The organism is Streptococcus sp. 2100, assembly GCF_013276335.1.
Lineage (GTDB): Bacteria > Bacillota > Bacilli > Lactobacillales > Streptococcaceae > Streptococcus > Streptococcus pseudopneumoniae.
Genome location: NZ_VMKV01000012.1, coordinates 1 through 57,671 on the forward strand (window position 1 = coordinate 1; position 57,671 = coordinate 57,671).

The following is a 57,671-nucleotide window of genomic DNA, read 5'->3' on the forward strand; positions in this document are numbered from 1 at the left end:
GAAATCCTTTGTAGAGGCTCATCCAGATGCTTTTTTACGGGAAATTGCGGCACATTTTGATTGTGCTGTCCCTTCAGTATGGGCAGCTTTAAAGCAGATGAAGGTCACTTCAAAAAAAGATGACGAGCTTTAAGGAACAAGACCCAGAGAAAGTCGCTGAGTTTCTTGATATTTTGGATAACCTAAACGATTTACCAATCGTATATATTGATGAAACAGGAATCGACCGCTACCTCTATCGTCCTTATGCAGGGGCTCCTAGAGGGGAGAAAGTCTATGAAAAGATTAGCGGACGTCGTTTTGAGCGAACTTCAATTGTTGCAGGACAAGTAGACGGAGAGTTTATAGCTCCCATGATTTACAAGAACAGCAGGACAAGCGATTTCTTTGTGGAGTGGTTCAAAACGCAACTCCTACCTGCTTTGAAGACACCTCATGTTATTGTCATGGGCAATGCTAGTTTTCATACCAAGAACATTTTGGATGAACTCTGCATCCAAGATAAACACTTTTTCTTACCTCTACCACCTTATTCACCGGATTTGAATCCTATTGAGCAAGCTTGGGCTATCTTGAAAAAGAAAGTGACGGATTTATTAAGGGAAGTTCCAACTATTTTTGAATGTTTGGAATGCTTTTTAAAACTAAATGACTATAAAATGAAATAAGAATAGGACAAATCGATCAGGACAGTCAAATCGATTTCTAACAATGTTTTAGAAGTAGAGGTGTACTATTATAGTTTCAATCTACTATATAAAAACGCATAATAGCGAGTGTACAGTGTACCTCAATACTATGCGTTTTATTGTGGGAAGACTTATTGGACTTTCGCTCAAGTAGAGTTTTTACTCAATTTCCTCACTGGATTGGGATTGAAATTCCAATTAATTTCTCTGAGTAGAGTGTCTTGATATTGGCTTCATCAATAGAGTCCTTATTAATTTTACGTTTCAAGAAAAATTCTTGAATGGTTTCGATTTCAGGCTCACGAATAGCACGGTGTTTGTTTGAGATGAGGATTTCATAGTGAAGCGGCGCTTGGGTAAAAATAACATCTGTATTCCCTGCAGAATAAACCTCAACAAGGGTTGCATCGGTACTTTCTAGCTGATTTTTTACAAGTTGCGAGTGTGAGTTTGTCGTATTGATAAGCTTCATAATATTTCCTCCGATTTTCTAATTCTATTATAGCACTTTTTGAATAAAGTCGCTTGATTTATACTCAATGAAAATCAAAGAGCGAACTAGGAAGCTAGCCGCAGGTTNNCAGTGACCATATCTACGGTCAGGCGACGCTGACGTGGTTTGAAGAGATTTTCGAAGAGTATTAGTCAATCTTATGCTGTTTTTTCCAAGATTGGATGGCCCATTTATGGCTACCACGTTTAAGATTTTGGATAGCCTCGTCAATAGGGAACCAGGCAATATGATTAAAGTCTTCTAGTGGATTTTGCACTTCTTTGAAAGAAGTCGCTTCATAGAGGTGGGCAGGATTGTAGTAGTAGGTATCACGATGACGAGAGTAGAAGTATTCATCAGCCTGTCCATAATAGGTACCAATTTCAGCTGTGAAACCAAGCTCTTCAATCAATTCACGCTTTAGGGCTTCCTGATGATTTTCACCTGCTTCAATTTCGCCACCTGGTAGGAACCAAGCGCCATTAGGTGCTTGAACAAGAACAATTTGTTTTTGTTTAGCGTCAGGGATAACTGCATACACTCCATAGCGTGCAACATAGTCTGTATTTGCTTTTTTTTCTCCGAAAGTTGGGTTTGCCATTGCATTTTCCTCATTATCTAGTATCTTTATTATTATCATAATGGACAAAGGCAGAGCTGTCAAGAACTTATAGTTATTTTAGTAAAAAGAGCAGAAAATTTTCATTTTCTACTCCTTTTCTATAGGATTTATACTTCTTTTTCATAAGTTTTTACTTCAACTTTTTTGGCAGACTTAATTTGAATGTTTCCCTTGCTAGTCAGAACTGCTTTGAGGTCTTTTTCGCTTGGATTTTCAAGGTAGTAGTCAGTGATTGCGTCCTCAATATAGTCTTGAATAGTCCGACGAAGTGGGCGTGCTCCCATTTTTGGATCATAACCTAGGTCAACCAGCTTTTCCTTGACCTTGTCAGTTACATCCAAATGAATGTTGTTGCTAGAGAGGCGCTTGTTAACATCTGCTAGCATGAGCTCGACAATCTGAAGGAGATTATCCTTGCTGAGAGCCTTAAATTCGATAATGCCATCAAAACGGTTCATAAACTCTGGGCTAAAGAAGTTACCGAGTTCACCGAGAACAGAGTTGGTACGTCCTTCTCTAGTAGCCCCAAATCCAACGTTGGCTTCAGACTTACCTGTACCTGCATTTGAGGTCATGATAATGATGGCATCCTTGAAGCTAACGGTCCGTCCTTGCCCATCTGTCAAACGACCATCGTCCAAGACTTGTAGAAACATGTGCATAACATCTGGGTGAGCTTTTTCCACTTCATCGAGAAGGATGAGAGAATATGGATTGCGGCGAACTTTTTCAGTTAATTGACCAGCCTCATCATAGCCAACATAACCTGGAGGAGCGCCGACCAACTTAGCCACACTGTGTTTTTCCATGTATTCACTCATATCAAAGCGAATCATACTATCAGCAGAACCAAAGAGTTCGATAGCTAATTGTTTGGAAAGTTCTGTCTTACCGACCCCAGTTGGTCCGACAAAGAGGAAGCTTCCAATTGGACGGTTAGGCGTACCAAGACCGACACGATTACGGCGAATAGCCTTAGCAATCTTATCGACTGCATCATCTTGGCCAATAATATGAGACTTGAGATCTTCGGCTAGATGGATGAGTTGAGATTGTTCTTTCTCTTTTAAATCACCAACAGGGATGTTGGTTTTCTGCTCAATAATATGCTCAATGGTTTTTTCACTGATGATTGGAGTATCCTGGTCTGTGACCTTTTTCTTTTGCATTTCCTTATATTTGGCAATCTGGTCACGGAAGTAGGCGGCTTTTTCAAAATCTTCTTCTCGTGTAGCTTGAGACTTGAGATTTTCAGCCTCAATCAAGCGCTGATCAATGACTTTAGGGTCTACAAAATTCAAGGTCAAATTCATCTTAGAACCAGCTTCATCTAGGAGGTCAATGGCCTTGTCAGGTAAGAAGCGATCTTGGATGTAACGATTGGAAAGAGTTGCAGCTGCTTCAATTGCAGCATCGGTATATTGAACGTGGTGGTAGTCTTCGTATTTCTTTTGAATCCCTTTGAGGATAGTGATTGTTTCTTCCACCGTTGGTTCATCAACCTTGACAGGCTGCATACGACGCTCGAGGGCAGCATCCTTTTCAATGATACGGTATTCATTGAGGGTAGTAGCGCCGACCAGTTGCAGTTCCCCACGAGCAAGGGCTGGCTTGAGGATATTTCCTGCGTCCATATTACCATCACTCGCAGAACCAGCACCGACAATTTCATGGATTTCATCGATAAAGAGGATGATGTCCTCACGTTTGCGAATTTCTTCCATGAGTTTTTGCATGCGTTCTTCAAATTGTCCACGGATCCCCGTTCCTTGCACCAAGCTAACCACATCCAGACGGATGACTTGTTTGCCTTGGAGTTTATGTGGAACATCACCATCAACAATTTTCTGAGCTAGGCCTTCGACAACGGCAGTTTTTCCGACACCCGGTTCACCGATAAGAACAGGATTATTCTTGGTTCTACGATTGAGAATCTCGATGACACGGATAATCTCATCGTCGCGTCCAATAACGGGGTCAATGTCTCCACGACGGGCAATCTCAGTTACGTTGATACCAAATTCTTCCAGCAGGCCTTTTTCTTGGCTTGCTGGTGGAGTTTGAGCAGAACCACGATTTTGGGAACCATAACCGCCGTTTCCACCGTAACCTCCACCTGATTGGGTTGGGGGAATAGGAGGAGTATTGCTAGAAGGTCTGAAATTGTTTAGGTCATTGAAAAAATCACCAAAGGGATCGAAGTCACGATTGTTCAGATCCGTCATACCTTTGAAGAGGCTATTGTTAGGATCTGTTTTGATAATCTTGTAGCAGTTTTGACAGAGGTCAATTTGTTTTTGTTTTCCATTGAGATTGGTGTAAAGATGAATTGTTGAGTCGTTGATTTTACAGTTTTGACAAAGCATACATCTACCTCATTTCTTTCTTTATCCTGATCTGTTTAAAGGTCAAAAATAGTCAAATTCCTATACTCTCATTATAACAGGATTGGGGTGTAAAGCAAGTAAAAAGATTGCAGCTTTGAAAAGTTGTTGCAATGAAAATTTTTGTGAATTTGGACTATAAAAAAATCCTATTTGTGAGACAAAAAGGATTTTGGTTAGACATGCAGGGACAATCCCAGCTTGTTTTAGATTAGTAGAGAAGTTCGTAAATCTCCATTGCAATTAAGTCAATGCTATCAAACGTATACGTTTCGCGAGCTTCTACGTCACGAAGGGTAAAGATTGAGCCGTTTTCTTCGTCGTGGCTGTACGCAACTTCTGCAACAACAACTCCTTCACGTTCAAAATTACGTTTTAAATTTCCGCCATCGTTTGCCATTGCTTCAAGGCGGTTGATGATTCTAACCAAATGTGATTCCATTTTGATTCTCCTTCATTTCTTATCGTTACTATTTTACCATAAAGGAGGCCAACTTGACTAGAAAAAAACTAAGATTTCTCGCTAATTCTGCTAGTTTAAAGATTTTTAAATAAATTGGATAAAAGATTTGAATTTTAATTCAATATACGTTATAATCATACAGTATTCTATTTTAGAAAGCAGTGTGACTATGAATTTTTCTTTTTTACCTAAGTATTTACCTTATTTTAACTATGGGGCTGTTGTGACGGTTCTTATTTCTATCTGTGTTGTCATTTTGGGAACCATTTTGGGGGTTGTCTTGGCTTTTGGGCAACGTTCAAAGTTTAAACCGCTTGTTTGGCTGGCCAACTTGTACGTTTGGATTTTCCGTGGGACACCGATGATGGTTCAGATTATGATTACCTTTGCTCTTATGCACATCAATGCTCCGACTATTCAGGTTGGGATTTTGGGTGTTGATCTTTCTCGTCTGATTCCAGGGATTTTGATTATTTCTATGAACAGTGGTGCTTATGTTTCTGAGACTGTTCGTGCTGGGATTAATGCGGTTCCTAAGGGGCAGTTAGAGGCGGCCTATTCTTTAGGGATTCGTCCTAAAAATGCGATGCGGTATGTGATTTTGCCACAAGCAATCAAAAATATTTTGCCAGCATTGGGGAACGAATTTATCACCATTATCAAGGACAGCTCCCTCTTATCAGCTATTGGGGTCATGGAGTTGTGGAATGGGGCTACAACAGTTTCTACAACAACCTATCTACCTTTAACACCACTTTTATTTGCAGCATTTTACTACTTGATTATGACCTCTATTCTGACAGTAGCCTTGAAAGCTTTTGAAAAACATATGGGACAAGGAGATAAGAAATAATGACAGAAATCTTGATAAAAATTGAAAATTTACATAAATCTTTTGGAAAGAATGAAGTATTGAAGGGCATCAACCTCGAGATTAAAAGAGGAGAAGTTGTCGTTATCATCGGTCCTTCGGGGAGCGGGAAATCTACCTTGCTTCGCTCTATGAATTTGTTGGAGGAAGCAACCAAGGGGAAGGTTATCTTTGAGGGAGTCGATATTACGGACAAGAAGAATGACCTCTTTGCCATGCGTGAGAAGATGGGCATGGTTTTCCAACAATTTAATCTCTTTCCTAATATGACTGTGATGGAAAATATTACCTTGTCACCTATCAAGACCAAAGGTGAAAGCAAGGCAGTTGCTGAGAAGAGAGCTCAAGAGCTGTTGGAAAAAGTTGGTTTGCCGGATAAGGCAGACGCTTATCCACAGAGTTTGTCAGGTGGGCAGCAGCAACGGATTGCCATCGCGCGTGGTTTGGCAATGGAACCAGATGTTTTGCTCTTTGATGAACCGACTTCAGCCTTGGATCCTGAAATGGTGGGTGAGGTATTGGCTGTTATGCAAGATCTAGCCAAGTCAGGAATGACCATGGTTATCGTAACACATGAGATGGGATTTGCCCGTGAGGTGGCAGATCGTGTCATCTTTATGGCAGACGGTGTGGTTGTTGAAGACGGAATACCTGAACAGATTTTTGAACAAACCCAAGAACAACGGACTAAAGACTTCTTGAGTAAGGTTTTATAATCTATTTTAAAATTTCAAGACAAGATTAGTGAAAAGCTCAACCAGAGCTTTTTCTTATAGTTTGAAACTATAAGGTTGGCTAGGAAAGAAGTGTTAGAGGGTACTAGCAGTTTTTGGTATAATGGAAGATATTTGAAAGAAAAGAGAAGTGATATGACACAGATTATTGATGGGAAAGCTTTAGCTGCCAAATTGCAGGGGCAGTTGGCTGAAAAGACTGCAAGATTAAAGGAAGAAACAGGTCTAGTACCTGGTTTGGTAGTGATTTTGGTTGGAGACAATCCAGCCAGCCAAGTCTACGTTCGTAACAAGGAACGTTCTGCCCTTGCGGCTGGTTTCCGTAGCGAAGTAGTGCGAGTTCCAGAGACCATTACTCAAGAGGAATTGTTAGACCTGATTGCTAAATATAATCAGGATCCAGCTTGGCATGGGATTTTGGTTCAGTTGCCATTACCAAAACACATTGATGAAGAGGCGGTTCTATTGTCTATTGATCCAGAAAAGGATGTGGATGGGTTCCATCCCTTAAACATGGGGCGTCTCTGGTCTGGTCATCCAGTCATGATTCCTTCGACACCTGCAGGAATTATGGAAATGTTTCATGAATATGGGATTGAATTAGAAGGTAAAAATGCGGTCGTCATCGGTCGTTCAAACATTGTTGGAAAACCCATGGCCCAGCTTCTTTTAGCCAAAAATGCAACAGTAACCTTGACCCATTCACGCACCCATAATCTTGCCAAGGTGGCTGCTAAAGCAGATATTCTGGTGGTCGCAATCGGTCGTGCTAAGTTTGTGACTGCTGACTTTGTCAAACCAGGTGCGGTTGTCATTGATGTCGGTATGAACCGCGATGAAAATGGGAAGCTCTGTGGGGATGTTGATTATGAGGCAGTTGCCCCGCTTGCTAGCCATATTACGCCAGTCCCTGGAGGTGTCGGTCCTATGACCATTACCATGCTAATGGAGCAAACTTATCAGGCAGCACTTCGGACATTGGATAGAAAATAAGAGAAAAATCGCTGAAGAGAGTGTATTTTCTATAGCTATATCTGAAATGGCAGAAATGAGTATTAAATTTTAGATATAAGATTACAAAAGGAGGTCTGCGCCTCCTTTTTGTTGTATAATAAAAGCGAGAGGAAAAAACGATGAAAGTGATTGATCAAACTTTACTAGAAAAAGTTATTATTGAACGTTCTCGTACAAGTCATAAAGGAGACCATGGTCGTCTGCTGCTGCTTGGTGGCACTTATCCTTATGGAGGTGCTATCATTATGGCTGCACTAGCTGCTGTTAAGAGTGGTGCAGGATTGGTGACCGTTGGAACGGACAGGGAAAATATTCCAGCTCTGCACAGCCATTTACCTGAGGCTATGGCATTTTCTCTTCAAGACAAGCAATTGTTAAAAGAGCAGTTGGAGAAGGCAGAAGTTGTCTTGCTGGGACCTGGTTTAGGAGACGATGCTTTTGGAGAAGATCTAGTCAAACAGGTCTTTGCTAGCTTAAAACAGAATCAGATTTTGATTGTAGATGGTGGTGCCCTGACCATTCTTGCTAGGACAAGTTTGTCGTTTCCGTCTAACCAGCTTATCCTAACTCCCCACCAAAAAGAATGGGAAAAGCTGTCTGGTATTGCTATTGAAAAGCAAAAGGAAGATGCAACAGCTAGTGCCCTGACTTCATTTCCTCAAGGAACAATTTTGGTGGAGAAAGGTCCGGCTACTCGTATTTGGCAAGCTAGCCAATCTGATTATTACCAGTTACAGGTCGGCGGTCCCTATCAGGCGACTGGGGGGATGGGAGATACTCTTGCTGGAATGATTGCAGGATTTGCAGGCCAATTCCGACAGGCCAGTCTCTACGAATGTGTGACGGTAGCGACCCATCTTCATTCAGCTATTGCCCAAGAACTAGCTCAAGAACAGTATGTGGTTTTGCCAACGGAGATTAGTAATTGTATTCCTAAAGTAATGAAAATTATTTGTCAACAAGAGAGGGTAAGCAAAGATAAACTTGTTTAAAATAGATAGATAAACCCACTTCCTTCTCTTAATTTATGATTCTTGAAATGCGCCTGCTTTAATGCTAAACTAGACGTATCAAAGTTAAGGTCTTGTTTTTGGAACTGGAAAGAGATGAACAAAGCAAATACATAAAAGATAAATTCATTTTTATTCGTTTTATAAAAATAAAATGCATGTTTTCAAAGAAAGATTGATAAAAAATGTAAATTTGATCTTTTTACTTGAATAAAAAGCGATTTCATAGTAGAATAAGAACTGAGAATGATGGAGGTAAATCGGTGGAAAATCTGAAGAAAATGGCAGGTATCAAGGCTGCTGAGTTCGTGAGCGATGGAATGGTCGTTGGACTTGGAACAGGCTCGACTGCCTATTATTTTGTAGAAGAAATCGGTCGTCGTATCAAGGAAGAAGGATTGCAGATTACAGCTGTAACAACTTCTAGTGTGACCACTAAACAGGCAGAAGGCCTTAATATCCCGCTCAAGTCTATTGACCAAGTAGACTTTGTCGATGTGACGGTTGATGGCGCGGATGAAGTGGATAGTCAGTTTAACGGAATCAAAGGCGGTGGTGGTGCCCTTCTCATGGAAAAGGTGGTCGCAACACCATCAAAAGAATACATTTGGGTGGTGGATGAAAGCAAGCTGGTCGAAAAACTAGGTGCTTTTAAATTGCCAGTAGAAGTGGTTCAGTATGGCGCAGAACAAGTCTTTCGTCGTTTTGAGCGAGCTGGCTACAAACCAAGTTTCCGTGAAAAAGACGGCCAACGTTTTGTGACGGATATGCAGAATTTTATCATTGACCTCGCCTTGGATGTCATTGAAAATCCAATTGCTTTTGGACAAGAATTGGACCATGTCGTTGGTGTTGTGGAGCATGGTTTATTCAACCAAATGGTGGATAAGGTAATCGTTGCTGGACGAGATGGAGTTCAGATTTCAACTTCAAAAAAAGGAAAATAGAAGGGGGCATAAGATGTCTAAATTTAATCGTATTCATTTGGTGGTACTGGATTCTGTAGGAATCGGTGCAGCACCAGATGCTAATAACTTTGTCAATGCAGGGGTTCCAGATGGAGCTTCTGACACACTGGGACACATTTCAAAAACAGTTGGTTTGAATGTCCCAAACATGGCTAAAATAGGTCTTGGAAATATTCCTCGTGAAACTCCTCTTAAGACTGTAGCAGCTGAAAGCAATCCAACTGGATATGCAACAAAATTAGAGGAAGTATCTCTTGGTAAGGATACTATGACTGGACACTGGGAAATCATGGGACTCAACATTACTGAGCCTTTCGATACTTTCTGGAACGGATTCCCAGAAGAAATCCTGACAAAAATCGAAGAATTCTCAGGACGCAAGGTTATTCGTGAAGCCAACAAACCTTATTCAGGAACGGCTGTTATCGATGATTTTGGACCACGTCAGATGGAAACTGGAGAGTTGATTATCTATACTTCAGCTGACCCTGTTTTGCAGATTGCTGCCCACGAAGACATTATTCCTTTGGATGAATTGTACCGTATCTGTGAATACGCTCGTTCGATTACCCTTGAGCGTCCTGCCCTTCTTGGTCGCATCATTGCTCGCCCTTATGTAGGTGAACCAGGTAACTTCACTCGTACGGCAAACCGTCGTGACTTGGCTGTATCTCCATTTTCCCCAACTGTTTTGGATAAATTGAATGAGGCTGGTATCGATACTTATGCTGTGGGTAAAATCAACGATATCTTTAACGGTGCTGGTATCAACCATGACATGGGTCACAACAAGTCAAATAGTCATGGAATTGATACACTATTGAAGACTATGGGACTTGCTGAGTTTGAAAAAGGATTCTCATTCACAAACCTAGTTGACTTTGATGCCCTTTACGGCCATCGTCGTAATGCTCACGGTTACCGTGATTGTTTGCATGAGTTTGATGAACGCTTACCTGAAATTATCGCAGCTATGAGAGAGAATGACCTTCTCTTGATTACTGCGGACCATGGAAATGACCCAACGTATGCAGGAACGGATCACACTCGGGAATATATTCCATTGTTGGCCTATAGCCCTGCCTTTAAAGGAAATGGTCTCATTCCAGTAGGACATTTTGCAGATATTTCAGCGACTGTTGCCGATAACTTTGGTGTGGAAACTGCTATGATTGGGGAAAGTTTCTTAGATAAATTGGTATAAGATGACGCGCTATGCTTTGCTGGTGAGAGGTATCAATGTTGGTGGTAAGAATAAGGTCGTCATGGCGGAGCTTCGTCAAGAATTGACAAACTTGGGACTGGAAAAGGTTGAGAGCTACATCAATAGTGGCAATATTTTCTTTACTTCGATAGATTCCAAAGCCCAATTGGTTGAAAAGCTAGAGACTTTCTTTGCAGTCCATTATCCATTTATTCAGAGCTTTTCTTTACTGAGTCTAGAGGACTTTGAGGCGGAACTTGAAAATCTACCAGCTTGGTGGAACAGAGACTTGGCACGAAAAGATTTTCTCTTTTACACTGAGGGTTTGGATGTGGACCAAGTCATCGCGACAGTTGAAAGTTTAGAGCTGAAAGATGAAGTGCTTTATTTTGGAAAACTTGGGATTTTCTGGGGAAATTTTCTGAAGAAACCTACTCTAAAACTGCCTATCACAAGGATCTGCTCAAGATGCCTTTCTATCGCCACATTACCATTCGCAATGCTAAAACTTTTGAAAAAATCGGTCAAATGCTAAAAAAATAATAAAGGAGACACACAATGACATTTTTAAACAAAATCCATGAAACAGCTGCTTTCCTGAAAGACAAGGGAATTCAAGCGCCTGAGTTCGGTCTAATCCTTGGATCAGGACTGGGAGAACTGGCAGAAGAAATCGAAAATCCAGTTGCAGTAGACTATGCTGAGATTCCAAACTGGGGCCGCTCTACAGTAGTCGGTCACGCTGGTAAATTAGTATATGGTGACCTTGCAGGTCGCAAGGTCTTGGCTCTTCAAGGTCGTTTCCATTTTTACGAAGGAAATCCTCTGGAGGTCGTGACTTTCCCAGTACGTGTCATGAAAGTTCTTGGATGTGAAGGTGTCATTGTAACCAATGCAGCTGGTGGTATTGGATATGGTCCTGGTACTTTGATGGCTATCTCAGACCATATCAACATGACGGGGCAAAATCCATTGATGGGTGAAAACTTGGATGACTTTGGTCCACGTTTCCCAGATATGTCTAAGGCCTACACTCCAGAATACCGTGCTACTGCCCATGAAGTTGCTAAAAAACTTGATATCAAGCTTGATGAAGGTGTCTATATCGGTGTTACTGGTCCAACTTATGAAACACCAGCAGAAATCCGTGCCTATAAGACACTGGGAGCAGATGCAGTTGGTATGTCTACGGTTCCTGAAGTTATCGTGGCAGCCCACTCTGGCTTGAAAGTTCTGGGAATTTCATGTATCACTAACTTTGCGGCTGGTTTCCAAGAAGAACTCAATCACGAAGAAGTTGTAGAAGTGACTGAAGGTGTCAAAGGTGATTTCAAAGGTTTGCTTAAAGCGATTCTTGCAGAATTGTAAGAAAAAAGATTTAAAAGGGGGAATACCTCTACCTTTTCATGATTGACTGGCTATTCGGAACAAAGAAGAAACATAGGTAGACTATGGGTTTCTTCCTACTCTTGTAACTGAAAGAGTCTGATAGTTAGCATTGTGAAAGACAAGAATCTAGGATGCTGGAATTAGCTTCCTAGCCAAGCAGACTAGTATGATAAGAAGAGATAAGAATGAATTTATACTCAATGAAAATCAAAGAGCAAACTAGGAAGTTAGCCGCAGGTTGCTCAAAACACAGTNNCAGTGACCATATCTACGGTAAGGCGACGCTGACGTGGTTTGAAGAGATTTTCGAAGAGTATTACTTTCTGAATTTCTCAGTCTTGTCCTATATAGGGGACAAGGAGATTTCGCTTGAGTCTGCTTACAAATAAACGAAAAGAAAGATAAAGAATAATGAAAATTGGTCAACGAATGATGCGCTTTGGCATAAAAAAATTAAGTATCGGAGTTGTATCTGTTGCAGTCGGCTTTGCATTTCTAGCTCCAGCTGGAATTTCAGCCAATGAACTACAGCAAGATGTAACATCTGAAGTGGCAACAAGAGTGCTAGATCCTAAGGAGGAATTGAGAGAGCCGGAAAATGCTACTCCAAAACTAGAAACTCCTCTTAGAGAGGAGTCAAGACTAGCTCCTCAAACGCTTCCGGAAGCAAGTGAAGTTCTTGAAAACAAAAGGGAAGAGTCAAAAGTAGAGATAACCGAGCCAGCTCAATACTTACCTATTCTTGCTCCTGTAGAAGAAACTAAAGAAGAAGCTGTGACAGAAAAACCAACAAATACTCGTTCTCTAACAGCAGAAGATTTGGTGAAGATTTCCAAAGGGGAATTGCATTTAGAAAATGATTTGATTGATGAATCTCTCTACGGTGAAAAAGTTCTTGATTTGGAAGGGGATGATGACCAAGATGGCATCAAAAACAAAGATGAACTTTATGTGTACAACAAAGATGGTAAGGATTATCTAGGATATAACAGTCATCCCTTGCTAGCAGACAGTGATGGGGATGGTTTGGCAGATGGAGAAGATGACAATAAGAAAGAATGGTATGTCACAGACCGTGATTCTCTTCTCTTTATGGAGTTAGCCTATCGAGACGATGATTATATTGAGAAAATTTTAGATCATAAGAATCCTTTCCCTAGTCTCTATCTTGACCGTCAAGAATACAAACTCATGCACAATGAATTGGCTTCTTTCTGGAAGATGAAAAAAGCCTATCATACAGATAGTGGCTTGGATGCTTTCTTATTTGAGACCAAGAGCGACCTTCCTTATCTCAAAGATGGAACGGTGCACATGTTGGCTATACGTGGAACAAGACGGAATGATGCAAAAGATTTAAGTGCAGATTTTGTTTTGTTAGGAGGAAATAAACCAGCGCAAGCGGATGATATCCGCAAGGTTGTTGGGGAATTAGCCAAGGATACAAGTATTACCAAGTTGTATATGACAGGCCATTCTCTTGGAGGCTACCTAGCTCAGATTGCAGCGGTTGAAGCTTACCAAAAATATCCTGATTTTTATAACCATGTATTGCGAAAAGTGACGACTTTCAGTGCGCCTAAAGTGATTACTTCCAGAGCGGTTTGGAATGCTGAGAATGATTTCTGGGATGTTGGTTTGGAAAGCCGTAAATTAGCTGTTAGTGGAAAAATTAAGCATTATGTGGTTGATAATGATAATGTTGTGACTCCCTTGATTCATAACGATCGTGATATTGTTACATTTACAGGTAATTCACGCTTTAAACACCGTTCTCGTGGCTATTTTGAAAGTCGAATGAATGATATTCCTAACTTTAATATTGGTAAACGAACTACCTTGGATAAACATGGTTATCGTGATCCAAAATTGGATAAAGTGCGATTCTTTAAGAAACAGGCTCTGCCCCAATCTTCTAGTCAACCAAGCGCGGAACCAATGGAAAATATTACCTTAGGGAAACAGGTTACTCAAAGTTCGACAGCTTTCGAAGGAGATGCTAGAAGAGCTGTGGATGGCAAAGTTGATGGTAACTATGGTCACAATTCTGTCACTCATACCAACTTCCAATCTAAGCCTTGGTGGCAAGTAGATTTGGCTAAAGAAGAAACCATTCGCCAAATCAATATTTACAACCGAACAGACACTGCCCAGGATAGATTGGCAAACTTTGATGTCATTCTGTTAGACAGTTCTGGTAAAGAAATTGAGAGAAAACGAATAACATCTCTTAAAGATGTGTCAGCACAAATTGCGATTAACCATAAAAAAGCGCGCTATGTTCGGATTGAGCTAGAAGGCTATAATGCCCTCAGTCTTGCAGAAGTCCAAGTATATCGTGCTGAGAATATCGCTTGGAAAAAACAAGCTAAGCAAAGTTCTACTGATTTTGGTGGAGATGCTAGTCGTGCCTTGGATGGCAATACCAATAGTAGTTATAGCCAGCAATCAATTACCCATACAAAATTTGAAAACCAGCCTTGGTGGGAAGTTGATTTAGGTCGTACAGAACAGGTAGGACTTGTTCGCCTTCATAACCGTGGGGATGGAGAGCTTTCTAAACGTCTGTCAGACTTTGATGTGATTTTATATGATGAAAAAGGGAAAGAAGTTGCTAGACAGTATGTTGCTAAACTTGACGGAACGAGCTTGGATGTTCAATTAAATGGGAAATTGGGACGCCGTGTTCGTGTGCAACTACGTAAGAACAATCAAGCCCTCAGTCTTGCAGAAGTAGAAGTTTTCCGCTTTATCGCTACGAATGGTGAGACGGCGACACAAGTTTCTAAGCCAGTTCAACCAATCAGTCAAACGCCTGTGAAAGACAAAACATTGACAATTCAACATAGTGGAGCTTATATTGCCCGCTACTCTATAACTTGGGAAGAAGTTACAGTAGACAAAGATGGAAACCAAGTTGTTCGTAGTCGTTCTTGGGAAGGAAACGGTCGCAACCAGACTGCAGGTTTTGTCCTCAACCTCCCAATCAAAGGAAACATGAGAAATCTGCGAATTAAGATTGAGAAAAAGACAGGTCTACTATGGAATAGATGGCAAACAATCTATGAAAACAGACCAATTTTAGCTCAACCCCACCGTAAAATTACCCATTGGGGAACAACATTAAATTCTAAGATTTCTGATGACGATGTCTTGTAAAAAATCCTACTATTCAAGAATGAGATGATTTAGTTTATAAGAAAGTACTACCTGAGCTTGAATAGAACTCAGGTAGCTATCTGTGAGAGAACAAAATTAAACAGAAAGGTATAGTGAGGTGTTCTAATTTGAACATGAGCGGAAAAACTTTTCTAAAAACTTAGAAAGGAAGGGGAGTTCGGGTTTGAATTGAATCCGATCTACTCTTCTCAATATTATCAAAATTAAGAAAGAAAGGAATTGAACCCATCATAAAAGCAGTGGGAAAAAGATAGTTGGTCTAGCGAGCATCGCTCACTGCGCCCCACTCCTATTTTCCCTTTGGCTTTTTAACGGGTTTGGTATCTTTCTCAATATAAAATATAAAAAAGACAGGTAGAGCGCGTGTTTTGATTTGAACACGAGCGGAAAACTTTTCTAAAAACTCAGAAGAGAAGGGGAGTTCGGGTTTGAATTGAAGCCGTTCTAATCTTCTCAATATCATCAAAATTAAGAAAGGAATTGACCCCACCCTAAAAGCAGTGGGAAAAAGATAGTTGGTCTAGCGAGCATCGCTCACTGCGCCCAACTCCTATTTTCCCTTTGCTTTTTGACGGGTTTGGTATCTTTCTCAATATAAAATAAAGAAAGGTAGAGCGTGTGTTCTGATTTGAACACGAGCGGAAAACTTGGAAAATAGATAATCTGACTGAAAAATCAGGATTTCTCGTCAGATTCCTAATTTTCAGTCGTTTTCTTGTCGCTCTTTGTATCATAAATTATGTCTATCCATATTGCTGCTCAGCAGGGTGAAATTGCTGATAAAATTCTTCTTCCAGGGGATCCTCTTCGTGCGAAATTTATTGCGGAGAATTTCCTTGAAGATGCTGTTTGTTTTAACGAAGTGCGTAACATGTTTGGTTACACTGGTACTTACAAGGGTCACCGTGTATCTGTTATGGGAACTGGGATGGGAATGCCATCTATTTCGATTTATGCGCGTGAGTTAATTGTTGACTACGGAGTGAAAAAATTGATTCGTGTGGGAACTGCAGGATCTTTGAATGCAGATGTCCACGTACGTGAATTGGTTTTGGCGCAGGCAGCTGCAACCAACTCTAACATCATCCGCAATGACTGGCCACAGTACGATTTCCCACAAATCGCTAGCTTTGATTTGCTAGATAAGGCTTATCATATTGCCAAAAATCTCGGTATGACAACCCACGTTGGGAACGTTTTGTCATCTGATGTCTTTTATTCAAACTACTTTGAAAAGAACATCGAGCTTGGTAAATGGGGAGTCAAGGCTGTGGAAATGGAAGCAGCAGCACTTTACTATCTGGCAGCCCAACACCATGTTGACGCGCTAGCTATTATGACAATCTCTGATAGCTTGGTTAATCCAGATGAGGACACGACTGCAGAAGAACGTCAAAATACCTTCACCGATATGATGAAGGTTGGATTAGAAACCTTGATTGCTGAATAAAAGAGAACACAAAAGGAAGACTTTCTGGATGAAAATCTTCCTTTTTTAGTCATTCAGTCCATACTGTGACCTTAATGAAATGTTGCTCTACCGTCTATTTTTTAAGAGATTGCAAAAAACAATCAATCTCTGCTTGAGAATGGAGAATACGCATCTTTTCTGGGTAAGTATTGTTTAAATATTGGTATCTATCCTTAGCATTTTTTGTTCGACCATCCCAGAGAATCCAACGAATAAATTCCCAGTTGAATTGCTCGGGGCATCCCTTAGCCATGCTTTCTCTCACTTTTCCTCTGTATTTTAAATAGCGCTTAAAGGCTCTTAGCAAACAATTCCAAGCAGAGAAGTTTAAAAAGATGATTTGGTTAGCTTCCTGCATTCTTTCTTCGTAATAACACCAAGAATAATTACCATCGATGACCCAAGCTTCATGCTTGGTGAGAAAATTTTTCATCTCGGTTAACATCCAATCACGGTCACTGTCTTGCCAACCAGGTTGAAATTGGAGTGTGTCCATATGAAGTTTTGGGATGGAGTAGTAGAGAGATAACTTTTCAGCTAGCGTTGACTTACCAGCACCAGAATATCCGATAATTGCAATTTTCATTTTCTACCTTTTCCTATTTGGAGACAAAAAAACAGCCTCTATGGACTGTTTCTTATTTAGCAAGTTTAGCTGAAAGACGAGCTTTATCGCGGCTTGCTTTGTTTTTGTGAATCAAACCTTTAGTTTCTGCTTTATCGATAGCTGAGCTAGCAGCACGGAAAAGTTCTTCAGATGGGTTTGCTTCGAAAGCTTTGATAGCAGTACGCATAGCTGATTTTTGAGCTGAGTTCTTTTCGTTTTGTTTAACGTTCAATTCAGCGCGTTTGATAGCTGATTTAATGTTTGCCAATGTTCTTACCTCCATATTTACTAACTATACCATTATATCTGAAAACTTACGTTTTGACAAGGGAAAATTATTTTTTTAAGTAAATTTCATCGATTTCATGGTTCTTTGTTTTATGAAGAATCACTTCTGCACGATTTCTAGTTGGTTCAATATAATTTTGTAGATTTGTGAGATTGATACTGGTCCAGACCTGATGGGCAAAGGATTCCACTTCCCCAATCGGCATTTGTGTAAAACGATAATAGTAGCTATCAGGGTCGTTTTGGGCTAGGCTCAGGATTTTCAAGAAACGGTCTAGATACCAACTCTCGATGTCATCAACTGAAGCATCAACATAGATGGAAAAGTCAAAGAAGTCAGTAATATAGAGACGCTCGTTTTGTGGATTTTGAAAGACGTTAATCCCCTCGACAATCACAAAGTCAGCAGCTTTTACTCGTTGTTTTGCTTCAGGGACGATGTCATAGACTTCATGAGAGTAGACAGGAATATCCACATCTTGTCCATTTTTGATGCAGTCCAAGAAGTTGAGAAGAGCTTCCATATCATAGCTTTCAGGAAATCCCTTACGATTTAAAATCCCTTGTTCAATCAAGGTCTGGTTGGGATAGAGAAAGCCGTCAGTTGTTACCAACTCAACCCTAGCATCTGTAAGTGTACGGGACAGTAGGATTTGAAGTAGGCGACTGGTTGTGGATTTTCCAACGGCAACACTCCCAGAAACCCCAATGATAAAAGGCTGGGATTTGCTTTCACGTTGAAGGAAAATCCCTTTTGAAAAGGCCAAATCATCCTTGGTACGCTTGTAAATCTGGATGAGATGGGCTAGGGGGAGATAGACATCGGTAACATCCTGCAAGCTAATCTGGTCATTAAAACTCTTGATGGATTCTAATTCCTCTTCTGTCAAAGGAGGTGTCGTCTTTCGATGTAAAGATTGCCAAGTCTGGCGACTGATTTTTTCAAAATGTAAAAATTCGTTGGTCATTTGTTTTCCCCTAGATATTTTGTCTATCATACCATAAAAAGTTAAAAAAATAAAGCGGTTTCTTGAATGTGGTAAGTCAATAGTATATAATATAAGTAGATAGAGGATGAACAATTTATTGATGAAGTAGGAGCTGCTTTCTACTGACTTATCAGCTATAAAGGGGGCTTTGGGGTTTATAACTTATAGGAGGTGTACTATGAAAATCTTGAAACGTTACCTATTGGAACTCTGTTTTATTTTAAGTTTTGCCTTACCTTTTATAAAAGGAGTCAATGCGGATAATGGTAGACGCTTTGTGGAAATCTATTACGGTTTTACTTTTTTGATGGAACATGCCATTGTAACAGCTGTCTTTATCTGTTCGCTTTTGATTGCTTTCTTCCTAAAAAAACGATGGGCGAAATGGCTTGCTGCTGGTAGTTATTGCTTTTTAGTTCTATGGATTGCGACAGAGGGTTATTTCTTCCGCATGTCACTAGAAGATTTGATACGACTTTGGACAAGTTTGGAAATCCTGACACAAACGTATCAATTGGGCTTTTATCTAAATATTTTGTTGGGAATTTTGTTGATAATTAAGTATCTGAAGGTTAAGCAATAGTAATAAAAATGCGCTTGATTATAGACAATAAATTTGTTGTTTTATCATGGCAATGATAGCTGTAGTCCTAGATGAAATACAAGTTGCTTATAAAAGTTGAAAGAGATTGAAGGGGAGCTATTGTAACGCACCTTCCTTCAATCTTTTTGTTTTATTTTGGATATGTAAACGATTTACAATTCGATCCAAAATATGATAGAATAGGGTTATGAATAAAATGTACTATGCAGAAAATCCTGACGCTGCTCACGACATTCATGAGTTGAGAGTAGAATTGTTGGGAGAAAAAATGACCTTTCTGACGGATGCAGGTGTTTTTAGCAAGAAGATGGTTGACTTCGGAAGTCAGCTTTTGCTCAAGTGTCTGGAGGTCAACCAAGGAGAAACTGTCCTTGATGTAGGCTGTGGTTACGGACCTTTGGGCTTGTCTTTAGCTAAGGCTTATGGCGTTCAGGCTACCATGGTCGATATCAATAATCGTGCCTTGGGTTTGGCGCGACAAAATGCTGAACGAAATAAAGTAGAAGCGACGATTTTCCAGTCCAACATCTATGAACAAGTTGAAGGGAAATTTGAACATGTCATTTCCAATCCCCCTATTCGTGCTGGAAAAAAAGTCGTTCATGAAATTATCGAGAAAAGTAAAGATTTCTTGGAAATTGGTGGAGATTTGACCATCGTCATCCAGAAAAAACAAGGGGCTCCAAGTGCCAAGTCTAAGATGGAAGATGTGTTTGGCAATTGTGAAATCCTTAAAAAAGATAAGGGATACTATATCCTTAGAAGTGTGAAAGAATGAGAGCAGTTGATTTAATCCAAAAAAAACGAGACGGTCAAGAACTGACTTCAAGTGAAATTGAATGGCTGATAGAAGGCTATGTATCAGGAACTGTTCCTGATTATCAGATGTCTGCCTTTGCTATGGCTGTTTATTTTAAAGGAATGACGACTCGAGAAATATCTGATTTGACCATGAAGATGGTCAAGACAGGGCAAGAGTTTGACCTGTCTGCCATTGATGGTGTGAAAGTTGACAAGCATTCTACTGGTGGTGTCGGCGATAAGGTAACCTTGATTTTAGCTCCTCTTGTTGCTAGCTTTGGTGTGCCTGTGGCAAAAATGAGTGGTCGTGGCCTTGGTCATACTGGTGGGACAATTGATAAATTGGAGTCCATTAAAGGCTATCAAGTCGAGCGCAGTCAAGAGGATTTTATTCGTCAGGTTCAGGATATTGGTGTATCTGTCATTGGGCAATCAGACCAGCTGGTTAAAGCAGATAAACTTCTCTACGCCCTCCGTGATGTGACCGCAACTGTCGACACGATTCCTTTGATTGCGAGTTCGGTGATGAGCAAGAAAATCGCGGCAGGAGCGGATGCTATTTTGCTAGACGTAACTGTCGGTGAGGGCGCCTTCATGAAGACGGTTGATGAGGCGCGTGAGTTGGCTCAAACCATGGTGGAACTTGGTAAGGCTGTTGGCCGGAAGACAGTAGCGGTGATTACGGATATGAGCCAGCCTTTAGGGCGTGCGATTGGAAATCGTCTGGAAATCCTTGAAGCATTGGAGATTCTACAAGGTCAAGGACGTCAGGATATTACCCACTTTATTTGTGAATTGGCTCAAATTATGCTTGGTCTGGCAAATGTAAATAAAACAGTTGAAGAAGTTCGCCAACATCTTGAAAATGGCCAAGCGCTGGCTAAGTTTGAGGAAATGGTCCAAGCCCAAGGTGGAGACTTAGAAGACCTCTATCGTCCTGTAAATGTGTCCCATGTGGTGGAAATCCCTGCTCAGGAGACGGGTGTTATTTCAGCTCTTCCAGCTATGGAATTTGGGCTTTATGCTATGAGACTGGGGGCAGGCCGTGCAGTCAAGTCTGATGCCTTGGATTATGAAACAGGAATTGTTTTTGAAAAGAAAGTTGGAGATTCCGTTCAAAAGGGAGAAATTGTTGCAAAAGTATACACAAATGGAAAAATTTCTCATCAGCTAGTTACAGATTTTCAAAAATATGTTAAAATAAATGATAGGGTGCAAAGTTTACGAGAAATTATAGAAATTATCTCATAAACCGCAGGAGAATCCGAATATGAAATTAAATAAATATATCGATCATACGCTTTTAAAACAAGATGCAACAGAAAATCAAATTGATTGTTTGTTGTCTGAGGCTAGAGAGTATGATTTTGCCAGTGTTTGCGTTAATCCGACCTGGGTTGAACATGCTAAAAAAGAGCTTGAAGGCACAGATGTCAAGGTCTGCACAGTAGTAGGTTTCCCTTTGGGAGCAACAACTTCAACTGTGAAAGCTTTTGAGACAAAAGAAGCTATCCAAAATGGTGCAGATGAGATTGATATGGTGATCAATGTTGGGGCTCTCAAATCAGGTAATTTAGCCTTGGTTGAATCGGACATCCGTGCTGTTGTAGAAGCAAGTGGTGACAAGTTAGTGAAAGTCATTATTGAAGCTTGCCTTCTGACAGATCAAGAAAAAGTTGTGGCTTGTCAATTAGCCCAAAAAGCAGGAGCTGATTTTGTTAAAACATCTACTGGCTTTTCAACTGGTGGCGCTACGATAGCAGATGTTCAATTGATGCGTGAAACAGTTGGGTCTGATATGGGTGTCAAGGCTGCTGGTGGAGCTCGTTCTTATGAGGATGCTCTTGCCTTTGTCGAAGCAGGTGCGACCCGTATCGGAACGTCAGCTGGAGTAGCAATTCTAAAAGGAGAATTGGCAGATGGCGACTACTGAGTTGATTGAACTGGCAATTGAAACCAGCAAGAAAGCCTATGTCCCCTATTCTCACTTTCCTATCGGAGCAGTTTTAGTAGCCAAAGACGGAAGTGTTTACACGGGAGTGAATATCGAAAATGCTAGCTATCCTTTGACCAATTGCGGTGAGAGAACAGCCATTTTTAAGGCTATATCTGAAGGACAAAGAGAGTTTTCAGAATTGATTGTCTATGGACAGACTGAAAAACCAATCTCACCATGTGGTGCTTGTCGCCAAGTAATGGTCGAATTTTTTGAACAAGATCTAAAAGTGACCTTAGTCGCAAAAGATAAATCGACGGTCGAGATGACGGTCGGGGAGTTACTTCCATACTCTTTTACAGACTTAACTTAGTCTGAGTCGCTCTCTGAGTGGCACGGTCCTTGTGGCCAACCAATCCATACTTGCAACATCGTTGCACATCTTATTTAGGAGGTTCAGTAATGAACAAGAAACAATGGCTAGGTCTTGGCCTAGTAGCAGTGGCAGCAGTTGGACTTGCTGCATGTGGTAACCGCTCTTCTCGTAAGGCAGATTCATCTTCTGATGTGAAGACAAAAGCAGCAATCGTCACTGATACTGGTGGTGTTGATGATAAATCATTCAACCAATCAGCTTGGGAAGGTTTGCAGGCTTGGGGTAAAGAACACAATCTTTCAAAAGATAACGGTTTCACTTACTTCCAATCAACAAGTGAAGCTGACTACGCTAACAACTTGCAACAAGCGGCTGGAAGTTACAACCTAATCTTCGGTGTTGGTTTTGCCCTTCACAATGCGGTTGAAGAAGCAGCTAAAGAACATTCTGACTTGAACTATGTCTTGATTGATGATGTGATTAAAGATAAAAAGAATGTTGCGAGCGTAACTTTCGCTGATAATGAGTCAGGTTACCTTGCAGGTGTAGCTGCAGCCAAAACAACTAAAACAAAACAAGTTGGTTTTGTAGGTGGACAGGAGTCAGAAGTTATCTCTCGTTTTGAATCTGGTTTCAAGGCAGGTGTTGCCTCAGTAGACCCATCTATCAAAGTACAAGTTGACTATGCTGGTTCATTTGGTGATGCTGCTAAAGGTAAAACAATTGCAGCAGCACAATACGCAGCTGGTGCAGATATTGTTTACCAAGTAGCTGGTGGTACAGGTGCTGGTGTCTTTGCAGAAGCAAAATCACTCAACGAAAGCCGTCCTGAAAATGAAAAAGTTTGGGTTATCGGTGTTGACCGTGACCAAGAAGCAGAAGGTAAATACACTTCTAAAGATGGCAAAGAATCAAACTTTGTTCTTGCATCTACTTTGAAACAAGTTGGTACAACTGTAAAAGATATTTCTAACAAGGCAGAAAAAGGTGAATTCCCTGGCGGTCAAGTGATCGTTTACTCATTGAAAGATAAAGGGGTTGACTTGGCAGTAACAAACCTTTCAGAAGAAGGTAAAAAAGCTGTCGAAGATGCTAAAGCTAAAATCCTTGATGGAAGCGTAAAAGTTCCTGCAAAATAATGGATGGAAGTCATTTCTTAGGAAGCGGCCCTCGGTCGCTTTTTTAAGAGTTGAGACAAAGTCATTTTGTCTCAGTAAAGCTTGCTACTAGACAAACTAGCAAGTTTTATTGAAATAAAATAAGACTCTGAAAGGAAGAGCACATGGCACACGAAAATGTCATAGAGATGCGTGATATTACCAAGGTGTTTGGCGAATTTGTTGCCAACGACAACATCAACCTGCACCTACGAAAGGGTGAAATTCATGCACTTTTAGGAGAAAATGGGGCTGGAAAGTCCACGCTCATGAACATGTTAGCAGGACTTCTTGAACCAACTAGTGGTGAAATCGCGGTCAACGGTCAAGTTGTCAATCTCGATTCACCATCTAAAGCAGCTGGCTTGGGAATCGGAATGGTTCACCAGCACTTTATGTTGGTAGAAGCTTTCACGGTGGCTGAAAACATCATTTTAGGAAGTGAATTGACTAAAAATGGTGTACTAGATATTGCTGGAGCTAGCAAAGAAATCAAGGCTCTTTCTGAACGTTATGGCTTAGCTGTTGACCCTTCTGCCAAGGTAGCAGACATCTCAGTCGGAGCCCAACAACGTGTAGAAATTTTAAAAACCCTTTATCGGGGGGCTGATATCCTTATCTTTGACGAACCAACGGCTGTTTTGACTCCATCAGAAATTGATGAGTTGATGGCTATTATGAAAAATCTTGTCAAAGAAGGAAAATCAATTATCTTGATCACCCACAAGTTGGACGAGATTCGCGCAGTTTCTGACCGCGTTACAGTTATCCGTCGTGGGAAATCAATTGAAACCGTCGAAATTGCAGGGGCTACCAATGCTGATTTGGCAGAAATGATGGTGGGACGTTCTGTTTCCTTTAAAACGGAGAAACAAGCCTCTCAACCAAAAGAAGTGGTCTTGTCTATTACAGACTTGGTGGTCAATGAAAACCGCGGTGTCCCAGCTGTGAAAAATCTGTCCTTGGATGTTCGTGCTGGAGAGATTGTTGGAATTGCGGGGATTGATGGAAATGGTCAGTCTGAACTGATTCAAGCCATCACAGGTCTTCGCAAGGTTGAATCTGGTAGCATTGAGCTAAAAGGAGATTCAATTGTAGGCTTGCATCCACGACAAATTACAGAGCTAAGTGTTGGGCACGTTCCAGAAGACCGTCACCGTGATGGTTTGATTTTAGAGATGATGATTTCTGAAAATATTGCCCTTCAAACCTACTACAAAGAACCACATAGTAAAAATGGAATTTTGAACTATTCAAATATTACTTCTTATGCTAAAAAGCTAATGGAAGAATTTGATGTTCGTGCTGCCAGTGAATTTGTTCCTGCAGCTGCACTTTCAGGAGGAAATCAACAAAAAGCAATTATTGCTCGTGAAATTGATCGTGATCCTGATCTCCTTATCGTCAGCCAGCCAACTCGTGGGTTGGATGTCGGTGCCATTGAATATATCCACAAGCGCTTGATTGAAGAGCGTGATAATGGTAAGGCTGTTCTAGTTGTCAGCTTTGAATTGGATGAGATTTTAAACGTCTCAGACCGTATTGCCGTTATTCATGATGGTAAGATTCAAGGTATTGTGTCACCAGAAACAACCAATAAACAAGAACTTGGTGTCTTGATGGCTGGTGGAAACTTGGGAAAGGAGAAGAGTGATGTCTAAAAAATTACAACAAATTTCGGTTCCCTTGATCTCTGTCTTCCTTGGAATTTTACTTGGAGCCATTGTCATGTGGATCTTCGGCTATGATGCTATTTGGGGCTACGAAGAATTGTTCTATACAGCCTTTGGTAGCCTGCGTGGGATTGGAGAAATCTTCCGTGCAATGGGGCCTTTGGTCTTGATTGGTCTTGGATTTGCTGTTGCCAGTCGTGCAGGTTTCTTTAACGTTGGGCTTCCTGGTCAGGCTTTGGCAGGTTGGATTCTCAGTGGTTGGTTTGCCCTGTCGCATCCAGATATGCCACGTCCCTTGATGATTCTAGCAACTATCGTGATTGCTTTGATTGCTGGTGGGATTGTCGGAGCTATTCCAGGTGTTTTGAGAGCTTATCTCGGGACTTCAGAGGTTATCGTAACCATCATGATGAACTACATTGTCTTGTATGTAGGGAATGCCTTTATCCATGCCTTCCCTAAAGACTTTATGCAAAGTACAGATTCGACCATTCGTGTTGGGGCTAATGCAACCTATCAGACCCCTTGGTTGGCTGAGTTGACTGGTAATTCGCGGATGAATATTGGTATTTTCTTTGCCATCATTGCTGTTGCAGTTATTTGGTTCATGCTCAAGAAAACAACCCTTGGTTTTGAAATCCGTGCTGTTGGTCTTAATCCACATGCTTCAGAATACGCTGGTATTTCTGCAAAACGAACGATTATCCTATCAATGATTATTTCAGGTGCCTTGGCAGGTCTTGGTGGAGCTGTTGAAGGACTTGGAACCTTCCAGAATGTCTATGTTCAAGGGGCGTCATTGGCTGTTGGATTTAACGGGATGGCGGTTAGTCTGCTTGCGGCCAACTCACCAATTGGTATTCTCTTTGCAGCCTTTCTATTTGGTGTTCTCCAAGTTGGAGCTCCTGGTATGAATGCGGCGCAGGTACCGTCTGAGCTTGTTAGCATTGTAACAGCGTCTATTATCTTCTTTGTCAGTGTTCATTACCTTATCGAACGCTTTGTCAAACCGAAAAAACAAGTTAAAGGAGGTAAGTAAAGATGTCTATTACAACCTTGCTCACCCTCTTGGTGTCTTCTATGCTGATTTATTCAGCACCCCTCATCTTTACAAGTATTGGTGGTGTTTTCTCTGAACGTGGTGGTGTGGTAAACGTCGGTCTTGAAGGAATTATGGTTATGGGTGCCTTTTCTGGAGTTGTCTTTAACCTTGAATTTGCAGAACAATTTGGAGCAGCAACTCCATGGCTATCCTTGCTTGTAGCAGGATTGGTAGGGGGAATCTTTTCTATCATTCACGCAGCTGCGACGGTGCATTTCCGTGCAGACCATGTTATCAGCGGTACGGTATTGAACTTGATGGCGCCAGCCTTGGCTGTTTTCTTAGTGAAAGTCCTTTATAACAAAGGACAAACCGACAACCTAAGTCAGACTTTTGGACGCTTTGATTTCCCAGTCTTGGCAAATATCCCAGTAATCGGTGATATCTTCTTCAAGTCAACTAGCCTTCTTGGTTACTTGGCGATTGCCTTCTCGTTCCTTGCTTGGTTTATTCTCTTCAAAACTCGCTTTGGTCTTCGTCTCCGCTCTGTTGGTGAACATCCTCAAGCAGCGGACACGTTGGGAATCAATGTCTACAAGATGAGATATTTAGGGGTTATTATTTCAGGTTTCCTAGGTGGAATTGGCGGAGCGATTTATGCTCAATCAATCTCAGTTAACTTCTCAGTGACAACTATTGTTGGACCTGGATTTATCGCCCTTGCTGCTATGATTTTTGGAAAATGGAATCCAATCGGAGCCATGCTTTCTAGTCTTTTCTTTGGACTTTCACAAAGTTTGGCTGTTATCGGTTCTCAATTACCGTTCCTACAAGGTGTGCCTGCGGTTTATCTTCAAATCGCACCTTATGTTTTGACAATTCTTGTCTTGGCAGCCTTCTTTGGAAAAGCAGTTGCACCAAAAGCAGATGGTATCAACTATATCAAATCAAAATAAGTATACAAAAAAACGTCAGTTCTGTTCAAACTGGCGTTTATTTTTTAGAATTTTGATGGGTTAAGTTTAATCCCCAAGGGACCAAATTTTCAGTCTTGTTTTTGATACGAGCGATATTGTCCTTATGACGAATGATAATCAAACTAGCAAGTGCTAGGATAATAGCGATGAAGAGAGGGTCATAGTGACTCAGGATAAAACCAACAAGTGGAAAGAGTAGAACTCCGATAACGGCTGCGATAGATGCTGTGACACTAGATAGTGAAATCATACTACCAAGATAGAGGGTTCCAAAGAAAACAACTGCAAGGTAGAGACAGAAGACAGGCGCAAATCCGAAAACCACTCCAGCACTGGTTGCGACAGCCTTACCACCCTTAAATCCTGCAAAGATAGGGAAGGTATGGCCAATAACAGCCAAAAGTCCAAAGATGAGAGGCGAAACGCCTTGCAGATGAAACATAATTGGAAGAAGCGTTGCTAGAGTTCCTTTGAAAAAGTCAATCACAAAGGTCGTCATACCAGCTTTCTTACCTAAAATGCGGAAAGTATTGGTTGTTCCAGTATTTCCAGAACCGTGTTCACGCAGATTGATTTGAAAGAATACTTGTCCAATCCAGAGACCAGACGGAATCGAACCCAGCAAATAGGCTAGGATTAATAAAACTATTGTAATCATACTCCTATTATATCATGAAATGGAGAAGAAAGGCAGAGAATCTCTTCTGAAATTGTCACAGCGGAGAAAGAAAAATTTTGCAAAATCCTTGGAAAACCTGTAGAATAGTAAAGATGAACGAATAGGAGGTTCCTTGTGTCAAAAAAGGAAATCAATATTAATAATTATAATGATGATGCCATTCAGGTGCTAGAAGGGTTGGATGCGGTCCGAAAACGTCCAGGGATGTATATCGGATCGACCGATGGCGCTGGGCTCCACCACCTAGTCTGGGAAATCGTCGATAATGCTGTCGATGAAGCCTTGTCTGGATTTGGTGACCGTATTGATGTGACCATCAATAAAGATGGCAGTTTAACGGTTCAAGACCATGGACGTGGGATGCCAACTGGTATGCACGCTATGGGAATTCCAACTGTTGAGGTTATCTTTACCATTCTTCACGCCGGAGGGAAATTCGGTCAAGGTGGTTATAAGACATCAGGTGGTCTGCACGGGGTGGGTTCTTCCGTTGTTAATGCCCTTTCTAGTTGGTTAGAAGTTGAAATTATCCGTGACGGGGCAATCTATAAGCAACGTTTTGAAAATGGTGGAAAACCTGTCACGACCTTGAAGAAAATCGGTACTGCACCCAAGACTAAAACAGGTACCAAGGTTACCTTCATGCCTGATGCGACTATCTTTTCTACGACAGACTTCAAATACAATACCATTTCAGAACGCCTCAATGAATCAGCCTTTCTTTTGAAAAATGTGACCTTGTCTTTGACTGATAAACGAACAGATGAAGCGATTGAATTCCACTATGAGAATGGGGTGCAGGACTTTGTTTCTTATCTGAACGAAGACAAGGAAACATTGACGCCGGTTCTTTACTTTGAAGGGGAAGACAATGGTTTTCAAGTGGAAGTGGCCCTCCAGTACAATGACGGATTTTCAGATAATATTTTGTCCTTTGTTAATAACGTTCGCACCAAGGACGGTGGAACGCACGAGACAGGACTCAAGTCCGCTATTACCAAGGTTATGAACGACTACGCGCGTAAGACAGGTCTTCTCAAGGAAAAAGATAAAAACCTTGAAGGATCAGACTATCGTGAGGGGCTAGCAGCCGTTCTCTCTATTCTAGTCCCTGAAGAACACCTCCAGTTTGAAGGACAGACCAAGGACAAACTAGGAAGCCCTCTTGCCCGCCCAGTTGTGGATGGAATTGTGGCAGATAAGTTGACCTTCTTCCTTATGGAAAATGGGGAATTGGCTTCTAATCTCATTCGCAAGGCTATCAAGGCCCGTGATGCTCGTGAGGCAGCCCGTAAGGCACGTGATGAGAGCCGAAATGGCAAGAAAAATAAGAAAGATAAGGGATTGCTGTCTGGTAAATTAACCCCAGCCCAGTCCAAGAATCCAGCTAAGAATGAACTCTATCTAGTCGAGGGGGACTCTGCCGGTGGTTCTGCCAAACAAGGTCGTGATCGTAAATTCCAGGCTATCCTACCTCTTCGTGGTAAGGTTATCAATACAGCCAAGGCCAAGATGGCGGATATCCTAAAAAATGAGGAAATCAATACCATGATTTATACCATCGGTGCAGGTGTTGGAGCAGACTTCTCTATTGAAGATACCAACTATGATAAGATCATTATCATGACCGATGCGGACACCGACGGTGCCCACATTCAGACTTTACTCTTGACATTTTTCTACCGCTACATGCGTCCCCTAGTTGAGGCAGGTCATGTCTACATCGCCCTTCCGCCTCTTTACAAGATGTCAAAAGGTAAAGGCAAGAAAGAAGAAGTAGCCTACGCTTGGACGGATGGAGAGCTAGAAGAACTCCGCAAGCAGTTCGGTAAAGGTGCTACACTCCAACGTTATAAAGGTCTTGGTGAGATGAATGCGGACCAGCTCTGGGAAACAACCATGAATCCAGAAACCCGTACCCTCATACGTGTCACCATCGAAGATCTAGCACGCGCCGAACGTCGTGTCAATATCCTCATGGGAGACAAGGTTGAACCACGCCGTAAGTGGATTGAGGACAATGTCAAGTTTACGCTGGAAGAAGCGACAGTGTTTTAAGTTAGTTTAAAGAGGAAATAAGAGTGAGAGTTATTGAATTATTTGCAGGTGCAGGTGGTTTGGCACTTGGAATAGAAAAAGCTGGATTCGAAGCCATTGGTTTGATTGAGTTTGATAAAGCAGCAGCGGCAACATTGAAACACAACAGACCTAGTTGGAATGTCATTCATGATGATATTGCAAATATTTCATCTCTTGATTTGGAGGAATATTTTAATATAAAAAAGGGAGAACTAGAACTGTTGAGCGGAGGTGCTCCCTGTCAAGCTTTTTCTTATGCTGGGAAACGTTTAGGTTTAGAGGATGCTCGAGGTACATTATTCTACCACTATGCAATATTTCTAAATAAACTTCAACCGAAAATGTTTGTTTTTGAAAATGTACGTGGCCTAGTTTCTCATGATCATGGAAAAACATTTCGAACTATTATGGATATTTTTTCGGATGAAGGTTACACGGTTAAATGGAAGGTTTTAAATGCCTGGGATTATGGAGTGGCTCAGAAACGTGAACGTATGATTATGGTTGGGGTTAGAAATGACTTAGCTGATATTATTTCGTTTGATTATCCAGAACCACATGAATATAAGCCAGTATTGAGAGATATATTATTAGATAGTCCGCCTAGTGTTGGTGCACAATATTCTGATTACAAGAGAAAAATTTTTGAATTAGTTCCCCCAGGTGGCTATTGGCGTGATATTCCAGAAGATATTGCAAAAGAGTATATGAAGTCAACTTGGGATATGACTGGGGGCAGGACAGGTATTTTGAGAAGAATGAGTTTAGATGAACCATCTTTAACAGTTTTAACATCTCCTACCCAAAAACAAACAGAACGTTGCCATCCATTGGAGGCTCGTCCTTTTACAGTTCGTGAAAATGCTCGCATTCAAAGTTTTCCAGATGATTGGATATTCCAAGGGAGCATAGGAAATCAATATAAGCAAGTGGGGAATGCTGTTCCAGTTAACTTGGCTTATGAAGTGGGGATAAAGATAAAAGAAAGTTTGGAGCAATTATGACTTGGGATGTAGATTTTATTAGTGAAGAAGATTTTTTAAAACATGTTCAGGATACTATTTCGAAGTATGGTGAAAAATTGAAATCTTTTGATTTGAAACGATTTAATAAGAATATTGTAGATCCTGTAAAATTAATTTTTGATAAGTCGGTTTATCGTAGTTCTTGGGATGAAATTATTAGTAATGAAATTTTTCGCCAAAGAGATAAATCAAATAATAATGATATTGGCTATTTCCATCAAACTATTTTCAGATATATGAAGAATTGTCGTGTCCCAGATAATGGAAAAGAAGGTGGCTGGGATGTTATATATGAGAATCCAGAAGGAATTTCTTTACCTGATGGTTCGCGTGTAAGTAGAATTTATGTTGAAATGAAAAATAAACACAATACTATGAATTCTGCATCATCAGGGAAGACTTTTATCAAGATGCAAAATCAGTTATTGAAGGATGACGATTGTGCCTGTTTCTTGGTCGAAGCAATTTCAAAGCAATCTCAAAATATTAAATGGGAACCTAAAGTTGACGGGGAAAAAGTTGGTCACAAATTTATTCGTAGAGTTAGCCTGGATCAATTTTATTTCATGGTAACGGGTGAAAAAGATGCCTTTTATAAGATGTGTATGAATTTACCATCAGTAGCTGAGAAGGCAGTAGAAAAAATGGGAACAGAGATCGTGCCAAATGATACTGTTTTTGAAGAAATCATTATGAAAGCAGAAGGAAATATTGAAGATGATAGTGAATTGGCAGTTGCAAGAGTGATCTATCTTCTAGGATTTTCAACTTATTTAGGTTTTGATAGAACATGATTTCATAACAAAATGGCGTTAATAAGGGGAAGATATGGTATTGGAAAATAAACTAGGCATTACAAACTCAGCCCAGCTGGCAGATGCAGAAGAAAAACTGACAAAAAAACAAGCCGCCCTGCTTTTTCAGACAGGAGACTTGTTCAAGATGGAAGTTGGGACATTTGCAGGGCTGTCAGCTATTCACCACTATCTTTTTTCAGGTATCTATGATTTCGCTGGAAAAATCCGTGATGTCAATATTGCAAAGGATAACTTTCAATTTGCCCCCCGTATTTTTTTAGAGCAATCCTTACAGTATATTGACAAACTTCCTCATGACAATTTTGATCAAGTGGTTGATAAGTATGCGGATATGAATATTGCCCATCCTTTCCGTGAGGGAAATGGACGCGCCATGCGGATTTGGCTAGATTGTATGCTTCGTGAGAAGCTGGGTAAGGTGGTAGATTGGAACGCCATTGATAAGGATGAATACCTGAATGCCATGAAGCGTAGTGCAGTATCGACTGGAGAACTCAAGTATTTACTCCTCAATAACTTGACGGATGACCTCAGTCAGACCAGTTTCTTTAAGGGAGTAGATGCTTCATACTACTACGAAGGATACAGTCTTTACAAGACAAGGGAATTATAATATAAAAACTATCCAGTAAGAAGAAGTAGACACCTAGTAATCTATAAAATGAGAAGGTACTGACATGAGAGCTGAGACAGAAATGCTAAATCTGATTTTACAAACTGCCAAAACTTTACAAGTTAAAGCTGTCGCCATGTCTGGTTCACGGGCAAATCCAAAGGCCCTAAAAGATGAATTTCAAGACTATGACGTGGTCTATGTCGTGGATGATTTAGATAATCTGACGAGTGACCTTTCTTGGTTGGAGCATTTTGGCAAACGCCTGATTGAACAGCATGTCCTACTTGACCAGCGACATCTTTATCTCATGCTCTTTGAGGATGGTAACCGCATTGATTTAACCCTATGTCCTAAAGAACACATGAAAGAATGGGTAGATAGCGAGTCGAAATTCATAGTTTTGGAAGATGAGAAGGACTTATTTGAGTCCTATTCTCCCAGTCCAAAGCGTCACTGGATAACCCCAGCTACTGAAACGGATTTTAAAAATTCCTGTAATGAATTTTGGTGGGTGTCAGCCTACGTTGTCAAAGGGATTTGTCGCAAGCAGGTATTCTATGCTACTGACCATCTCTATGGTATTTGCCAACAAGAACTCTTGAAAATCTTGGCTTGGCAGGTCGCAAGTGATAAGGGAACAGTAGACGTCGGCAAGAATTATAAGTATCTTTTTAACTATTTACCCACTGATAAAGAAAAGGAATTCTCAGATTTGCTTGATTTTTCAAGTATAGATAAAATTACTCAGTCTTTATTGGCTACGATGCAACTTTTCCACCAAGAAGCTCAATTTCTTGCTCAAAAAATGGGATTTGACTACGATAAAGAAGTGGCTGAGAAGATGATTGAGTATGCTAAGGAAAGAGTGAAGAAGTTTGGGAATAACTGGAAAAATGAAAAAGCGAGAGGAGAAGACTCATGATTGAAAAAGTGGAACGCCTCATTACAGAGATTAATCGTATTCATCGAGAATATTCTAAAGATTATTTTGAAACGGGTAAGGTGGAAAAAATCAATCTCAAGCATACCTTTTCAAAAGTTCCGACTAAAGCGATTTTGGCCTACCGTCTGAATTTACATGAGTCAATTAATGATTATCTGATGAAAGCGGATGTCCAAGATATTGCCTATGTTTATCGTGTCAAAACTTCTGAGTCTATTTTAGATAAAATTACACGTTTTTCAGAGCGTCAAGAGGGCTATCCTGTGAATTCAATTCTTAATGATATTTTTGGTGCTCGTATGATTTTAAGTTCCAAAGAGATAGCTCAAGTTATGGAGAAACTAGATGATTGGCAAGAGCTGTACGGACTAAAAAACTGGTATTTACGTGATAAAGATGGCTATGTCGGTATTCATATCTATTTTAAAAATAAAAGTAATTTTTACTACCCATGGGAACTCCAACTTTGGGATAAGAAAGATGTAGATAGCAATATCGCCAGTCATATCAAGTATAAACGAGGATTTGTGGAGTAGACTTTCAAGTGGAAATGGCGATACAGGAATTGGATGAAACTCACTTACTCTATATTTTTTCTTTTTCCATAAAAAATACACTACATTCTTCGAAAGAAATTGAACATGCCCTAAATGCTATGTGAAATTCCTTGTTAACTGAAGCAACATATTAAATTACAGAAAGGATAGTTTGGTTACTTACGGTAACTGAACATTGGACTAATCCTTTTATCATTACACATACTCTATATTCTTTGAAAGGAGTTGAACACGCCCTAAATGATGCGTGAAAAAGATAAATTCTCTGGTGAGCTTGCTTACTTCAAGAATTTTCTATTTTCACTTGGTATTTTACGGGCTCTGTATCCTATATGTCTAACATTCAAAACATGTCCCTAGAGGACATCATGGGAGAGCGCTTTGGTCGCTACTCCAAGTACATTATTCAAGACCGGGCTTTGCCAGATATTCGTGATGGCTTGAAGCCGGTTCAGCGTCGTATTCTTTATTCGATGAATAAAGATGGAAATACTTTTGACAAGAGCTATCGTAAGTCGGCCAAGTCTGTCGGGAATATCATGGGGAATTTCCACCCACACGGTGACAGTTCCATCTATGATGCCATGGTTCGTATGTCACAGGACTGGAAAAATCGTGAGATTTTGGTCGAAATGCACGGTAACAACGGTTCTATGGACGGAGATCCGCCTGCGGCTATGCGTTATACTGAGGCGCGTTTGTCTGAAATTGCTGGCTACCTTCTTCAAGATATCGATAAAAAGACTGTTCCTTTTGCTTGGAACTTTGACGATACCGAGAAAGAGCCGACAGTCTTGCCAGCAGCCTTTCCAAACCTCTTGGTCAATGGTTCGACTGGGATTTCGGCTGGTTATGCCACAGACATTCCTCCCCATAATTTAGCTGAGGTCATAGATGCTGCAGTTTACATGATTGACCACCCAACTGCAAAGATTGATAAACTCATGGAATTCTTGCCTGGACCAGACTTCCCTACAGGGGCTATTATTCAGGGTCGTGATGAAATCAAGAAAGCTTATGAGACTGGGAAAGGGCGCGTGGTTGTTCGTTCCAAGACTGAAATTGAAAAGCTAAAAGGTGGTAAGGAACAAATCGTTATTACTGAGATTCCTTATGAAATCAACAAGGCCAATCTAGTCAAGAAAATCGATGATGTTCGTGTCAATAACAAGGTGGCAGGCATTGCTGAGGTTCGTGATGAGTCTGACCGTGATGGTCTTCGTATTGCGATTGAGCTCAAAAAAGACGCTAATACGGAGCTCGTTCTCAACTATCTCTTCAAATACACAGACCTGCAAATCAACTACAACTTTAATATGGTGGCGATTGACAATTTCACGCCTCGTCAGGTTGGGATAGTTCCAATCTTGTCTAGCTACATCGCCCACCGTCGTGAAGTGATTTTGGCTCGTTCCCGCTTTGACAAGGAGAAGGCTGAGAAGCGTCTCCATATTGTCGAAGGTTTGATTCGTGTGATTTCGATTTTGGACGAAGTCATTGCTCTTATCCGCGCTTCTGAGAATAAGGCTGACTCCAAGGAAAACCTCAAAGTTAGCTATGATTTTACGGAAGAACAGGCTGAGGCTATCGTAACCTTGCAACTGTACCGTTTGACCAATACAGACGTAGTTGTCTTGCAGGAAGAAGAAGCAGAACTTCGTGAAAAGATTGCTATGCTTGCGGCGATTATCGGTGATGAACGGACCATGTACAATCTCATGAAGAAAGAACTTCGTGAGGTCAAGAAGAAATTTGCGACTCCACGTTTGAGTACTTTAGAAGACACTGCGAAAGCAATCGAGATTGATACAGCTAGTCTGATCGCCGAGGAAGATACCTACGTCAGCGTAACCAAGGCAGGTTACATCAAGCGTACCAGCCCGCGTTCCTTTGCGGCTTCAACGCTAGAGGAAATTGGCAAACGTGATGACGACCGTTTGATTTTTGTTCAATCTGCCAAGACAACCCAGCATCTCTTGATGTTCACGACTCTTGGAAATGTCATCTACAGACCAATCCATGAATTAGCAGATATTCGCTGGAAGGACATCGGAGAGCATTTGAGCCAAACTATTACCAATTTTGAAACGAATGAAGAAATCCTTTATGTGGAAGTTGTGGATCAGTTTGATGATGCGACAACTTATTTTGCAGCTACTCGTCTTGGTCAAATCAAACGGGTAGAACGAAAAGAATTCACTCCATGGCGGACCTATAAAACTAAGTCTGTCAAGTATGCTAAGCTCAAAGACGAGACAGACCAGATTGTAGCAGTGGCTCCAATTAAATTGGATGATGTTGTCTTGATTAGCCAAAACGGTTATGCCCTTCGTTTCAATATTGAAGAGGTTCCGGTTGTCGGTGCCAAGGCTGCAGGGGTCAAGGCTATGAACTTGAAAGAAGATGATGTTCTCCAGTCTGCCTTTATTTGCAATACCTCATCCTTCTACCTCTTGACCCAACGTGGAAGTTTGAAACGTGTTTCTATTGACGAAATTCCGGCAACCAGCCGTGCCAAACGAGGACTACAAGTCTTGCGTGAGTTGAAAAACAAACCGCACCGTGTCTTCTTGGCTGGTGCAGTTGCAGAACAAGGCTTCGTTGGTGACCTCTTCAGTACAGAAGTGGACGGGAACGATCAAATTCTGCTTGTCCAATCCAATAAAGGAACAATCTATGAAAGCCGATTGCAAGACTTGAACTTGTCAGAACGCACTAGCAATGGAAGCTTCATTTCTGACACGATTTCAGATGAAGAAGTTTTTGACGCTTATCTTAAAGAAGTATTTACAGAAGCTAAATAAGTGAAATGAAGAGTCAGTTCTAAGAGCTGGTTCTTTTTATTGAAGAAATTTTCTGAAAATTACAAAATATACTTGCTATTTTAGAAAAATAGTGTAGAATATAAGAAATAGGTTTTTAGAATAAGGAGTGGAATATGACAGTAACGATTGATTGGGAAAACCTTGGTTTCTCCTATATGAAATTACCTTATCGCTATATTGCTCATTTTAAAAATGGACAATGGAATCAAGGAGAACTTACAGAAGATGCAACCTTGCATATTTCAGAGTCTTCTCCAAGTCTTCACTATGGTCAACAAGCCTTTGAAGGTTTGAAAGCTTATCGTACTAAGGATGGCAGTGTTCAACTGTTCCGTCCTGATGAAAATGCCAAACGCCTGCAACGGACATGTGACCGTCTCTTGATGCCACAAGTTCCGACAGAAATGTTTGTAGAAGCTTGTAAAGCAGTTGTCCGTGCCAATGAAGAATACGTACCACCATACGGAACAGGTGGAACCCTCTATCTTCGCCCTCTTTTGATTGGTGTCGGAGATATTATCGGGGTAAAACCAGCAGAGGAGTATATTTTTACTATCTTTGCTATGCCAGTTGGAAATTACTTTAAGGGTGGTTTGGTCCCAACCAACTTCTTGATTCAGGATGAATATGACCGTGCTGCTCCAAATGGTACAGGTGCGGCTAAGGTTGGTGGAAACTATGCTGCCAGTCTCTTGCCAGGGAAATTGGCCAAGTCACGTCATTTCTCAGATGTTATCTACCTAGATCCATCAACACATACAAAGATTGAAGAAGTCGGATCAGCTAACTTCTTTGGAATTACAGCTGATAATGAATTTGTAACACCATTGAGTCCATCTATCTTGCCATCTATTACCAAGTATTCTTTGCTTTATTTGGCAGAACACCGCTTGGGTTTAACTCCTATTGAGGGTGATGTTCCAATTGATAACCTTGACCGTTTTGTAGAGGCAGGTGCCTGTGGTACAGCAGCGGTTATTTCTCCAATTGGAGGCATTCAACACGGTAATGATTTCCATGTATTCTATAGCGAAACAGAAGTAGGTCCTGTGACTCGTAAACTCTATGATGAATTGACAGGTATTCAGTTTGGTGATATTCCAGCGCCAGAAGGTTGGATTGTAAAAGTAGATTAAAAATATATTAAAGGAGATTTTTATGAAATCGAAAAAGTGGATTTTAACAACAGGACTTATCCTAAGCACAACATCTTTTAGCAGCCTGTGGAAAAGCTGATAAAGAAGCAGATGCTCCGACAACATTTTCTTATGTCTATGCAGTGGATCCAGCATCCTTGGACTACAGCATAGCAACGCGTACATCCACAACAGATATTATCGGAAATGTCGTTGATGGTTTGATGGAAAATGATAAATATGGTAATGTTATTCCTTCTTTGGCTGAGGATTGGTCTGTCTCAAAAGATGGATTGACTTATACCTATAAACTTCGTAAAGGAGTGAAATGGTACACATCAGAAGGCGAAGAATACGCAGAAGTAACAGCCCATGACTTTGTGACAGGACTAAAACACGTTGCTGATGGTAAGTCAGACGGTGTCTCTCTCATCCAAAATTCAATCAAAGGCTTGGACGCCTATATGACTGGTGAAACCAATGATTTCTCTGCAGTTGGTGTTAAAGCTTTGGATGACTACACAGTTGAGTATACATTGAATGCGCCAGAAAGTTTCTGGAATTCAAAAGTTACAACAGCGACGATGTTGCCTGTAAATGAAGAGTTTTTAAAGGCATCTGGAAAGAATTACGGAGAGGTTAGCCCAGCAGGGATTCTCTACAATGGACCTTATTTCTTAAAAACATTGACTTCTAAATCGTTGATTGAATATGAAAAAAATCCAAATTACTGGGATAAAGAAAATGTTAAAATTGAGAAGATTAAATTGACCTACTACGATGGTTCAGATCAGGAGTCTTTGATCCGTAGCTTCTCCTCTGGTGCTTATACGACAGCCCGTCTCTTCCCAAGCAGCTCAAACTTTGCTTCGACTTTGAAAGAATACGGAGATAAAATCACTTATAGCCCACAGGACTCAAGTAGTTATTACTTTACTTTTAACGTAAATCGTCAGTCATACAATAAAACTGCGAAAACAAGCGAAGAGCAAAAGACTTCTACAAAAGAAGCTATGCTTAATAAGGACTTCCGTCAGGCTATCAACTTTGCCTTCAACCGTCATTCGTATGCTGCCCAGCTAAACGGTGAAGATGGTGCGGACAAGATTATTCGTAACAGCCTCGTTCCTGACAACTTTGTACAAGCAGGGGGTAAGAACTTTGGTCAAATCGCTCAAGCAGAGTTGGTGAACTACGGTGACCAATGGAAAGGTGTTGAGCTAGTTGACGGTAAGGACTCTATTTACAACCCTGACAAGGCTAAAGCTACGTTCGAAAAAGCTAAGAAAGACTTGGAATCTAAAGGGGTCACTTTCCCAATTCACTTGGATGTCCCAGTTGAACAAACAGATACCATCGCCGTTCAACAAAGCAACTCTTTCAAACAGTCAATCGAATCAACTCTTGGTGCTGAAAATGTTGTTATCGACGTTCTTCAAATGACAGATAATGAAAAGGAAACAATCACTTCACAAGCGCGTGTTCCTTCTCAAAAAGACTATGATTTGAACAGTACAGGATGGGCTCCAAGCTATCAAGATCCAGCGTCTTACTTGAATATTATGGATCCAAAATCTGGTTCTGCCATGAAACACCTTGGTATTACTAAAGGAAAAGATAAGGATGTTGTAGCGAAACTTGGTTTGGATCAATATAAGAAATTGTTAGAAGATGCTGTTTCTGAGACCACTGACCTAGAGAAGAGATATGAAAAATATGCAAAAGCTCAAGCTTGGTTGACAGATAGTTCATTATTGATGCCAACAGCCTCATCTGGTGGTTCTCCAGTTGTAAGTAATGTCGTGCCATTCTCAAAACCATACTCACAAGTTGGTATTAAGGGGGATCCATATATCTTTAAAGGAATGAGATTGCAAAAAGATATTGTTACAACAAAAGAATATGACGAAGCTCTTGAAAAATGGCAAAAAGAAAAATTGGAATCCAATAGCAAATACCAAAAAGAACTAGAAAAACACATTAAATAAGGAATGGTATTGATCTTGATAAAATTTTAAAAATACTGTCATTTTGGATATAAAGGAGTTTGATATGGAGTGGATTAGATTAATAGGAATAGCAATCATTGTTGTGGGTTTTATTTTAAAATTTGATACAATTGCAACAGTAGTCTTAGCTGGTTTGGTTACAGCTTTAGTTTCAGGTGTTTCTCTCGTTGAATTTTTGGAGATTTTGGGAAAAGAATTTAGCAATCAGCGAGTGCTCACGATTTTTATGGTTACCTTACCTCTTGTGGGACTGTCAGAAACCTTTGGACTCAAGCAACGATCAATTGATTTGATTCGAAAGATTAAAGGTCTGACAGTTGGAAACTTCTATACAGTTTATTTCTTTATTCGAGAGTTAGCTGGTTTCTTTTCAATTCGTCTAGGAGGACACCCTCAGTTTGTCAGACCTTTGGTTCAACCTATGGGAGAAGCAGCAGCAGAGTCTCAATTAGGTAGAAAGTTAACAGAGGTTGAAGATGAGACAATAAAAGCGCGTGCGGCTGCAAATGAAAATTTTGGAAATTTCTTTGCTCAAAATACGTTTGTAGGTGCTGGGGGAGTCCTCTTGATAGGGGGAACATTAGATCAGTTAGGCTATGAAAGCAATTATGCAGGGATTGCTTCTGCATCTATTATTGTTGCTGTTATAACACTTATTGTAGTGGGGATTTACAATTATTTATTTGATAAAAAATTGACATCAGAAAAGACTAGGGGAGGAGAACAAAAATGACAGAGTTGGCAAAGCAACTATTAGAGTTGACCTATATTGTGATTGGTTGTCAATTTCTCCATACAGCCTATTGTAGTTATAAAGATAAAACAAATCCAGTCCGATTTGGAACATCTGCATTTTGGACTCTATTGGCTATTACGTTTATAGGTGGTTCCTATATGCCAAATATGAGTATTGGTATTATTGTAATCCTATTATCGCTGTTAACATTGTTTAAGCAAGTCCGTATCGGAACCTTGCCATCCTTGGATGAAATGAAAGCCAATATTGAATCTAATAGATTGAAAAATAAAATTTTTATTCCAGTTATGCTGATGGCAATACTTGCGTTGGTCTTAGCGCAAATGATTCCAGAATTTAGCAAGATTTCGATTAGCCTTGCCGCCTTGTTTGCTACAATTTCTGTTCTTGTGATTACCAATAGTCACCCTAAGAGTCTGTTATCAGAAAATAATCGAATGACTCAGCAAGTTTCAACAAGTGGGATTGTTCCCCAATTATTAGGGGCTTTGGGGGCTATTTTTACTGTAGCAGGTGTTGGTGATGTTATCTCTCATCTGATTAGCGGTATTGTTCCTTCAGATAGTCGCTTTATAGGAGTTTTGGCCTATGTTCTTGGAATGGTTCTATTCACAATGATTATGGGAAATGCTTTTGCAGCATTCACCGTTATTACAGCAGGTGTTGGAGTTCCCTTTGTATTTGCTCTAGGAGCTAATCCAATTGTGGCTGGTGCTCTTGCCATGACAGCAGGTTATTGTGGGACCTTATTGACCCCAATGGCTGCTAATTTTAACGCTCTACCAGCAGCATTGATGGATATGAAAGATCAGAATGGCGTTATAAAGTCTCAAGCAGGTGTTGCTCTAGTAATGATTGTTATTCACATATTCTTAATGTACTTTCTCGCATTTTAGTAAAGGAAAATAAAATGAAAATATTGGTTACAGGTTTTAATCCTTTTGGAGGTGAAAAGATTAATCCAGCTTTGGAGGCTGTAAAATTATTACCATCTGAGATTAATGGGGCCGAAGTTCGCTGGGTAGAAATTCCAACGGTTTTTTATAAGTCGTCAGAAGTTTTAGAGGCAGAAATATTACGATATCAACCAGATGCTGTACTTTGTATTGGACAAGCAGGCGGCAGGACCGGCTTAACACCTGAACGAGTGGCTATTAATCAAGATGATGCTCGCATACCTGATAACGAAGGCAATCAACCAATTGATACACCGATTCGTATTGATGGAGCATCGGCCTATTTTAGTAGTTTACCTATCAAAGCGATGGTACAAGCTATTAAAAAACAGGGACTTCCAGCAGTTGTGTCCAATAGTGCAGGAACCTTTGTTTGCAATCATTTGATGTACCAAGCTCTTTATTTAGTGGATAAAAAATTCCCTAATATGAGAGCAGGTTTCATGCATATTCCATATATGATGGAACAAGTAGTAAATAAGCCGAATACTGCAGGAATGAGTCTATGCGATATTGTAAGAGGCATAGAGCTAGCTATTGAAGCTATTGTAGACTACAAAGATAAGGATTTGCAGTTAGTAGGTGGTGAGACTCACTGATAACCTAAAAAGGATAGTCAATTATGCTTGTTTACTAACTATTAGCTATGCTAAACCGATTGAGGTTGTTTACATAAAACTCTATATCAGACAAGCCTGATATAGAGTTTTTTCTTGCTAGTTTTAGGATTTTCTTGTACAATAGAAAAAGTGAAGAGAGGTATGAAATGAGTAAGAAAGATAAAAAAATCGAAATTCAAGTAGCAGATGCCAAAGTTAATGTAGGAAAAGACAGTTTTGAAGGCTATACCTTGATCATTGGTAAAAAAATTATCGGAGAAATTGCCGAATTAGATGGACAATTTGCCATCATAAAGAATGGGAATGTCGATAGTTTTTATAAAAAATTGGAAAAAGCTGTGGAAATTTTGATTGAAAATTATAATTTAGCAAAATAAGTCTTGTTTTTTTGAAATTTTCATGATATAATAGTCCATGTTGATTGTAGGAGAGATAGCGAAGAGGCTAAACGCGGCGGACTGTAAATCCGCTCCTTCGGGTTCGGGGGTTCGAATCCCTCTCTCTCCATTTTATCAATGGGGTATAGCCAAGCGGTAAGGCAAGGGACTTTGACTCCCTCATGCGTTGGTTCGAATCCAGCTACCCCAGTTCTTAGGTAATAATCAAGATAAAAAGCAAAATATCTTAGGGTATTTTATTTTTATAATTGAAAGACGTGAATGATATGAACATGTCCTTGCGGGTGCTTAGGAAAAAAATTATAAGTATGTCAAGTTTAAGAAAAAACTTGATTGTTGGAGGATTTTTTAGATGAACGAATTTGAAGATTTGCTAAATAGCGTTAGCCAAGTTGAGACTGGTGATGTTGTTAGTGCTGAAGTATTGACAGTTGATGCGACTCAAGCTAACGTTGCAATCTCTGGAACTGGTGTTGAAGGTGTCTTGACTCTTCGCGAATTGACAAACGATCGCGATGCAGATATCAATGACTTTGTTAAAGTAGGAGAAGTATTGGATGTTCTTGTACTTCGTCAAGTAGTTGGTAAAGATACTGATACAGTTACATACCTTGTATCTAAAAAACGCCTTGAAGCTCGCAAAGCATGGGACAAACTTGTTGGTCGCGAAGAAGAAGTTGTTACTGTTAAAGGAACTCGTGCCGTTAAAGGTGGACTTTCAGTAGAATTTGAAGGTGTTCGTGGATTTATCCCAGCTTCAATGTTGGATACTCGTTTCGTACGTAACACTGAGCGTTTTGTAGGTCAAGAATTTGACGCTAAAATCAAAGAAGTTGATGCTAAAGAAAACCGCTTCATCCTTTCACGTCGTGAAGTTGTTGAAGCAGCTACAGCAGCAGCTCGCGCTGAAGTATTTGGTAAATTTGCTGTTGGTGATGTTGTAACTGGTAAAGTTGCTCGTATCACAAGTTTCGGTGCTTTCATCGACCTTGGTGGTGTTGACGGATTGGTTCACTTGACTGAATTGTCACATGAACGTAACGTTTCACCAAAATCAGTTGTAACTGTTGGTGAAGAAATTGAAGTGAAAATCCTTGATCTTAACGAAGAAGAAGGACGTGTATCACTTTCACTTAAAGCAACAGTACCAGGACCATGGGATGGTGTTGAGCAAAAATTGGCTAAAGGTGATGTAGTAGAAGGAACAGTTAAACGTTTGACTGACTTCGGTGCATTTGTTGAAGTATTGCCAGGTATCGATGGACTTGTTTACGTATCACAAATTTCACACAAACGTATTGAAAATCCAAAAGAAGCTCTTAAAGTTGGTCAAGAAGTTCAAGTTAAAGTTCTTGAAGTTAACGCAGATGCAGAGCGTGTATCACTTTCTATTAAAGCTCTTGAAGAACGTCCAGCTCAAGAAGAAGGACAAAAAGAAGAAAAACGTGCTGCTCGTCCACGTCGTCCAAGACGTCAAGAGAAGCGTGATTTCGAACTTCCAGAAACACAAACAGGATTTTCAATGGCTGATTTGTTTGGTGATATCGAACTTTAATCAAATTGAAAATTCACAAAATCCTTTGTTTACTAAACAAGGGATTTTTCTTTTGTCTCTGCTCCTTTTTTGATATAATAGTTCTATGTTAAAATCAGAAAAACAATCACGTTATCAAATGTTAAATGAAGAATTGTCCTTCCTATTGGAAGGCGAGACCAATGTTTTGGCTAATCTTTCCAACGCCAGTGCTCTCATAAAATCACGTTTTCCGAATACCGTATTTGCAGGTTTTTATTTGTTCGATGGAAAGGAATTGGTTTTAGGTCCCTTCCAAGGAGGTGTTTCCTGTATCCGTATTGCACTAGGCAAGGGCGTATGTGGTGAAGCTGCTGAGTTTCAGGAAACAGTCCTGGTTGGTGATGTAAGTACCTATCCCAACTATATTTCTTGTGACAGTCTAGCTAAAAGTGAAATTGTGGTGCCGATGATAAAGAATGGCCAACTACTTGGAGTTCTGGATTTGGATTCTTCAGAGATTGAGGATTACGATGCTATGGATCGAGATTATTTGGAACAATTTGTTGCTATTTTGCTTGAAAAGACGGAATGGGACTTTACAATGTTTGGGGAAAAATCTTAATGTATCAAGCACTTTATCGAAAATATAGAAGTCAAAACTTCTCCCAGTTGGTTGGTCAAGAAGTTGTGGCTAAGACTCTTAAACAAGCAGTGGAACAAGAAAAAATAAGTCATGCTTATCTTTTTTCTGGTCCACGTGGAACGGGAAAAACCAGTGTAGCTAAGATTTTTGCTAAGGCTATGAACTGTCCCAATCAAGTGGGTGGTGAACCTTGTAATAACTGCTATATTTGTCAGGCAGTGACGGACGGTAGTTTAGAAGATGTCATTGAAATGGATGCGGCCTCTAATAATGGGGTGGATGAAATTCGTGAAATTCGTGATAAATCTACCTACGCCCCTAGTCTTGCTCGTTATAAGGTTTATATCATAGATGAGGTTCACATGCTGTCTACAGGGGCTTTTAATGCCCTCCTAAAGACGCTGGAAGAGCCAACACAGAATGTAGTCTTTATTTTGGCCACTACTGAATTGCACAAGATTCCTGCTACTATTTTATCCCGTGTGCAACGTTTTGAGTTTAAATCAATTAAGACACAGGATATTAAGGAACATATCCACTATATCTTAGAAAAAGAAAATATCAGTTCTGAACCAGAGGCTGTGGAAATCATTGCCAGACGAGCGGAAGGTGGAATGCGGGACGCCTTGTCTATTTTGGATCAAGCCCTGAGTTTGACACAGGGAAATGAATTGACGACTGCCATCTCTGAAGAAATTACTGGCACCATTAGCCTATCAGCCTTGGATGATTATGTGGCTGCCTTGTCTCAACAGGATGTTCCCAAAGCTTTGTCTTGCTTGAATCTTCTTTTTGATAATGGTAAGAGCATGACCCGTTTTGTGACCGACCTTTTGCACTATTTAAGAGACTTGTTAATTGTTCAAACAGGGGGAGAAAATACTCATCATAGTCCAGTCTTTGTAGAAAATTTGGCACTTCCTCAGGAAAATCTGTTTGAAATGATTCGCTTAGCGACAGTGAGTTTAGCAGATATTAAGTCTAGTTTGCAGCCCAAGATTTATGCTGAGATGATGACCATCCGTTTAGCAGAGATTAAGCCTGAACTAGCTCTTTCTGGGGCAGTTGAACATGAAATTGCTACGCTGAGACAGGAAGTGACACGTCTCAAACAAGAACTCGCAAATGTGGGAACTGTATCCAAGCCAACAAGTCCAGCTCCTAGTCGTCCAGCTACGGGCAAAACAGTCTATCGTGTAGATCGCAATAAAGTGCAATCTATCTTACAAGAGGCTGTCGAAAATCCTGATTTGGCACGTCAAAACCTGATTCGCTTGCAGAATGCCTGGGGAGAGGTAATTGAAAGTCTAGGTGGGCCGGATAAGGCTTTGCTGGTTGGTTCTCAACCGGTTGCGGCCAATGAACACCATGCAATTCTTGCTTTTGAGTCTAACTTTAATGCTGGTCAAACCATGAAACGGGACAATCTCAACACTATGTTTGGCAACATCCTCAGTCAGGCAGCAGGTTTTTCACCTGAGATTTTAGCTATTTCCATGGAGGAATGGAAAGAAGTTCGCGCAGCCTTTTCAGCCAAAGCCAAATCTTCTCAAACTGAAAAAGAAGCAGAAGAAAGTCTGATTCCAGAAGGATTTGAATTTTTGGCTGATAAAGTGAAGGTAGAGGAAGACTAAAGAAAGATTTCATGATACAATAAATTTATGAATAAACAACAATTTATTATTATGGCGCTGTTTACAGCTGCTGAGACCTATTTTTTCAATGAAGCCTGGATGACTGGCCGCTATATTATGGCAGCCTTTTGGGCAATTTTACTCTTCAGAAATTTTCGTGTCAGTTATGTGATGGGCAAAATCGTTGATGTCATCGATCAGCATTTTAATAGGAAAGACTAGCCCTCAGCTTCCAGACAAAATCAAAGCCTTTTAGGCTTTTTTTTGTTATACTATAAAAGTATATTTATTGACCTTTTATACTCTTCGAAAATCTCTTCAAACCACGTCAGCTTTATCTGCAACCTCAAAGCGGTACTTTGAGCAACCTGCGGCTAGCTTCCTAGTTTGCTCTTTGATTTTCATTGAGTATTACCGTATTTTCTAGAGACAACTAGTATGTTTCTAGTAAGCACTGTAAAGGTCTTGAAAAAGAAAGGAACTATCATGTCAGTATTAGAAATCAAAGATCTTCACGTTGAGATTGAAGGAAAAGAAATTTTAAAAGGGGTGAACCTGACCCTGAAAACAGGAGAAATTGCCGCTATCATGGGACCAAATGGTACAGGTAAATCGACTCTTTCTGCCGCTATCATGGGAAATCCAAACTATGAAGTAACCAAAGGTGAAGTTTTGTTTGATGGCGTAAACATCCTTGAGTTGGAAGTGGATGAGCGTGCGCGTATGGGACTTTTCCTTGCTATGCAATACCCATCTGAAATTCCTGGAATTACCAATGCTGAGTTTCTTCGTGCCGCTATGAATGCTGGTAAAGAAGATGATGAAAAGATTTCAGTTCGTGAGTTTATCACTAAGTTGGACGAGAAAATGGAATTGCTCAACATGAAAGAAGAAATGGCTGAACGTTATCTCAATGAAGGTTTCTCTGGTGGTGAGAAAAAACGAAATGAAATTCTTCAACTTTTGATGTTGGAACCAACTTTTGCCCTTTTGGATGAGATTGACTCTGGTCTTGATATTGACGCTCTTAAAGTCGTATCAAAAGGTGTCAATGCTATGCGTGGTGAAGGCTTTGGTGCTATGATTATCACTCACTACCAACGTCTTTTGAACTACATCACACCAGACGTGGTACACGTCATGATGGAAGGTCGTGTTGTCCTTTCTGGTGGTCCAGAATTGGCTGCGCGTTTGGAGCGTGAAGGATACGCAAAACTAGCTGAAGAACTTGGCTACGACTACAAGGAAGAATTGTAATTCCCTCGTATCTTTTAGGAGAAGTAAATGACTAAAGAAAATATTAAACTTTTTTCAGAAATGCACGCTGAACCAAGCTGGTTGGCTGACCTCCGTCAAAAAGCTTTTGACAAGATTGAGACTTTGGAATTACCAGTTATTGAGCGTGTCAAATTCCACCGTTGGAATCTGGGTGATGGAACGATTACAGAAAGCGAGCCATCAGTAAATGTTCCAGATTTCACAACTTTAGATAACCACTTGAAGTTGGTGCAAGTAGGAACGCAAACTGTTTTTGAGCAAATTCCAGTTGAGTTGGCTCAACAGGGTGTCGTCTTTACAGACTTCCATTCAGCTTTAGAAGAAATTCCAGAGCTTGTTGAGGAATTATTCATGTCATCTGTCAAGTATGACGATGATAAGTTGGCAGCCTACCATACAGCTTATTTCAATAGTGGTGCTGTCCTCTATATTCCTGATAATGTTGAGATTAAAGAACCAATCGAAGGTATTTTCTACCAAGACAGCGATAGCGATGTACCGTTTAACAAGCATATTATGATTATCGCTGGTAAAAATTCTAAGATTAGTTATCTGGAGCGTTTAGAGTCACGTGGTGAAGGAAGTACAAAAGCAACTGCAAACATCACTGTCGAAGTGATTGCACGTTCTGGTGCTCAAGTGAAGTTTGCTGCGATTGACCGTCTAGGTGAAAACGTCACTGCTTACATTAGCCGTCGTGGTAAATTAGGCAACGATGCAAGTATTGACTGGGCGATTGGTGTCATGAACGAAGGGAATGTTGTTGCTGACTTTGATAGCGACTTGATTGGAAATGGTAGCCATGCAGATCTCAAGGTTGTAGCTCTTTCAAGTGGCCGTCAGGTACAAGGGATTGATACTCGTGTAACCAACTATGGTTGCAACTCAATTGGAAATATCCTTCAACATGGGGTTATTCTTGAAAAAGCAACTTTGACTTTCAATGGTATCGGTCACATCATCAAGGGTGCTAAGGGAGCAGATGCGCAACAAGAAAGTCGTGTTCTCATGCTTTCAGACCAAGCGCGTTCAGATGCTAACCCAATTCTTTTGATTGACGAAAATGATGTTACTGCAGGACACGCGGCTTCTATCGGTCAGGTGGATCCAGAAGATATGTACTACCTCATGAGCCGTGGCTTGGATAAGGCAACTGCAGAACGTTTGGTTGTCCGTGGTTTCCTTGGCTCCGTTATCGTTGAGATTCCAGTCAAGGAAGTTCGTGATGAAATGATTGCGACTATCGAAGAAAAATTGTCAAAACGCTAAGGGGTAGCCTATGTTAGATGTAGAAGCGATTCGCAAGGATTTTCCAATTTTAGACCAGATTGTCAACGATGAGCCATTGGTCTATTTAGACAATGCTGCAACGACACAAAAACCACTAGCTGTTCTTGAAACGATTAACCGCTACTATGAGAAGGACAATGCCAATGTTCACCGTGGTGTTCATACCTTGGCAGAAAGGGCGACAGCTTCTTATGAGGCGGCTCGTGAAACCATTCGTAAGTTTATCAATGCAGACTCTACAAAGGAAGTTCTCTTTACCAGAGGAACGACAACCAGTCTTAACTGGGTAGCTCGCTTTGCTGAGGAGATTCTGACTGAGGGAGATCAAGTTTTGATTTCTGTCATGGAACACCATTCCAATATCATTCCATGGCAGGAAGCCTGCCGTAAGACTGGGGCAGAGCTTGTCTATGTTTATCTCAGGGACGGTGCCTTGGATATGGATGACTTGCGAGTTAAATTGACTGATAAGGTGAAATTTGTCTCCCTAGCTCATGCCTCAAATGTTCTTGGAGTGGTTAATCCTATCAAGGAAATCACTCAAATAGCCCACCAAGTTGGAGCCATCATGGTGGTGGATGGTGCTCAATCTACGCCTCATATGAAGATTGATGTTCAGGACTTGGATGTGGACTTCTTTGCCTTTTCAGGTCACAAGATGGCTGGTCCGACTGGGATAGGTGTCCTTTACGGCAAAGAAAAGTATCTGGAGCAAATGTCTCCAATAGAATTTGGCGGCGAGATGATTGATTTCGTCTACGAACAATCGGCTAGTTGGAAGGAATTGCCTTGGAAATTCGAGGCTGGAACTCCTAACATGGCAGGTGCTATCGGACTGGCAGCAGCAGTGGATTATCTGGAAAAGATTGGTATGGATGCCATCGAAGCCCATGAACAGGAACTGATTGCATATGTCTATCCAAAATTACAGGCGATTGAAGGACTGACCATTTATGGTTCACAGGACTTGGCTCAACGTTCAGGTGTCATTGCTTTTAACCTAGGCGACCTTCATCCTCACGACCTTGCAACGGCTTTGGATTATGAAGGTGTGGCAGTTCGTGCGGGTCACCACTGTGCGCAACCCTTGCTCCAGTATTTGGATGTTCCAGCAACAGCTCGTGCAAGTTTTTATATCTACAATACCAAGGCAGATTGCGACAAGCTAGTCGATGCCTTACAAAAGACAAAGGAGTTTTTCAATGGCACTTTCTAAACTAGATAGCCTTTATATGGCAGTGGTAGCGGACCATTCGAAAAATCCACATCACCAAGGGAAGTTAGAAGACGCTGAACAAATCAGTCTCAACAATCCTACCTGTGGGGATGTCATCAATCTCTCCGTCAAGTTTGATGCAGATGACCGCTTGGAGGATATCGCTTTTCTAAACTCAGGTTGTACCATCTCGACTGCCTCTGCAAGCATGATGACGGACGCAGTTTTAGGAAAAACCAAACAAGAAATTTTAGAACTTGCGACAATTTTTTCTGAAATGGTTCAAGGACAAAAAGATGACCGCCAAGACCAACTAGGTGATGCAGCCTTCTTGTCAGGTGTTGCAAAATTTCCACAACGGATTAAGTGTGCGACCTTGGCTTGGACTGCCCTTAAGAAAACAATTGAAAATCAAGAAAAACAATAAGACAAGTTTCTTTTGTCTTATGAATCAGTAGAAATGAAGAATGAAAGAAAGGATATTATGGCTGAAGAAAGAGTAGAACCAAAACCAATTGACCTTGGTGAATATAAATTTGGTTTCCATGATGATGTAGAGCCTGTCCTATCGACAGGAAAAGGATTGAATGAAGATGTCATTCGTGAACTATCAGCTGCCAAGGGAGAACCTGAGTGGATGTTAGAGTTCCGTTTGAAGTCTTACGAAACCTTTAAAAAAATGCCCATGCAAACTTGGGGAGCAGACTTGTCAGAGATTGACTTTGATGACTTGATCTACTACCAAAAACCATCTGATAAACCAGCTCGTTCATGGGATGACGTTCCTGAAAAGATTAAAGAAACCTTTGAACGTATTGGTATACCAGAAGCTGAGCGTGCTTATCTAGCTGGTGCCTCTGCCCAGTATGAGTCAGAAGTGGTTTACCACAACATGAAGGAAGAGTTCCAGAAATTGGGGATTATCTTTACAGATACGGATTCTGCCCTCAAGGAATACCCAGACTTGTTTAAACAATACTTTGCGAAGTTGGTACCGCCAACAGATAACAAGTTGGCAGCCCTCAACTCAGCAGTATGGTCAGGTGGAACCTTTATCTACGTACCAAAAGGGGTCAAGGTAGATATTCCTCTTCAAACTTACTTCCGTATCAACAACGAAAATACAGGTCAGTTTGAACGTACCTTGATTATCGTTGATGAAGGAGCAAGTGTCCATTACGTAGAAGGATGTACAGCACCGACTTATTCAAGCAACAGCTTGCACGCTGCCATTGTCGAAATCTTTGCCTTGGATGGAGCTTATATGCGTTATACAACCATCCAAAACTGGTCTGATAACGTTTATAACTTGGTAACGAAACGTGCTAAAGCCTTGAAAGATGCGACTGTTGAGTGGATTGATGGAAACTTGGGTGCCAAAACAACCATGAAATACCCATCTGTTTGCCTAGATGGAGAAGGGGCGCGTGGTACTATGCTTTCTATTGCCTTTGCTAATGCAGGGCAACACCAGGACACCGGTGCCAAGATGATTCACAATGCTCCACATACCAGTTCGTCTATCGTGTCTAAATCCATCGCTAAAGGCGGAGGAAAGGTTGACTACCGTGGTCAAGTAACCTTTAACAAGAACTCTAAGAAATCTGTTTCTCACATTGAATGTGATACCATTATCATGGATGACTTGTCGGCATCAGATACTATTCCATTTAATGAAATCCACAATTCGCAAGTTGCTTTGGAACACGAAGCTAAGGTTTCTAAGATTTCAGAAGAACAACTCTATTACCTCATGAGTCGTGGATTGTCAGAATCAGAAGCGACAGAAATGATTGTTATGGGATTTGTGGAGCCCTTCACAAAAGAGCTTCCAATGGAGTATGCTGTTGAGCTGAACCGCTTGATTAGCTATGAGATGGAAGGGTCAGTTGGGTAAAATTTGATTTTAGATATACTCAAAATCAAGGACTTTGATACTATTCGAAAATCAAAGTGTAAACCACGTCAGCTTTATCTACAACCTCAAAGCGGTGCTTTGAGTAACCTACGGCTAGCTTCCTAGTTTACTCTTTGATTTTCATTGAGCATTAGATCTACTCAAAATCAAGAACTTTGAAGATGAATTTGTAATAAAAAAAATCGCGGTTTAAATCGCGATTTTTTTATAATTTCTCGTTAACAAAGCGGACAAACTGATTCCACCAAACTTTTAAGAAGAAGGCTTTTTCCATTTTCTTGTCTGCAACCATTTCGAAACTAGGGCGCTCTGTGGTGATGTAACCTTGACCAATCAAGTCCTTGTCTTCGTAAGTCAAATGGCCAACCACTGTTCCAGCTTCAAGTGGTGCTGGGATTGCTTTGGAATCAGGTGTGAATTGAACAGATTGGGAAGATTGATTCCCAACACGTTCAATTAGATAGATATCCTCTGGGGCCACTGCAGTGACCGTATCTTCTTTTCCATCTTGTACAGGGGTTTTGCTATCTTGATAGGCATCGCCTTGCTGAACGATTTTGCGAAGTGTAAATGTAGAAGAAATATAATCCATTAGTGAAGATGTAGCTGTAAACCGAGCGTAAGGATTATTGTCTTGATGGTCTGCATTTAAAACAACTGTGATGACTCTCATGCCTTTTTCGACAGTAGTACCAACAAAAGACTCTCCAGCCTTATCTGTTGTTCCTGTTTTCAGTCCATCAAAACCACCACGGTAAGCAGGCATACCTTCTAACATGTAGTTGGTTGAAGTGATTGTTATCCCATCAAAAGTAGAAGAAGGTTTTTTGGTGATTTCCAAAACTTGTGGGTATTTTTTGATGAGGTTGCGGGCAACGATAGCGACATCATAAGCACTGAGCTTGTTTTCATCATCTTTTTTTGAGCCCGGGTAAATATTATCTCCTAGAGTCTCGTTGTTCAGACCAGTTGTATTGACAACAGTGGCATCTTTGATTCCCCATTCCAAGAGTTTTGCTCGCATCATATCAACGAAGTTTTTTTCAGAGCCAGCAATTTTCTCAGCTAGGGCAATAGCGGCGCTGTTGGCACTAGATACCAGAGTTGCTTCAAGCAACTCTTCGACAGTATAATTACGGGCCTCCATAGGAACATTACTGGCTTCAGAATTTGTCGTCAATTGATAAGGATAATCAGAAATATCTACAGGAGTGGAGAGGGTAATACTTCCCTTTTCCAAAGCTTCATAGACCAGATAAACAGTAATCAATTTTGTTATGGAAGCAATTTCGACAGGTTGCGTTGCATCCTTCTCATAGAGAATTTTACCAGTATTTGCCTCAACAGCAATGGCATGTTTTGCAGCAATATTAAAATCTTGAGCAGCAACAGTAGAAGCACCTCCTAAAAAGGAGACAGTTAATAAAGTTAACAATATTTTTTTCATAGTAGTCTTATTCTATCATAAAGAAAAAAAATATTCTTGCTTTAATAATTCATCCGTTAAGCTTTTTGAAAATATGGTAAAATAGAGTGAGGGAGGTAACTCATGTTTCGTAGAAATAAATTATTTTTTTGGACCACAGAAATTTTACTCTTAACCATCATCTTTTACCTATGGAGACAGATGGGGTCTTTGATTAACCCTTTTGTTAGCGTGCTTAATACAATTATGATTCCATTTTTATTAGGGGGCTTTCTTTATTATTTGACAAACCCTATTGTTACTTTCTTAAATAAAGTCTGTAAACTCAATCGTTTACTTGGTATTTTAATTACCTTGTGTGCTTTGGTCTGGGGAATGGTCATAGGTGTTGTCTATCTCTTACCTATTTTGATTAATCAGTTATCTAGCTTGATTATATCTAGTCAAACTATTTATAGTCGAGTACAAGACTTAATCATAGACTTATCTAATTATCCTGCGCTCCAGAATTTGGATGTAGAAGCTACAATTCAGCAGTTAAACTTATCCTATGTTGATATTCTTCAAAAGATCCTAAATAGCGTATCAAATAGTGTGGGGAGCGTCTTGTCAGCTCTTATCAGTACTGTTTTGATTTTGATTATGACTCCAGTTTTTTTGGTTTATTTCTTACTAGATGGACATAAATTCTTGCCCATGCTTGAAAGAACGGTTCTAAAGAGGGATCGCTTGCATATTGCAGGCTTATTAAAGAATTTAAATGCGACGATTGCTCGCTATATTAGTGGAGTTTCGATTGACGCAATCATTATAGGTTGTTTAGCTTATATTGGCTATAGTATTATTGGTTTAAAATATGCTTTAGTTTTTGCTATTTTTTCTGGTGTAGCCAATTTAATTCCTTATGTGGGGCCAAGTATTGGTTTGATTCCTATGATCATCGCAAATATATTCACTGATCCCCATAGAATGCTGATTGCAGTGATTTATATGCTTGTTGTTCAGCAGGTAGATGGCAATATATTATATCCTAGAATCGTAGGAAGTGTTATGAAGGTTCATCCAATCACGATTTTGGTTTTACTTTTGTTGTCAAGCAATATCTATGGTGTAGTTGGAATGATTGTCGCAGTGCCAACCTATTCTATCTTAAAAGAAATTTCTAAGTTCTTATCCCGTTTGTATGAAAATCATAAAATCATGAAAGAACGAGAAAGAGAATTAGCTAAGTAAAAGTCAGGAGAACCCTGATTTTTATTTACTGGAAGTGACCTTTAGATTAGAAGATTGAAAATAAGTTAAAGTCCTAAACTAATTTTCACAGCTAAGAATAGTAGAAGTTAATCTGATAAAAATCGAAAAAACCAGTGGAATTCCGTGTCAGGGTAAGTTCCACTGGTTTTCATAGTCTATTAAAGTTCGAATGAAACCTATTTATAGTAGATTGAAACTAGAATAGTACACCTCTAATTCTAAAACATTGTTAGAAATCGGTTTGACTGTCCTGATCTATTCGTCCTATTCTTATTTCATTTTACTATATTTTGGTGCAATAAGTGAAAAGTAGTCCGAATAATATAAGGATTGATTTTATTGTTTTTAAACTCAAATGAATTGAAACAAAGAGAGTAGGAAAATTCTCATCTGAAAGTATTTTAGAATAATTCTCTTCGTGAATTTCTTCAAAACAGATAGCTTCATCTTAGGTATGTGTTAATTGGATTTCGTAAGTTCTATTCATAATCGTAAAGTTATGCACTGAGAAAGTTGTAGTTAGTATCCCAGTTTGCTAAATTTCTCGAATAGTATCTTTTTTAGGTATGTGATTTCTTTTTGCATTTTTGTGTTAGATAAGGTATAATAGTTTTATTGTCTTTTGGGGTCGTTACGGATTCGACAGGCATTATGAGGCATATTTTGCGACTCGTGTGGCGACGTAAACGCTCAGTTAAATATAACTGCAAAAAATAACACTTCTTACGCTCTAGCTGCCTAAAAACCAGCAGGCGTGACCCGATTTGGATTGCTCGTGTTCAATGACAGGTCTTATTATTAGCGAGATACGATTGAGTCTTGTCTAGCGGCTTGATAAGAGATTGATAGACTCGCAGTTTCTAGGCTTGAGTTATGTGTCGAGGGGCTGTTAAACTAATACATAACCTATGGTTGTAGACAAATATGTTGGCAGGTGTTTGGACGTGGGTTCGACTCCCACCGGCTCCATTATTCCTTTGCATTCCTTGGTAAAACGTTGTTAAATCAACGTTTTTTGTTTTTGTCTTTGGTATTCCTTTGCATTCTTTTGCTAAAAAAGGAGTCACAAACAGAGCCTAAAACAGACCCTATTTTTAAAAAAGGGATACAAAAAAAGGATACAACATTTGTTGCATCCTAGAAATCTATGTACTTCGTAAAGCGTTCTCCGATTCGAGTATTCCTCTGCATGCTTTAGTAAATATAGGATTTTTTGTAGTTACTTCCCTAATTGGACCTCTAATTGTTCTTTATCTGAGAAGTTCAAAATGTTAATACCATACTCTTGTAGAGCGATTTGATGGTCATCTTTGATATTATTATACCCTTCATCGCTTACAATGATATACAACTGTTCTGTATCTCCATATTCTTTTCTACGGTATTCAGATGTATCTAACCAACTAGCTAAGATAGTATCAACTTGTTGTTTGGTTATGTTATTGTGAACTCTGGCTATTTTTGAAATACCTTTACTCATAAACACAAAATTAAAGCGGTGTTCTAAACGAGATTTACCTGCAATTGAGAAAGCTGGAAAGACTGTGTAATGCTCATTTTTCATGAAGTAAGATTTAACATCGTCTAAAAATTGAGATTTAATATTGTTAGGTGTTAGCTGAATAAAGTCATAAACATTCATCAGCAATTGTGCCATATCATGTATGACTTGTCCTAGATGTTCTTTACCAGTCGTTCGTTCGATTGCTCCATCGTGTAAATCAAATCCATTAAAGTGGAGAAGTGAGTTAAAGATGTCTTGACGTCGCCCTTTTTTTGTAACATCAATATTATTAATGGATAAATTCCAGATAGTATAACCATCATCTGTAACTGTCAAATGTTTTCCATTGCTTTTTATTGAGAAACCAATAGCTTCACCTAATGGGTCTATAAAAGGAGTAATCACTTCAGTATGAGTATCAGTCACATCGTTAAAAACAGCGTTTTCTTTTATGTAATTTAGATAGGTATTTTTGATATCAGTAGCATTCATGATATTCTCCTTTCTTTATAGGGTGATTATAACAAATCCTCTTGTATATTAATTGCTATATTTTCAGGATTGTTCACATTGGTATAGTCAAGCAAATTATCAAGCATATTCAGGAAGTCATCAGTGTTAAGAATATCTTCATAAGGTAGTGGATAGGCTTTGTAATGAGTTGTTTCATCCCCTTTTTGATAATACTCTTCTTCAGAGAAGATGTTAACTCGATTGCCCCAAACTTTCTCGCCGTTTGCGTTCTTATGGAATTTATTATTTAGATTGATTCGTAAGAGAGTATAGTTGTGTTGAGTTTCCCTTAGATGAAAAACTTTGCTTGTAGTGCTGTAGAAGTAGTTCAAAATAAATCTAGTATCATGCTTGCAAACAAGGTCAATAGTACCTGAACTGCGATTCGTAAGAGTTCGATTGTGTTTATTAGCAATTGCTTTAATTATTTTTATGAGAGCTTTAGCTTCACTATCTGTCAGAAGTAACTCTTTCATATCTTTCCTTTCTACTTTATCTACATTCTAGAGAGTGGAAATCTGAAATGTAGATCAGACAGCGATCCTTCCGTATGCATCTGGTTTCTTAAAGAGAGCTATGATGCCTTGGAAAAGTGCAATAATAGCAGGTATTCCTGTTAAAGATAAAATCAGAAAAAGGAAACCTTTTCCGTTATATCCTGCGTAAAAATGATGTATACCCAATCCGCCTAAGAATAAAGCAAGAATAACATAAACCCACTTATTAACATAATGTACACCCGTAGCGATTTCTTGAGTGTGAACAACTTGTGACTGATTTTGCACAGCGTTGTTTTCATTGACAATGTTAATATTAATTTTGTCGTCTTTTTTATCTTCAACTTTCATGATAATAATCTCACCATCTACTTTATGAATTTCAACTTCGTCACCTAATTTTGGAACAAAATTTAATTCAGATGGATTTATTTTTAAGTACTCTTCATTATGTGAGATTACAACCTCTGCTCCTGTAACTTTAACAACTTTTGACATTTTGTTCTTCCCTTCATTTTACACTCTATAGAATTTCATAATAAGTTTTGATATTTAATTTATCTGTTTTTATAAGTAAAGTATATCAAAAAAAGAACGAAAAGAAAATCTTTTATGGTTTAGT

The 57,671-nt window shown here is 40.1% G+C and carries 52 protein-coding genes, 2 tRNA genes, 1 other RNA gene and 4 pseudogenes; 47 read left to right on the top strand and 12 right to left on the bottom strand.

Going from position 1 to position 57,671, the window contains the following annotated elements; genetic code table 11:
• Nucleotides 1-668, top strand: a pseudogene (locus HT669_RS01680) (IS630 family transposase); the annotation flags it as partial.
• A gap of 193 nt (nt 669-861) precedes the next feature.
• On the opposite strand, the gene HT669_RS01685 reads toward HT669_RS01680, so the two are convergent.
• From HT669_RS01685 to HT669_RS01700, 4 genes are all read right to left on the bottom strand, one after another.
• On the bottom strand, nt 862-1,161 hold the full coding sequence (locus HT669_RS01685) for a DUF1827 family protein (protein ID WP_000767185.1): 300 nt from the start codon (nt 1,159-1,161) through the stop codon (nt 862-864).
• Between the two features lie 169 nt (nt 1,162-1,330).
• A complete protein-coding gene (locus tag HT669_RS01690) occupies nt 1,331-1,783 on the bottom strand; it encodes an NUDIX hydrolase (protein WP_050971398.1) in 453 nt (150 codons plus the stop codon).
• 128 nt (nt 1,784-1,911) lie between these two features.
• The gene (locus HT669_RS01695) at nt 1,912-4,170 is read right to left on the bottom strand and encodes an ATP-dependent Clp protease ATP-binding subunit (RefSeq protein WP_000882510.1); all 2,259 of its coding nucleotides are present in this window, start codon (nt 4,168-4,170) and stop codon (nt 1,912-1,914) included.
• Between the two features lie 229 nt (nt 4,171-4,399).
• Nucleotides 4,400-4,630, bottom strand: a complete 231-nt coding sequence (locus HT669_RS01700; RefSeq protein WP_000443574.1) for a DUF1797 family protein — start codon at nt 4,628-4,630, stop codon at nt 4,400-4,402.
• A 190-nt stretch (nt 4,631-4,820) separates the two neighbouring features.
• On the opposite strand from HT669_RS01700, the gene HT669_RS01705 reads away from it, so the two are divergent.
• The 11 genes and pseudogenes from HT669_RS01705 to deoD all read left to right on the top strand — a co-directional run bounded on the left by HT669_RS01705 (nt 4,821) and on the right by deoD (nt 16,471).
• Nucleotides 4,821-5,504, top strand: a complete 684-nt coding sequence (locus HT669_RS01705) for an amino acid ABC transporter permease (RefSeq protein ID WP_031222958.1) — start codon at nt 4,821-4,823, stop codon at nt 5,502-5,504.
• On the top strand, nt 5,504-6,238 hold the full coding sequence (locus HT669_RS01710; protein WP_000136055.1) for an amino acid ABC transporter ATP-binding protein: 735 nt from the start codon (nt 5,504-5,506) through the stop codon (nt 6,236-6,238). The genes HT669_RS01705 and HT669_RS01710 overlap by 1 nt, the downstream gene beginning before the upstream one ends.
• A 153-nt stretch (nt 6,239-6,391) precedes the next feature.
• Nucleotides 6,392-7,249: a bifunctional methylenetetrahydrofolate dehydrogenase/methenyltetrahydrofolate cyclohydrolase gene (locus HT669_RS01715; RefSeq protein ID WP_172933611.1), complete on the top strand. Its 858-nt coding sequence runs from the start codon at nt 6,392-6,394 to the stop codon at nt 7,247-7,249.
• Between the two features lie 140 nt (nt 7,250-7,389).
• Complete coding sequence (locus HT669_RS01720; RefSeq protein WP_000863091.1) at nt 7,390-8,262, top strand: NAD(P)H-hydrate dehydratase; 873 nt, start codon at nt 7,390-7,392, stop codon at nt 8,260-8,262.
• A gap of 281 nt (nt 8,263-8,543) precedes the next feature.
• A complete protein-coding gene (gene rpiA / locus HT669_RS01725; protein WP_000429303.1) occupies nt 8,544-9,227 on the top strand; it encodes a ribose-5-phosphate isomerase RpiA in 684 nt (227 codons plus the stop codon).
• Nucleotides 9,228-9,240: 13 nt separating this feature from the next.
• Nucleotides 9,241-10,452 carry a phosphopentomutase gene (locus HT669_RS01730; protein ID WP_000033102.1) on the top strand — a complete coding sequence of 404 codons (1,212 nt, stop codon included), beginning with the start codon at nt 9,241-9,243 and terminating at the stop codon, nt 10,450-10,452.
• 1 nt (nt 10,453) lies between these two features.
• Nucleotides 10,454-10,995, top strand: a pseudogene (locus HT669_RS01735) (DUF1697 domain-containing protein).
• 15 nt (nt 10,996-11,010) lie between these two features.
• Nucleotides 11,011-11,820 (top strand): purine-nucleoside phosphorylase, encoded by an 810-nt coding sequence (locus tag HT669_RS01740; RefSeq protein ID WP_050207878.1) that lies wholly within the window; start codon nt 11,011-11,013, stop codon nt 11,818-11,820.
• A 453-nt stretch (nt 11,821-12,273) separates the two neighbouring features.
• Nucleotides 12,274-14,088, top strand: a pseudogene (locus tag HT669_RS11460) (discoidin domain-containing protein); the annotation flags it as partial.
• Entirely contained in the window at nt 14,080-15,000 is a 921-nt protein-coding gene (locus HT669_RS11465; RefSeq protein ID WP_283225753.1) for a thiol-activated cytolysin C-terminal domain-containing protein, read from the top strand. The pseudogene HT669_RS11460 and the gene HT669_RS11465, both read left to right, overlap by 9 nt.
• Nucleotides 15,001-15,760: 760 nt before the next feature.
• The gene (deoD, locus tag HT669_RS01755; protein ID WP_000022090.1) at nt 15,761-16,471 is read left to right on the top strand and encodes a purine-nucleoside phosphorylase; all 711 of its coding nucleotides are present in this window, start codon (nt 15,761-15,763) and stop codon (nt 16,469-16,471) included.
• A gap of 94 nt (nt 16,472-16,565) precedes the next feature.
• Here deoD and HT669_RS01760 read toward each other — a convergent pair whose 3' ends face one another.
• From HT669_RS01760 to coaA, 3 genes are all read right to left on the bottom strand, one after another.
• Complete coding sequence (locus tag HT669_RS01760; protein WP_000684199.1) at nt 16,566-17,078, bottom strand: DNA topology modulation protein; 513 nt, start codon at nt 17,076-17,078, stop codon at nt 16,566-16,568.
• Between the two features lie 52 nt (nt 17,079-17,130).
• Entirely contained in the window at nt 17,131-17,367 is a 237-nt protein-coding gene (gene rpsT / locus HT669_RS01765) for a 30S ribosomal protein S20 (protein WP_001274000.1), read from the bottom strand.
• Between the two features lie 67 nt (nt 17,368-17,434).
• The gene (coaA, locus tag HT669_RS01770) at nt 17,435-18,355 is read right to left on the bottom strand and encodes a type I pantothenate kinase (protein ID WP_050207876.1); all 921 of its coding nucleotides are present in this window, start codon (nt 18,353-18,355) and stop codon (nt 17,435-17,437) included.
• 199 nt (nt 18,356-18,554) lie between these two features.
• On the opposite strand from coaA, the gene HT669_RS01775 reads away from it, so the two are divergent.
• The 9 genes from HT669_RS01775 (at nt 18,555) to HT669_RS01815 (ending at nt 26,921) form a co-directional block, all read left to right on the top strand.
• Nucleotides 18,555-18,959 carry a hypothetical protein gene (locus HT669_RS01775; RefSeq protein WP_050207875.1) on the top strand — a complete coding sequence of 135 codons (405 nt, stop codon included), beginning with the start codon at nt 18,555-18,557 and terminating at the stop codon, nt 18,957-18,959.
• A 208-nt stretch (nt 18,960-19,167) separates the two neighbouring features.
• On the top strand, nt 19,168-19,758 hold the full coding sequence (locus tag HT669_RS01780) for a class I SAM-dependent methyltransferase (RefSeq protein WP_078374311.1): 591 nt from the start codon (nt 19,168-19,170) through the stop codon (nt 19,756-19,758).
• Nucleotides 19,755-21,032 (top strand): pyrimidine-nucleoside phosphorylase, encoded by a 1,278-nt coding sequence (locus HT669_RS01785; RefSeq protein ID WP_050207874.1) that lies wholly within the window; start codon nt 19,755-19,757, stop codon nt 21,030-21,032. The genes HT669_RS01780 and HT669_RS01785 overlap by 4 nt, the downstream gene beginning before the upstream one ends.
• Before the next feature lie 19 nt (nt 21,033-21,051).
• Nucleotides 21,052-21,714, top strand: coding sequence for a deoxyribose-phosphate aldolase (gene deoC / locus HT669_RS01790; RefSeq protein ID WP_050207873.1), 663 nt, complete (start codon nt 21,052-21,054; stop codon nt 21,712-21,714).
• Nucleotides 21,701-22,090: a cytidine deaminase gene (locus HT669_RS01795; RefSeq protein WP_050207872.1), complete on the top strand. Its 390-nt coding sequence runs from the start codon at nt 21,701-21,703 to the stop codon at nt 22,088-22,090. Before deoC ends, HT669_RS01795 begins: the two co-directional genes overlap by 14 nt.
• An 89-nt stretch (nt 22,091-22,179) precedes the next feature.
• Nucleotides 22,180-23,232 carry a BMP family protein gene (locus tag HT669_RS01800; protein WP_050222932.1) on the top strand — a complete coding sequence of 351 codons (1,053 nt, stop codon included), beginning with the start codon at nt 22,180-22,182 and terminating at the stop codon, nt 23,230-23,232.
• Nucleotides 23,233-23,375: 143 nt separating this feature from the next.
• Entirely contained in the window at nt 23,376-24,911 is a 1,536-nt protein-coding gene (locus HT669_RS01805; RefSeq protein ID WP_000929841.1) for an ABC transporter ATP-binding protein, read from the top strand.
• Entirely contained in the window at nt 24,904-25,962 is a 1,059-nt protein-coding gene (locus HT669_RS01810; RefSeq protein ID WP_050207870.1) for an ABC transporter permease, read from the top strand. Before HT669_RS01805 ends, HT669_RS01810 begins: the two co-directional genes overlap by 8 nt.
• A gap of 2 nt (nt 25,963-25,964) precedes the next feature.
• Nucleotides 25,965-26,921: an ABC transporter permease gene (locus HT669_RS01815; RefSeq protein ID WP_172922024.1), complete on the top strand. Its 957-nt coding sequence runs from the start codon at nt 25,965-25,967 to the stop codon at nt 26,919-26,921.
• Between the two features lie 37 nt (nt 26,922-26,958).
• Here HT669_RS01815 and plsY read toward each other — a convergent pair whose 3' ends face one another.
• Nucleotides 26,959-27,600, bottom strand: a complete 642-nt coding sequence (plsY, locus tag HT669_RS01820) for a glycerol-3-phosphate 1-O-acyltransferase PlsY (RefSeq protein WP_023936666.1) — start codon at nt 27,598-27,600, stop codon at nt 26,959-26,961.
• Nucleotides 27,601-27,735: 135 nt separating this feature from the next.
• Here plsY and parE point away from each other — a divergent pair, with 135 nt between their 5' ends.
• From parE to sufB, 24 genes and pseudogenes are all read left to right on the top strand, one after another.
• Nucleotides 27,736-29,679 carry a DNA topoisomerase IV subunit B gene (gene parE, locus HT669_RS01825; protein WP_050207869.1) on the top strand — a complete coding sequence of 648 codons (1,944 nt, stop codon included), beginning with the start codon at nt 27,736-27,738 and terminating at the stop codon, nt 29,677-29,679.
• A gap of 23 nt (nt 29,680-29,702) precedes the next feature.
• Nucleotides 29,703-30,704: a DNA cytosine methyltransferase gene (locus tag HT669_RS01830; protein WP_050207868.1), complete on the top strand. Its 1,002-nt coding sequence runs from the start codon at nt 29,703-29,705 to the stop codon at nt 30,702-30,704.
• On the top strand, nt 30,701-31,519 hold the full coding sequence (locus tag HT669_RS01835) for an Eco47II family restriction endonuclease (protein ID WP_050222935.1): 819 nt from the start codon (nt 30,701-30,703) through the stop codon (nt 31,517-31,519). The genes HT669_RS01830 and HT669_RS01835 overlap by 4 nt, the downstream gene beginning before the upstream one ends.
• A gap of 34 nt (nt 31,520-31,553) precedes the next feature.
• A complete protein-coding gene (locus HT669_RS01840; RefSeq protein WP_050222936.1) occupies nt 31,554-32,156 on the top strand; it encodes a Fic family protein in 603 nt (200 codons plus the stop codon).
• A 64-nt stretch (nt 32,157-32,220) separates the two neighbouring features.
• On the top strand, nt 32,221-33,081 hold the full coding sequence (locus HT669_RS01845; protein ID WP_050222937.1) for an aminoglycoside 6-adenylyltransferase: 861 nt from the start codon (nt 32,221-32,223) through the stop codon (nt 33,079-33,081).
• Nucleotides 33,078-33,638: a GTP pyrophosphokinase gene (locus tag HT669_RS01850; RefSeq protein WP_050222938.1), complete on the top strand. Its 561-nt coding sequence runs from the start codon at nt 33,078-33,080 to the stop codon at nt 33,636-33,638. Before HT669_RS01845 ends, HT669_RS01850 begins: the two co-directional genes overlap by 4 nt.
• 353 nt (nt 33,639-33,991) lie before the next feature.
• Nucleotides 33,992-36,463, top strand: a complete 2,472-nt coding sequence (gene parC / locus HT669_RS01855; RefSeq protein ID WP_078929788.1) for a DNA topoisomerase IV subunit A — start codon at nt 33,992-33,994, stop codon at nt 36,461-36,463.
• 134 nt (nt 36,464-36,597) lie between these two features.
• Nucleotides 36,598-37,620, top strand: coding sequence for a branched-chain amino acid aminotransferase (locus tag HT669_RS01860; RefSeq protein ID WP_023936685.1), 1,023 nt, complete (start codon nt 36,598-36,600; stop codon nt 37,618-37,620).
• Nucleotides 37,621-37,642: 22 nt separating this feature from the next.
• Nucleotides 37,643-39,608: pseudogene (locus HT669_RS01865) on the top strand (peptide ABC transporter substrate-binding protein).
• Between the two features lie 64 nt (nt 39,609-39,672).
• A complete protein-coding gene (locus HT669_RS01870) occupies nt 39,673-40,362 on the top strand; it encodes a DUF969 domain-containing protein (RefSeq protein WP_023940979.1) in 690 nt (229 codons plus the stop codon).
• On the top strand, nt 40,359-41,282 hold the full coding sequence (locus HT669_RS01875) for a DUF979 domain-containing protein (protein ID WP_050222940.1): 924 nt from the start codon (nt 40,359-40,361) through the stop codon (nt 41,280-41,282). The genes HT669_RS01870 and HT669_RS01875 overlap by 4 nt, the downstream gene beginning before the upstream one ends.
• A 14-nt stretch (nt 41,283-41,296) precedes the next feature.
• Nucleotides 41,297-41,941, top strand: coding sequence for a pyroglutamyl-peptidase I (pcp, locus tag HT669_RS01880; protein ID WP_050207861.1), 645 nt, complete (start codon nt 41,297-41,299; stop codon nt 41,939-41,941).
• A gap of 167 nt (nt 41,942-42,108) precedes the next feature.
• Nucleotides 42,109-42,339, top strand: coding sequence for a DUF2969 family protein (locus HT669_RS01885; protein WP_050222941.1), 231 nt, complete (start codon nt 42,109-42,111; stop codon nt 42,337-42,339).
• Nucleotides 42,340-42,388: 49 nt separating this feature from the next.
• Nucleotides 42,389-42,469 (top strand) — tRNA-Tyr (locus tag HT669_RS01890).
• A gap of 9 nt (nt 42,470-42,478) precedes the next feature.
• Nucleotides 42,479-42,550, top strand: a tRNA-Gln gene (locus tag HT669_RS01895).
• A 162-nt stretch (nt 42,551-42,712) separates the two neighbouring features.
• Entirely contained in the window at nt 42,713-43,915 is a 1,203-nt protein-coding gene (gene rpsA / locus HT669_RS01900; protein WP_172922023.1) for a 30S ribosomal protein S1, read from the top strand.
• A gap of 85 nt (nt 43,916-44,000) precedes the next feature.
• Nucleotides 44,001-44,498, top strand: coding sequence for a GAF domain-containing protein (locus tag HT669_RS01905; protein WP_023932849.1), 498 nt, complete (start codon nt 44,001-44,003; stop codon nt 44,496-44,498).
• Nucleotides 44,498-46,153, top strand: a complete 1,656-nt coding sequence (gene dnaX, locus HT669_RS01910; protein WP_050222942.1) for a DNA polymerase III subunit gamma/tau — start codon at nt 44,498-44,500, stop codon at nt 46,151-46,153. Before HT669_RS01905 ends, dnaX begins: the two co-directional genes overlap by 1 nt.
• Before the next feature lie 27 nt (nt 46,154-46,180).
• Nucleotides 46,181-46,375 (top strand): DUF3272 domain-containing protein, encoded by a 195-nt coding sequence (locus tag HT669_RS01915; protein ID WP_001041547.1) that lies wholly within the window; start codon nt 46,181-46,183, stop codon nt 46,373-46,375.
• Nucleotides 46,376-46,639: 264 nt separating this feature from the next.
• Nucleotides 46,640-47,410, top strand: a complete 771-nt coding sequence (gene sufC, locus HT669_RS01920; protein WP_000114489.1) for a Fe-S cluster assembly ATPase SufC — start codon at nt 46,640-46,642, stop codon at nt 47,408-47,410.
• Between the two features lie 27 nt (nt 47,411-47,437).
• On the top strand, nt 47,438-48,700 hold the full coding sequence (sufD, locus tag HT669_RS01925) for a Fe-S cluster assembly protein SufD (protein ID WP_101514360.1): 1,263 nt from the start codon (nt 47,438-47,440) through the stop codon (nt 48,698-48,700).
• A gap of 10 nt (nt 48,701-48,710) precedes the next feature.
• Nucleotides 48,711-49,937 carry a cysteine desulfurase gene (locus tag HT669_RS01930; protein ID WP_050222944.1) on the top strand — a complete coding sequence of 409 codons (1,227 nt, stop codon included), beginning with the start codon at nt 48,711-48,713 and terminating at the stop codon, nt 49,935-49,937.
• The gene (gene sufU / locus HT669_RS01935) at nt 49,924-50,364 is read left to right on the top strand and encodes a Fe-S cluster assembly sulfur transfer protein SufU (RefSeq protein WP_050222945.1); all 441 of its coding nucleotides are present in this window, start codon (nt 49,924-49,926) and stop codon (nt 50,362-50,364) included. The genes HT669_RS01930 and sufU overlap by 14 nt, the downstream gene beginning before the upstream one ends.
• Nucleotides 50,365-50,421: 57 nt before the next feature.
• On the top strand, nt 50,422-51,834 hold the full coding sequence (sufB, locus tag HT669_RS01940; protein WP_050222946.1) for a Fe-S cluster assembly protein SufB: 1,413 nt from the start codon (nt 50,422-50,424) through the stop codon (nt 51,832-51,834).
• Between the two features lie 226 nt (nt 51,835-52,060).
• Here the strand turns inward: sufB and pbp3 are convergent, their stop codons facing one another.
• Nucleotides 52,061-53,302, bottom strand: coding sequence for a D-alanyl-D-alanine carboxypeptidase PBP3 (pbp3, locus tag HT669_RS01945; protein ID WP_050222947.1), 1,242 nt, complete (start codon nt 53,300-53,302; stop codon nt 52,061-52,063).
• Between the two features lie 102 nt (nt 53,303-53,404).
• On the opposite strand from pbp3, the gene cozE reads away from it, so the two are divergent.
• A complete protein-coding gene (gene cozE, locus HT669_RS01950; protein WP_023936171.1) occupies nt 53,405-54,514 on the top strand; it encodes a cell elongation protein CozE in 1,110 nt (369 codons plus the stop codon).
• 645 nt (nt 54,515-55,159) lie between these two features.
• Nucleotides 55,160-55,507, top strand: a transfer-messenger RNA (tmRNA) gene (gene ssrA / locus HT669_RS01955).
• A gap of 247 nt (nt 55,508-55,754) precedes the next feature.
• Here ssrA and HT669_RS01960 read toward each other — a convergent pair.
• The 3 genes from HT669_RS01960 to HT669_RS01970 are packed head-to-tail and all read right to left on the bottom strand — an operon-like array spanning nt 55,755 to nt 57,547.
• Nucleotides 55,755-56,531 carry a DUF1828 domain-containing protein gene (locus HT669_RS01960; protein WP_172922022.1) on the bottom strand — a complete coding sequence of 259 codons (777 nt, stop codon included), beginning with the start codon at nt 56,529-56,531 and terminating at the stop codon, nt 55,755-55,757.
• Nucleotides 56,532-56,557: 26 nt separating this feature from the next.
• A complete protein-coding gene (locus HT669_RS01965; RefSeq protein ID WP_050222949.1) occupies nt 56,558-57,028 on the bottom strand; it encodes a hypothetical protein in 471 nt (156 codons plus the stop codon).
• A gap of 54 nt (nt 57,029-57,082) precedes the next feature.
• Nucleotides 57,083-57,547, bottom strand: coding sequence for a TM2 domain-containing protein (locus HT669_RS01970; RefSeq protein WP_023936165.1), 465 nt, complete (start codon nt 57,545-57,547; stop codon nt 57,083-57,085).
• Nucleotides 57,548-57,671: the final 124 nt, after the last annotated feature.

Bases quoted from the DNA above. Each gene is read 5' to 3' on its own strand.
- HT669_RS01705 (WP_031222958.1), top strand. From the start codon at position 4,821: ATGAATTTTTCTTTTTTACCTAAGTATTTACCTTATTTTAACTATGGG.
- HT669_RS01690 (WP_050971398.1), bottom strand. From the start codon at position 1,783: ATGGCAAACCCAACTTTCGGAGAAAAAAAAGCAAATACAGACTATGTT.
- HT669_RS01720 (WP_000863091.1), top strand. From the start codon at position 7,390: ATGAAAGTGATTGATCAAACTTTACTAGAAAAAGTTATTATTGAACGT.
- deoD (WP_000022090.1), top strand. From the start codon at position 15,761: ATGTCTATCCATATTGCTGCTCAGCAGGGTGAAATTGCTGATAAAATT.
- HT669_RS01860 (WP_023936685.1), top strand. From the start codon at position 36,598: ATGACAGTAACGATTGATTGGGAAAACCTTGGTTTCTCCTATATGAAA.
- coaA (WP_050207876.1), bottom strand. From the start codon at position 18,355: ATGACCAACGAATTTTTACATTTTGAAAAAATCAGTCGCCAGACTTGG.
- plsY (WP_023936666.1), bottom strand. From the start codon at position 27,600: ATGATTACAATAGTTTTATTAATCCTAGCCTATTTGCTGGGTTCGATT.
- sufU (WP_050222945.1), top strand. From the start codon at position 49,924: ATGGCACTTTCTAAACTAGATAGCCTTTATATGGCAGTGGTAGCGGAC.
- dnaX (WP_050222942.1), top strand. From the start codon at position 44,498: ATGTATCAAGCACTTTATCGAAAATATAGAAGTCAAAACTTCTCCCAG.
- HT669_RS01810 (WP_050207870.1), top strand. From the start codon at position 24,904: ATGTCTAAAAAATTACAACAAATTTCGGTTCCCTTGATCTCTGTCTTC.
- HT669_RS01930 (WP_050222944.1), top strand. From the start codon at position 48,711: ATGTTAGATGTAGAAGCGATTCGCAAGGATTTTCCAATTTTAGACCAG.
- HT669_RS01845 (WP_050222937.1), top strand. From the start codon at position 32,221: ATGAGAGCTGAGACAGAAATGCTAAATCTGATTTTACAAACTGCCAAA.
- HT669_RS01715 (WP_172933611.1), top strand. From the start codon at position 6,392: ATGACACAGATTATTGATGGGAAAGCTTTAGCTGCCAAATTGCAGGGG.
- HT669_RS01775 (WP_050207875.1), top strand. From the start codon at position 18,555: ATGAAAATCTTGAAACGTTACCTATTGGAACTCTGTTTTATTTTAAGT.
- HT669_RS01850 (WP_050222938.1), top strand. From the start codon at position 33,078: ATGATTGAAAAAGTGGAACGCCTCATTACAGAGATTAATCGTATTCAT.
- pcp (WP_050207861.1), top strand. From the start codon at position 41,297: ATGAAAATATTGGTTACAGGTTTTAATCCTTTTGGAGGTGAAAAGATT.
- HT669_RS01875 (WP_050222940.1), top strand. From the start codon at position 40,359: ATGACAGAGTTGGCAAAGCAACTATTAGAGTTGACCTATATTGTGATT.
- sufB (WP_050222946.1), top strand. From the start codon at position 50,422: ATGGCTGAAGAAAGAGTAGAACCAAAACCAATTGACCTTGGTGAATAT.
- HT669_RS01965 (WP_050222949.1), bottom strand. From the start codon at position 57,028: ATGAAAGAGTTACTTCTGACAGATAGTGAAGCTAAAGCTCTCATAAAA.
- HT669_RS01785 (WP_050207874.1), top strand. From the start codon at position 19,755: ATGAGAGCAGTTGATTTAATCCAAAAAAAACGAGACGGTCAAGAACTG.
- HT669_RS01840 (WP_050222936.1), top strand. From the start codon at position 31,554: ATGGTATTGGAAAATAAACTAGGCATTACAAACTCAGCCCAGCTGGCA.
- HT669_RS01760 (WP_000684199.1), bottom strand. From the start codon at position 17,078: ATGAAAATTGCAATTATCGGATATTCTGGTGCTGGTAAGTCAACGCTA.
- cozE (WP_023936171.1), top strand. From the start codon at position 53,405: ATGTTTCGTAGAAATAAATTATTTTTTTGGACCACAGAAATTTTACTC.
- HT669_RS01970 (WP_023936165.1), bottom strand. From the start codon at position 57,547: ATGTCAAAAGTTGTTAAAGTTACAGGAGCAGAGGTTGTAATCTCACAT.
- sufD (WP_101514360.1), top strand. From the start codon at position 47,438: ATGACTAAAGAAAATATTAAACTTTTTTCAGAAATGCACGCTGAACCA.
- HT669_RS01740 (WP_050207878.1), top strand. From the start codon at position 11,011: ATGACATTTTTAAACAAAATCCATGAAACAGCTGCTTTCCTGAAAGAC.
- HT669_RS01915 (WP_001041547.1), top strand. From the start codon at position 46,181: ATGAATAAACAACAATTTATTATTATGGCGCTGTTTACAGCTGCTGAG.
- sufC (WP_000114489.1), top strand. From the start codon at position 46,640: ATGTCAGTATTAGAAATCAAAGATCTTCACGTTGAGATTGAAGGAAAA.
- deoC (WP_050207873.1), top strand. From the start codon at position 21,052: ATGAAATTAAATAAATATATCGATCATACGCTTTTAAAACAAGATGCA.
- HT669_RS01800 (WP_050222932.1), top strand. From the start codon at position 22,180: ATGAACAAGAAACAATGGCTAGGTCTTGGCCTAGTAGCAGTGGCAGCA.
- HT669_RS01780 (WP_078374311.1), top strand. From the start codon at position 19,168: ATGAATAAAATGTACTATGCAGAAAATCCTGACGCTGCTCACGACATT.
- parC (WP_078929788.1), top strand. From the start codon at position 33,992: ATGTCTAACATTCAAAACATGTCCCTAGAGGACATCATGGGAGAGCGC.
- HT669_RS01730 (WP_000033102.1), top strand. From the start codon at position 9,241: ATGTCTAAATTTAATCGTATTCATTTGGTGGTACTGGATTCTGTAGGA.
- HT669_RS01870 (WP_023940979.1), top strand. From the start codon at position 39,673: ATGGAGTGGATTAGATTAATAGGAATAGCAATCATTGTTGTGGGTTTT.
- HT669_RS01795 (WP_050207872.1), top strand. From the start codon at position 21,701: ATGGCGACTACTGAGTTGATTGAACTGGCAATTGAAACCAGCAAGAAA.
- HT669_RS01710 (WP_000136055.1), top strand. From the start codon at position 5,504: ATGACAGAAATCTTGATAAAAATTGAAAATTTACATAAATCTTTTGGA.
- HT669_RS01805 (WP_000929841.1), top strand. From the start codon at position 23,376: ATGGCACACGAAAATGTCATAGAGATGCGTGATATTACCAAGGTGTTT.
- HT669_RS01905 (WP_023932849.1), top strand. From the start codon at position 44,001: ATGTTAAAATCAGAAAAACAATCACGTTATCAAATGTTAAATGAAGAA.
- HT669_RS01885 (WP_050222941.1), top strand. From the start codon at position 42,109: ATGAGTAAGAAAGATAAAAAAATCGAAATTCAAGTAGCAGATGCCAAA.
- rpsA (WP_172922023.1), top strand. From the start codon at position 42,713: ATGAACGAATTTGAAGATTTGCTAAATAGCGTTAGCCAAGTTGAGACT.
- HT669_RS01835 (WP_050222935.1), top strand. From the start codon at position 30,701: ATGACTTGGGATGTAGATTTTATTAGTGAAGAAGATTTTTTAAAACAT.
- pbp3 (WP_050222947.1), bottom strand. From the start codon at position 53,302: ATGAAAAAAATATTGTTAACTTTATTAACTGTCTCCTTTTTAGGAGGT.
- HT669_RS01960 (WP_172922022.1), bottom strand. From the start codon at position 56,531: ATGAATGCTACTGATATCAAAAATACCTATCTAAATTACATAAAAGAA.
- HT669_RS01695 (WP_000882510.1), bottom strand. From the start codon at position 4,170: ATGCTTTGTCAAAACTGTAAAATCAACGACTCAACAATTCATCTTTAC.
- HT669_RS01700 (WP_000443574.1), bottom strand. From the start codon at position 4,630: ATGGAATCACATTTGGTTAGAATCATCAACCGCCTTGAAGCAATGGCA.
- HT669_RS01685 (WP_000767185.1), bottom strand. From the start codon at position 1,161: ATGAAGCTTATCAATACGACAAACTCACACTCGCAACTTGTAAAAAAT.
- HT669_RS01815 (WP_172922024.1), top strand. From the start codon at position 25,965: ATGTCTATTACAACCTTGCTCACCCTCTTGGTGTCTTCTATGCTGATT.